Source organism: Serratia sp. LSHTC3 (genome assembly GCF_057197125.1).
The window spans coordinates 169610-227280 of record NZ_JBXUNP010000005.1 but is presented as its reverse complement, the minus strand read 5'-3'; the positions used below and the strand labels follow the sequence as shown (position 1 = coordinate 227280).

The following is a 57671-nucleotide window of genomic DNA, read 5'->3' as shown; positions in this document are numbered from 1 at the left end:
AAACCTGTTGCAGTGACATAACCGCATTCCGCCCAAGAGAACCACACAATGTGGAGACGCTGCCTCATCATTGCCGACGGCGGGTAAATGGCGGGTAAATCAGTGCAAAAAAGTCGGCGCGATCACCACCGCGCCGACCGGCCCTCAGCGAATTTCAACGCTGATATCCGGGTAGGCCTTCTCGCCGTCGCTGAGGTAATGCCCCAGCGCCCGGTATGCCATGACGTACAGCACGGCGGCGGCGCACAGACACAGCAAGGTCACGAGAAAGAATCTGGATTTGCGCACGATAGGCTCCATGGGTAAATTTTCACCTATTGTAACGCGGCAAAATAAACGAAGGTTCAATGCCGCTTGCCGTTTCCTGTGACCGCGCTCGGTGTCAGACAAATTCCCGTCACTTAAACCCCACAACCCCCGCAGTGAACAGTAACCTGCCGCCCATCCCCTTTATGAACAAAAAGAGAAAAGTGAATTGCCCGCCGGTCCCTTTTTCCACCGATGCGCCCTCTCTACTATTGGACCTATCCAGCCGCTTAACGCTCAGCTGGCTGACCTCACTACCGCCTTAGGCATGAGTGATTCGGGATAGCAGCGTGCTTCACCGCCGCTTTTCAGCTACGACACATTAAAGGAGTTGCGACAATGGCTGTAAAATTTCCTTATGCAGGCCAATCTTTTACCATCAAGATGGACAATGGTCTCGAAGTTAAAAACGCCTACCATGCCAGTGAAAACACCATTACCGTTGAGTTTCTAAACGGAGAACTTCGCGGAACCATTATGAATGTGCCTTTCCAGTGGCGTTCATTGGCTGACGGCTATTTCATGATTTCCTGGCAAGAATCCGATAAAAATACCGTTGTTCACTGCGATAACTTCGAAAAACACATTTCTTATGCTTACTACACAACGATGAATGGAGATTTTTACGTGATGGAAGGGAAAATTCTTTAATTCACTTCAGCGCCTTTAATCCTTTTCGCGTATTAATTGCCGCTCTATCAAATAGCCTATCCTTTGGCGTGGCCATTTTTATGCCTTTCTCATATCGCGCTCACATGAAGCAAAAACGGCGGCATACGTGGGCGAGCTGGTTGGTTCAGGCAGGCGTGCCACTTTCGGCACTGCAAGAAATGGGAGGATGGGAGAGCATCGAGATGGTACAGAGATATGCTCACCTATCCCCAACTCATCTAACCGAACATGCGAGAAAAATTGACGAAGTCTTGGCGGGCAATGTCACTAACCTGGCACTTTTGGAAAATCTTGCAGTGGGGGAATGAGCATAACTCATTGATACTTAATGGCACGCCCTATAGGATTCGAACCTATGACCTACGGCTTAGAAGGCCGTTGCTCTATCCAACTGAGCTAAGGGCGCATTGAGATGCGGCAACCTGCGGCTGCGGGTTGCGATTATACGGTCAGAGGTTAGCGAGTCAATGCCTTTTCATGACGTTACGACGGCGGCCGTGCTTTATGGCGTTTTTTCCACCAGCGCCCGCGCGGCGAGGGTTCTCGTCAACGGGCGCCGTTACGCTGAGCCAGCCCGGCGCCTACGTAAATCGGCGCGTGCTCACGCCCTTGCCGCCCGTTGTCCCGCCGCTGGCAGAGGCGAGCAGACATAACCACTGCGGCAATGTCGCCCCAATCGGCATGCTCAATCACCCGTGTGTTGCAAGTCGCCGCCACGTTTTCAACCCATGCGGCGTCAGCGCGTGCGCTGTTTAAAGAAGCCTGGCTCCCCGATGCCCAAACCAGCAACAGCGTGCAGCCTGCCCAGGCGCAGCCCTTCATACGCATAACTTCCGCCACAGCGCATTCAGGCGTGCCCGCCACAACGGCGCCGCCTCATGCTTGCCGAGCTGATGCAGCGCGGTGAGTTGCTCACTGTCCGCCGGATGCAGCGAAGAATCGAACACCGTCTCCCCCACATGTTTAGGCTGCGCCGGTTGCTCGCCAGGCTGGTGATGCAACGGATAAAGCCGGGTTATCGCTCTCATGATCCTGCCCTCTTTCGCCCTGTGTATGGCCCCAGCGTATGCAAATGCCGGTAAAAATGGCGTAGAGGTTCCTGAAGCCGGCATAAAAAAAGCGTAAATCGGCCTCGGCAACGGCGGCGAGGGTGATTCTGCGCCTGACAGCGCGCTCAGCTTCTGACAGAATAGCGGCATCCCCGCTTTTCTTAATTGATGGATTTCCACACTGATGTCAGCAAAGATTATTGATGGTAAAACGATTGCGCAGCAGGTTAGAAACGAAGTGGCTGAGCAAGTGAAACAACGTCTGGCGGCCGGCAAACGCGCCCCAGGCCTGGCGGTTGTGCTGGTCGGCGAGAACCCGGCCTCGCAAATTTACGTCGCCAGCAAGCGCCGCGCCTGCGATGAAGTCGGCTTCCTCTCCCGCTCCTACGACCTGCCCGCTGCCACCAGTGAAGCCGAGCTGCTGGCGTTGATCGACCAGTTGAACGCCGATGAGGAAATCGACGGCATTCTGGTGCAGCTGCCGTTGCCGGCCGGCATCGATAACGTCAAGGTGCTGGAGCGCATCCATCCGGATAAAGACGTCGACGGCTTCCACCCCTACAACGTCGGCCGCCTGTGCCAGCGCGCGCCCAAGCTGCGCCCGTGCACGCCGCGCGGCATCGTCACCCTGCTGGAGCGTTATAACATCGATACCTACGGCCTGAACGCCGTGGTGGTCGGCGCCTCCAACATCGTCGGCCGCCCGATGAGCATGGAGCTGCTGCTGGCCGGCTGCACCACCACCGTCACCCACCGTTTCACCAAAAATCTGCGTCACCACGTCGAGAACGCCGATCTGCTGGTGGTGGCGGTCGGCAAACCGGGCTTCATCCCGGGCGACTGGATCAAACCGGGCGCCATCGTGGTGGACGTCGGCATCAACCGTCTGGAAAGCGGTAAAGTGGTGGGCGATGTCGATTTTGACGCCGCCAGCGAGCGCGCCGCCTACATCACCCCGGTGCCGGGTGGCGTTGGCCCGATGACCGTGGCTACACTGATCCAAAATACCTTGCAGGCCTGCGAGGAATATCACGACGTTCAACCTAAATAAGTAAGGCAGTATGGAAATTTTCAATCTGGACAATCATCCCCACGTCGAACTGTGCGATCTGCTGAAGTTCCAGGGCTGGTGTGAAAGCGGCGGCGCCGCCAAAGAAGTCATCGCCGAAGGGCTGGTGAAAGTCGACGGCAAGGTCGAAACCCGCAAGCGCTGCAAGATCGTCGCCGATCAGGTGGTGGAGTTCAACGGCGGCAAGGTCATGGTTAAACCCTAACCTGCAGCCATAGAAAAAGGCGCTGAATTCAGCGCCTTTTTTGTTTTCACTTCGGCCGGCTTACTTACGGCGCCAGGTGGTGCCCTGCGGCCCGTCTTCCAGCACGATGTTCATCTCGTTCAAGCGATCGCGAGCGGCGTCCGCCAGCGCCCAGTCCTTGGCGGCACGCGCTTCGTTACGCTGTTTGATCAGCGCTTCGATCTCCGCCACTTCACCGTCGTCAACCTGTGCGCCCCCTTGCAGGAACTGCTCCGGCTCTTGCTGCAGCAGGCCGAGCACTTTCGCCAGCTTGCGCAGCTCCGCCGCCATGCCGTTGGCCGCCGCCATGTCTTCGCTCTTCAGGCGGTTAACTTCGCGCGCCAGATCGAACAGCGCCGAGTAGGCTTCCGGAGTGTTGAAGTCGTCGTCCATCGCTTCGCGGAAGCGGGCTTCGAACGCTTCACCGCCGGCCGGCGCGGCATCGGCGTCGGTGCCGCGCAGCGCGGTATAGAGGCGCTCCAGCGCGGTGCGCGCCTGCTTAAGGTTCTCTTCGCTGTAGTTCAGCTGGCTGCGATAGTGCCCGGACATCAGGAAGTAACGCACCGTCTCCGCATCGTAATGGCCGAGCACGTCGCGGATGGTGAAGAAGTTATCCAGCGATTTGGACATCTTCTCTTTGTCGATCATCACCATGCCGGAGTGCATCCAGTAATTGACGTACGGGCCGTCGTGGGCGCAGCTCGACTGCGCGATCTCGTTCTCGTGGTGCGGGAACATCAGATCGGAACCGCCGCCGTGGATGTCGAAGTGGGTGCCCAGCTGTTTGCAGTTCATGGCGGAGCATTCGATATGCCAGCCCGGACGGCCCGGCCCCCACGGCGACTGCCAGCTCGGCTCGCCCGGCTTGGACATTTTCCACAGCACGAAGTCCATCGGGTTACGCTTCACGTCGTCGATCTCCACGCGCGCGCCGGCCTGCAGCTGATCCAGATCCTGACGCGACAGCAGGCCGTATTGCGGATCGCTGTCGATGGAGAACATCACGTCGCCGTTGCTGGCCACGTAAGCGTGATCGCGATCGATAAGACGCTGCGTGATCTCGATGATCTCGGCGATGTGCTGGGTTGCGCGCGGCTCTTGATCCGGGCGATCGATCAGCAGCGCGTCGAAGTCGGCATGCATTTCCGCCAGCATGCGTTCGGTCAGCTGGTCGCAGGTCTCATGATTTTCCGCCGCGCGGCGAATGATTTTGTCGTCTACGTCGGTGACGTTGCGCACGTAGTTCAGCGAATAGCCGAGATAGCGCAGATAACGCGCCACCACGTCGAAAGCGACAAAGGTACGACCGTGGCCGATGTGACACAGGTCATAGATGGTTACCCCGCACACGTACATGCCCACTTTCCCGGCATGAATGGGTTTGAATTCCTCTTTTTGACGACTCAGGGTATTAAAAATCTTTAGCATCGGGAGATTCCGTGGTGTGCGTGATAACAAAAAAGATAACCGGGCTTCAGGTTTTACGCCCGGTAGCGTATTGAAACCTGAAGCCTGATCTATTGCAAGGTTAAGGCCAAGCTTTGCTGACTTCACGCGAATAAAATGCGCGAAATTCGCCGGCCGGCGCAATTGTTATAATATAACACAAATGCAATTACCACAGACAGTGCGCGGTTGAGCCGCTGCTGACTCGCTGGGGCGGATATGTTATAAGGGCGGTCTGAATGTTCACTCGCTTTACGTGACGTCTCACTTCACCTTGTTAGGATTAAAACTATGGTTACTTTCCACACCAATCACGGCGATATCGTTATCAAGACCTTTGCTGACAAAGCGCCGGTTACCGTTGAAAACTTCCTGAACTACTGCCGCGCCGGTTTCTACGACAACACCATCTTCCACCGTGTGATCAACGGCTTCATGATCCAGGGCGGCGGTTTCGAGCCGGGCATGAACCAGAAAGCGACTAACGCGACCATCAAGAACGAAGCCAACAACGGTCTGAAAAACACCATCGGCACCCTGGCAATGGCGCGCACCAACGATCCGCACTCCGCCACCGCACAGTTCTTCATCAACGTGGCTGACAACGACTTCCTGAACTTCCGCGGCGAAAACGTGCAGGGCTGGGGCTACTGCGTGTTCGCTGAAGTGGTTGAAGGCATGGACGTGGTCAACAAGATCAAAGGCGTGAAAACCGGCCGCAGCGGCATGCACCAGGACGTACCGGTAGAAGACGTCGTCATCAACAGCGTGACCGTCAGCGAGTAATCGCGGCTGCATGAGTACGCTGTTCATCGCAGATCTGCACTTGTGCGCACAGGAACCGGCAATCACTGCCGGTTTTCTGCGTTTTTTACGGCGCGAAGCGGTGCACGCCGACGCGCTGTACATCCTCGGCGACCTGTTTGAAGCCTGGATCGGCGACGACGATCCCGAGCCGCTGCACGCGGAGATCGCCGCGGCGCTCAAAGCGCTGCAACAGGCCGGCGTGCCCTGCTATTTCATCCACGGCAACCGCGATTTTCTGCTCGGCAAGCGCTTCGCCCGCGCCAGCGGCATGCAGCTGCTGCCGGAAGAAAAAGTGCTGGAGCTGTACGGCCGCAGGATCCTGATCCTGCACGGCGACACCCTGTGCACCGACGATCAAGCCTATCAGCAATTCCGCCGTAAAGTGCACAACCCGCTGATTCAAAAATTGTTCCTCGCGCTGCCGCTGCGCTGGCGACTGAAGATCGCCGCCAACATGCGCGCCCGCAGCCAGCAATCCAACCAGTACAAGTCGGAAGCCATCATGGACGTCAACCCGCAGGCGGTCGAGCAAACGATGCTGCGCCACGACGTGCACTGGATGATCCACGGCCATACCCATCGCCCGGCGGTGCACCGGCTGGCGCTGAGCAACGGCGAAGCCCATCGCGCGGTGCTGGGCGCCTGGCACGTCGAAGGATCGATGATCAAAGTCAGCGCCGACGCCGTCGAGCTGATCCAATTCCCATTCTGAGTTCCGCGCAGGCGCGCGAGTGAAAATTCGCGCTTTCGCCGGTGAAAACCGGCGACGCAACCGTTTTCCTCGCCGTGCGCTCATGGTATGCTCTACGCCCTCATTCGGCCCTCAGCCGACGCCAGACAAATCACAGGAGCCTTACACCCATGGGAGCCAACGCCGCTTCAGCCGCCAATGCCGGGGCTAAAATCGCAATTGTAATGGGATCGAAAAGTGACTGGGCCACCATGCAGTTCGCCGCCGAAGTCCTGACCCAGCTCGATGTCCCCTTCCATGTCGAAGTCGTTTCCGCTCACCGCACGCCGGACAAGCTGTTCAGCTTCGCCGAGCAGGCTGCCGCCAACGGCTTTGACGTGATCATCGCCGGCGCCGGCGGTGCGGCGCATCTGCCGGGCATGCTGGCGGCGAAAACCCTGGTGCCGGTGCTGGGTGTGCCGGTGCAAAGTGCCGCGCTGAGCGGCGTAGACAGCCTCTACTCCATCGTGCAGATGCCGCGCGGCATTCCGGTGGGGACGCTGGCGATCGGCAAAGCCGGCGCCGCCAACGCCGGGCTGCTGGCGATGCAGATCCTGGCGCTGCACGACGCCGCGCTGGCGCAGCGTTTGGCGGACTGGCGTCAGGCGCAGACTGAAGACGTTTTGAACCACCCCGATCCGCGGGAGGACGCATGAAGCCGGTTTGCGTACTGGGCAACGGCCAGCTGGGGCGCATGCTGCGCCAGGCCGGCGAACCGCTGGGCATCGCCGTCTACCCCATCGGCATCGATGCCGAACCCGAGGCGGTGCCGTATCAGAACAGCGTCATTACCGCCGAGATCGAACGCTGGCCGGAAACCGCGCTGACGCGCGAACTGGCGACCCACAGCGCCTTCGTCAACCGCGACATCTTCCCGCGTCTGGCCGATCGCCTGACGCAAAAACAGCTGCTCGACCAGCTCGGCCTGGCGACCGCGCCGTGGCAGCTGCTGGCGAGCGCCGCCGAATGGCCGCAGGTATTCGCTTCGCTGGGCGAACTGGCGATCGTCAAACGCCGGGTCGGTGGCTATGACGGCCGCGGCCAGTGGCGCTTGCGCCCCGGCCAGGAAGCCGAACTGCCGGCCGACGCCTATGGCGAGTGCATCGTCGAGCAAGGCATCAATTTCTCCGGCGAAGTGTCGCTGGTGGGCGCGCGCGGCCACGACGGCCGTTCGGTATTCTACCCGCTGACCCATAACCTGCATGAAGACGGCATCCTGCGCACCAGCGTGGCGCTGCCGCAGCCCAACCCGGCGCTGCAGCAACAGGCCGAGCAGATGCTGGCGGCGATCCTGAACGAGCTGAACTACGTCGGCGTGATGGCGATGGAGTGCTTTATCGTCGGCGATCGGCTGCTGATCAACGAACTGGCGCCGCGCGTGCACAACAGCGGCCACTGGACGCAAAACGGCGCGTCCATCAGTCAGTTCGAGCTGCACCTGCGCGCCATCCTCGGCCTGCCGCTGCCGCAGCCGGTGGTGAGCACGCCATCGGTGATGGTCAACCTGATCGGCACCGCCGTCAACGAACAGTGGCTGTCGCTGCCGCTGGTGCACCTGCACTGGTATGAGAAAGAGGTGCGCCCTGGCCGCAAGGTCGGCCACCTCAATCTGAACGACCCGAGCGCCGCCGATCTGCGCCAGGCGCTGCAGACGCTGGCACCGCTGCTGCCGGGCGAATACCAAAGCGGGCTGGCCTGGGCACAGCAGAAGCTGGCCTAAAGCGCACGCCGCCGAAAGTAAAAGGGGTTAGCCCAAGGCTAACCCCTTTTTTATGACGACAATTTTAAACCGCTGCGCTTAATCAGAAAAAATATTCTTATTTTTCCTTAGCATACTTCTTATCATCAGATTCATACCCAAAAAACCACTGATGCCATATCCAAGCGCTGTGACGATATGATTGCGCAAGAAAGGGTAATTAAGGGTCAGATCGTTAGCGATAAGAATCGAAAACCACGGCAACAATGCAACCAGCAATATGCCCGTTCCGTTAAAGAATCCCGCTGAAGCAAGGCCACGCTGCCAACGTCCGAGACGTTCGCGCAAAGGCAAATTTTTTAATTCCGGGATACTTTTAAGTGACCAGTAGATTTTCATTCCCTTCGTTCCTGGTGGTAACCCGCAGATCACACATTATAAAACACGAAAATAATACAGTTTAAAGACGACGCCTCTCTTTTCTGCCAAGCCGGGTGCTTATCACATCCGGCGTTATAAATAGCCGCATCACCCCTCATAACTGCGGAACAGCGCCTTGCCGCGCAGCAGGCGCACACCCAGCCAGCCGCCGCACAGCGACAACAGCAGCGCGCTGGCCAGCGGCAGCGCCCACCACAGCACCGGCGTTGGCGTCCACGGGAAGTCGAACACCCGGCTCTGCAACAGCCACAGCGCCGCCTCGGCGCCCACCGCCGCCGCGATGCCCGCCACCAGCCCCAGCAGGGCGAACTCGCACCACAGCGTGCGGCGCAGCAGCCGTTTGCCGGCCCCCAGCGTACGGTACACCACCAGCTCCTGGCGGCGTTGACGCATGCCGACCTGCACCTGCGCCAGCAGCAATAGGCCGCCACACAGCACCACCAGCACCACCATCACCTCCAGCGCGCGGCTGACCTGCTGCAGCACGCCGCCGACCTGTTGCAGGATCGCACCGATGTCCAGCAGACTGAGCGTCGGGAACTGACGGTTGAGCTGGGTCAGCATCTGGCCGTCGCCGTCGTAGCGGAAGCTGGTGAGCCAGGTCTGCGGCTGGCCGTCCAATGCGCCCGGCGGGAAGATAAAGTAAAAGTTCGGCTTCAGGCTCTCCCAATCCACCTGGCGCAGGCTGGTGACTTTGGCGCTGAACGCCTGGGTATCGCCGCTGAAGGTCAGCGTGTCGCCCAGCTTGATCTTCAGCCGCCCGGCGATGCCTTCATCCATCGAAACCTCGCCGGTTTTCGGCGGCCAATTGCCCGCCACCAGCGGATTGTGATCCGGCAGTTCAGCCAGCCAGGTCAGGTTCAGCTCACGGTTCACCGCCTCGCCGCCCGGATCGTCTTCATGCACCCGCTCGGTCGCCACCTGCTGGTTTATCTCGGTCAGGCGCACCCGCACGATCGGGTAATAGGTTTCCGGCTTGATCTGGTGCTGCTGCAGGAAGGTTTTCACCTGCGGCACCTGCGCCTCGGTCATATTGAGCAGGAAAAAGTTCGGGCTGTCCGGCGGCAGCTGTTGCTGCCAGCGTTCGAGCAGATCGCCGCGCAGCACCAGCAACAGCGCCAACAGCATGAACGACAGCGAGAACGCCGCCAGCTGGCTGATGGTCACCCACGGCTGATGCAGCAGACGATTGACCGCCAGCCGCAGCGCCAGGCTCTTGAGCGTGATGCGGCGCAGCAGCAGCAGGCTGCCCCAACCGATGCCGCCCAACAGCAACGCCAGCACCGCCATACCGGCCAGGATCGCCCACAGCAGCGTACTGGCCCCCATCAGCGCCACCAACAGCGCCACCACGATCGCCGCCGTCACCGGCAGGAAGTAGCGCAGTGGCCAGACGTTGGCCGTCACGTCGCGGCGCAGCACCCGCAGCGGCTGGGTCGCCAGCAGCTGGCGATACGGCCGCAGCCCGACCAACAGCGAAATCAGCACCAGCGCGCCGAGCGCCCACAGCCACGGCCAGGCGCCGGCGGCGGGCAACGCGGCCGGCAACACCGGCTTCAGCAGGCGGATCAGCAGCGCTTCGAACGCCAGCCCGATCGCCCCACCACATACCGCCGCCAGCGCCATCACCGCCAGCCACTGGCCGACGATCAGCTTACGCAGCGCGCCGCGCCCGGCGCCGAGGGTTTTCAGCACCGCGATCAGATCGTAACGGCTGCGGCAATAGTGGCTCATCGCCACCGCCACGGCGGCGATCGACAACAGCAGCGTCAGCAGGGCCGACAGCAGCAGGAACTGTTGAGATCGCTGCAACGACTTGCCAAGCGCGCTGCCGGATTCCTGCAGCCCGAACCAGCGCTGGTCCGGCGTCAACTGCGGCGTCAGCCGCGCTTCGTAACGCTGAATATCCGGCTCGGCGCCGGCGAACATATAACGGTAGGTCAGGCGACTGCCCGGCTGCACCGCGCCGGTCTTATCGACGTCGGCCAGGTTGATCATGATGCGCGGCGCGGTCTGGAACGGATTGAAGCCGGCGTCCGGCTCCTGAATGATTTCACCGGCGATGCGCAGCGTGGTGTCGCCCACCTCGAGCGAATCCCCGACTTTCACGTTCAGCAGCGCCAGCAAGCGCGGCGCCACCAGCACGCTGCCCGGTTCAGGCTTGATGTTGGCCGGGCGCGTTTCCAGCTTGCCGTACAGCGGATAGACCAGATCGGTGGCTTTCACGTCCGCCAGCTGCGGCCGATCGCCGGCATAGGTCATGGTGGTGAACGACAGCTGGCGGCTCACCTTCAGCCCCTGCTGCTGCGCGTCCAGCAACCAGCCTTCCGGCACCGGATGCGCGCTGCGCAGCACCCGATCGCCGGCGATAAAGTCGCGGCTCTGCTGGCTGAGTCCTTTGTCCATGCGATCGCTGATGCTGCCCAGCGCCAGCACGCAGGCCACGGAGAGCGTCAACGCCAGCCAAACGATCAGCAGCGACGGCGAGCGCCATTCGCGCCAGAACCAGCGCCAGATCATGCTTCCTCCCACAGCTTGCCTTCGCGCAGCCGCAGCCGCCGCTGGCAGCGCGCCGCCAGGGTTTCGTCGTGGGTCACCAGGATCAGGGTGGTGTCGAAATCGCGGTTGAGAGAGAACAGCAAATCGGCGATGCGATCGCCGGTTTGACGATCGAGGTTACCGGTCGGCTCATCGGCGAACAGCACCCGCGGCCGGCCGCTGAAGGCGCGCGCCAGCGCCACGCGCTGCTGCTCGCCACCGGACAGCTGCGCCGGCAGGTGATCGAGCCGCTTGCCCAGCCCCAACTGCTCGAGCAGCTGCACCGCCTGCTCGCGGCTCTGCCTGTCGCTCTCGCCGCGCAGCAGCGCCGGCAGCTGCACGTTCTCCAGCGCGTTCAGCGTCGGCACCAGCATGAACGACTGAAACACGAAGCCGACATTTCTGGCGCGCAACGCGGCACGCCCCTCTTCGTCCAGCGCGGTCAGCGACTCGCCCAGCAAACGCACTTCGCCTTCGCTGCCGTCATCCAGCCCGGCCAATATGCCCAGTAAGGTCGACTTGCCCGAGCCGGATTCCCCGATCAGGGCGATCGTCTGCGCGGGTTTGACAAGCAGCTCGACTCCGGTAAGGATGGTGAGCTGATGCTCACCCTGACCAACGTGTTTACTAAGATGATGAACTTCAAGAACGTTTTCCGCTGGCATCTTCCCTTCCTTTTGCTGTTGGGATTATTCAGTTTACGCGCTGCCGCCGCCGATACCTTATTGATTTTGGGCGACAGTTTAAGCGCCGGCTATCGCCTGCCGATCGAGCGGGCCTGGCCGACGCTGTTGGCCGAACAGTGGCAGAAAAAACCGGGCGCACCGCAGCTGGTCAACGCCAGCATCAGCGGCGACACCGCCGCGCAGGGGCTGGCGCGTCTGCCCGCGCTGCTGAAACAGCATCAGCCGCGCTGGGTGCTGATCGAGCTGGGCGCCAACGACGGCCTGCGCGGCTTCCCGGCGCAGGACGTACAGCGCGATCTCGGCCAAATCATCACGCGGGTGCAGCAGGCCGGCGCACAGCCGCTGCTGATGCAGATCCGCATCCCGCCGAACTACGGCCGCCGCTATACTGAGGCGTTCAGCGCCGTCTATCCGGCGTTGGCCAAACAGTTCAACATTCCGCTGCTGCCGTTCTATATGGAACAGGTGGTGGTGAAGCCGGAATGGATGCAGGATGACGGATTGCACCCCAATGGGGACGCTCAGCCGTTTATCGCCACCTGGATGGCGGAGCGCCTGGAACCGCTAGTAAAGCATGAGTCTCACTAAATTAGGGTCGTACACTAGGTAAAGTTATGCAAAAAGCGGTATTAATAACCGGCTGTTCGAGCGGGATTGGATTGATTGCGGCGCAGGATCTGCGCAACCGCGGCTACCGGGTGCTGGCCGCCTGCCGTAAGCCGCAGGACGTGGAAAACATGCGCCAGCTCGGGCTGGAAGGCATCGAGCTGGATCTGGACGACAGCGCCAGCGTCGAGCGCGCCGCCGCCGAGGTGATCGCGCTGACCGACGGCCGCCTGTACGGCCTGTTCAATAATGGGGGGTTCGGCGTTTACGGCCCGCTCAGCCGCATTTCGCGCAGCCAGCTGGAGCGGCAGTTCGCCACCAACCTGTTCGGCACCCACCAGCTAACCCAGCTGCTGTTGCCGGCGATGTTGCCGCACGGCGAAGGGCGCATCATTCAGACCAGCTCGGTAATGGGTCTGGTCTCCAGCGCCGGGCGCGGCGCCTACGCCGCCAGCAAGTTCGCGCTGGAAGCCTGGTCGGACGCGCTGCGCATGGAACTGCACGGCAGCGGCATTCAGGTCAGCCTGATCGAACCGGGGCCGATCTCCACCCACTTTAGCCAGAACGTCAACCAGGCGCAGAGCGACAAGCCGGTGCACAACCCCGGCATCGCCAAGCGCCTGACGCTGCCGCCGGAGGCCATCCTGCCCAAACTGCGCCACGCGCTGGAAAGCCCACGCGCCAAACTGCGCTACCCGGTCACCCTGCTGGCGCACGCGATGAGCGTGCTGCGCCGCATTTTGCCGGGCCGCTGTCTGGATTGGCTGCTGCGCAGCAACGCTTAATTCGCCCGACGGGGTTGAAGAATGGTGGCGCGCCCCCATTTACACCCCATGGCTCCGCACGATCAGAGAGAAAAAAGATGCTAGCTCAAGCTGTTGTTGATATTAACGAAACTAACCTGCACCAGACGCTGGAACAATCGATGTCCACACCGGTGCTATTCTACTTCTGGTCCGAGCGCAGCCAACACTGCCTGCAGCTCACGCCGGTGCTGGACAAGCTGGCGGCGGAATACGCCGGTCAGTTCATTCTGGCCAAGGTGGACTGTGACGCCGAGCAGATGATCGCCTCCCAGTTCGGGCTGCGTTCCATTCCGACGGTCTACCTGTTTAAAGATGGCCAGCCGGTCGACGGCTTCCAGGGCCCGCAGCCGGAAGAAGCGATCCGCGACCTGCTGCAGCGTTTCCTGCCGAAGGAAGAAGATCTGAAACTGGCGCAGGCGCAGGAACTGCTGGCCGCCGGCAACGCCGCCGAAGCGCTGCCGCTGCTGAAAGACGCCTGGCAGAGCAGCCAGCAGCGCAGCGACATCGGCCTGACGCTGGCCGAAACGCAGATCGCGCTCAGCCGCAGCGAAGACGCTGAAGCGGTGCTGGCGACTATCCCGCTGCAGGATCGCGATACGCGCTATCAGGGCCTGGTGGCGCAGATTGAACTGTTGAAGCAGGCAGCGGACACGCCGGAAATCCAACAGTTGCAACAGCAGGTGCAGCAAGAGCCGGACAACGTCGAGCTGGCGGTGCAGCTGGCGCTGCAACTGCATCAGGTCGGGCGTAACGAAGAAGCGCTGGAACTGCTGATGGGGCATCTGAAGAAAGATCTGGCCGCCGCCAACGGCAACGCGCGCAAGACCCTGATGGACATTCTGGCCGCACTCGGCACCGGCGACGCGCTGGCCGCTAAATATCGCCGCCAGCTGTACTCCCTGCTGTACTGATATCCGTCATACCTGAAGCTGCATCCAGGCGGCAAACGTGAGAAGCCCTGGGAGCTTAGATAACTAAGTGACCAGGGGATCGAACGTGCAGCCAACAACGATGCGGCGGAAAAGACGCAGGGATATCAACGATAGACCCGCACCCCGCCCTCCACGCCCGCCGGGCTGAACAACACCTGCCACAGCTGAATGTTGCGCGAACGAAACGCGCCGGCGCAGGCGTTCAGGTAATAAGTGAACATGCGCTCGAAGCGCTCGGAATAACCGCCCGCCAATTCCGGCCACGCCCGTTTGAAATTCTCCAGCCAGGCCATCAGCGTGCGATCGTAATCGGCGCCGAAGTTGTGCCAATCCTCCATCACGAAACGCCCTTCGCTGGCCTCGGCGATATGCCGCACCGAAGGCAGACAGCCGTTGGGGAAGATGTATTTGTCTATCCAGGCGTCGACGTTAAGGTCGGTTTGATTGGAACCGATGGTGTGCAGCAAAAACAGGCCGTCGGGCTTCAGGTTACGCGCCGCGACGCTGAAATAGGTCTCGTAGTTTTTCGGCCCGACGTGCTCGAACATGCCGACCGACACGATGCGATCGAACTGAAGATCCAGATCGCGGTAATCCTGCAGCAAGATCTCGACGTCCAGCCCGGCGCAGCGTGCCTGCGCCAGCTTCTGCTGCTCGGCTGAAATGGTCACGCCGTGCACCGAGACGCCGTAGTTTTGCGCCGCAAACTGCGCCAGCCCGCCCCAGCCGCAGCCGATATCCAGCAGCGTCATGCCCGGTTTCAGCTGCAGTTTTTCGCAGATCATCCTGAGCTTGGCCTGCTGCGCCTGCTCCAGCGTTTGCGCTTCTTTCCAGTAGCCGCAGGAGTATTGCATGTAAGGATCGAGCATCGCCCGGAACAGGTCGTTGCCGATGTCGTAATGCTCTTTGCCCACCTGCCAGGCGCGCTTGCGCGATTGGCGGTTGAACAGCCGGGCATAGGCGATGCGCGCGATGTCGCTCAGGCTTTTCGGCAGCCGCTCATCGACGCCGGCCTGCAGAATGCGGGTAAACAGCATGTCCAGCCGTTCGCATTCCCACCAGCCGTCCATATAGCTCTCGCCGAAGCCGAGCGAGCCTTCCTGCAAAATGCGTTTGAACAGCGCCGGGTTATGCACCCGGATATCCCAGGCGCGCGGGCCGTTGATGGCGACGCCGGCTTCGGCCAGCATCTCCTCTACAATGCGATACCAGCGGTCTTTCTTCTGGGCGAGTTCATCAACACTGAGCGAATCCATAACAATCCTTGGCCGAAATGTCATTTCAAAAAGCATAGTCGCAAATAAAAATGACAAATTTTTGACGGTAAACACGGGGGTGTTTTTACTCTAGCCAAGGCGAGCAACATCATGAAATGAATAAAAATTATTGAAATCATGCCATTTAGGCATACTTATCCGCGCCAACGCGGGCGCGGATAAACCGAAGGCAGCTAAGGTAAAATAGAGGTGCCGGCCTGGCCCGCCAGCACCGCGTCGATATCCTGCAGGCCACCGATATGCGCCGTCCGCCCGGTGCGATCGACGAAGCGGCTGACCGCCATGATCTTCGGCCCCATGGCGCCGTCCGCCACCGCCATCGGCGCCAGCTCCTGCGTGGTGGCGCGACGAATGGCGCGCTGGCGCGGCGTGCCCCACTCCTGGTACACCGCGTCGGCGTCGGTGAGGATCACCAGATGATCGGCCCCCACCTGTTCCGCCAACAGCGCCGCCGCCAGATCTTTGTCGATCACCGCTTCGCTGCCCGTCAGCCCATGCTCGCCGGCGATCATCGGGATGCCGCCGCCGCCGTTGCAGATCACGATATGCCGCTGCGACAGCAGCAAGGTGATCGCCTCGATGTCGAGGATCTTTTGCGGCGCCGGCGAAGGCACCACCCGGCGGATATAGTTGCCGTCCGCCTTCAGCGTCCAGCCGAACTTGGCCTCCAGCGCCTGCCGCTGTTCCGGCGCATACACCGGCCCGATGAACTTGCTCGGCGCCTGATAATCCGCATCCTGCGCATCCACCAGCACCCGCGTCAGCAGCGTGGACACCGGCTGCTGCGGATGGCTGGCATTCAGCTGCTGCGCCAGCATATAGCCGATCATGCCCTGGCTTTCGGCCACCAGAATATCCAGCGGATAGGGCGGCACATCGCGGTACGCCAGATTTTGCAACGCCAGCAACCCCACCTGCGGGCCGTTGCCGTGCACGATGGCGATGCGGTATTTCTGCGCCAGCTTGCCGATGGCGTCGGCGATGAGGGCGATGCTCTTATACTGATTTTCCGCAGAGAGCACGGCTCCGCGTTGCAACAAGGCGTTGCCGCCCAACGCAATGACCAAGGTTTTCATGGTTTGCACCCGTAGTTGAAATCATACCGTCCCGGCCGGATCCGCGATCCGGCCCTCATGTTCACACCACGCGCCGCACAGTGCGTTAATCGTCGTCACCCCCAGCCATACGCCCAGCAGCGTGTCCGCCCCCGAGAAATGCCCCAGGTTCAGCACCGCCGCCACCGCCGCCGATACACCGTTAGGTACCTGCAGCCCCTGCGCCAGCATATGCAGCGGCGTGGCGAACACGCCCCGCTCGGCGTAATGCAGGTAGTGCGCGCTCACCAGCGTGGTCAACGCTTCCAGCGGTGGCGTCTGGGCGAAAAACGGCGTCAGCCCGGCGACCTGGATGCGGCTGTCAAGGTGCGCGCTCAGCAACAGACCGAGCAAGGTGTCGTCGTTGCTCGGCGTCAGCCCCGGCCCTTTGCCCAGCGTATGGCGCCAGTCGACCGCGCCGCCCCGCAACCAACGGGAGAAATCCCGCGCCAGCCCGGCCGGCTCCGGCGTTAACGGCCGCTTCACCAGCCGACCGATTTCGCCGTGCAACCCGCACTGCGCCGTGCAGCGCTGCAATACCGCCGCCAGCGGCCGATCGGCAATGGCCGCCCGCTGCGCCAGCCCCAGATCCCGCGCCGTCGCGGCGGGCCGGACAAGAAGCGCATCCAGCAAAATGCCAGTGGTGGAGAAAGCGCAGTGCCGTACGGACGGCATCGCATGACGCACGCGGTCGAAATCCCGCGCGCCGAGCTGCCATCCCATCGGACTCAGGCCGCTGCCGGCGCGGTGTAGCGTCAGCAACCGCGCGTTTTCCGTCAGGAAATTGATCGCGTTGTTGAAGCTGCCGACGCAGCGCAGCGCGCCATAGTCCTGCGTCACATGGCGGCTGCCGGCCAGCGCGACAATGTCCATACGCCCCTCCGTTCACTTACGCCGTGATGCCGAGCTTATCGGCCAGCGCTTCGATCGCCTTCTCGAAACAACCGAGCGGCGCGCGCACCGTGCCGGCGCCGATCTGCCCGACCCCGGCTTCGCGGTGGGCGATGCCGGTGTTGATCAGCGGCGTGATGCCGGTTTCCACCACCCGCCGGGCATCCAGCCCCAGGCAGGCGCCCTGGAAGTCCCAGGTCGGGATCTGCAGCATCATGTTGCGCTCAAGATAGATCTCCGCCATTTCCTCGGAGATGTCGGTGGCGGCGCTCATGCCGCCGGAAGCCCCGACGAAACGCGTCACGCCCGGGGCCGCGACCATCGCCGCCCCACCAATGCCGAAGGTTTCGGTGATCGCGCTGTCGCCGATGTCCGGGTTGGCGTCCGCCTGGCTGAAGCCGGAGAAGAACAGCCCTTCCGGCGTATTGACCGGCGCGGTGAACCAACGATCGCCCATGCCGCTGATCTTGATGCCAAAGTTCTTGCCGTTGCGGGTCATTACCGTGACGATAGTGCCCTGCTCAATTTCTGCTCCCGCATCCATCGCCGCCTTGCAGTAAGCCATCGCCAGATTGAGGAAGAACTGATCGGTGATGCTGAGGAACTGCATCACCTGCGCCAGCTCCGCCTTATCGCGAGGCAGCAGGCTAATCTCCGGCGCCAATCTGCGCATCAATAGCGCTGAGGCTGCGATATTGCGCTGGTGGAATTCGTCCCCCATGCTGATCGCCTGCGCCATCAGCGCGGTCAGATCGATCCCCTCCTCCAGCGTCGCCAGCACCGCTTTCAGCACCGGAGCCAAAGAGTCGCGCATCCAGCGCAGACGCTGCTGCACATCCTCGCCATAGGCGCCGAAGCGCATCACCTTACCGATGCCTTCGTTCATGTTGCAGTAGGCGTAGTTGCCGTGGACGGTGTTCCTGACCACCACCATCGGCATGTGGGCCGAGGTGATGCCGCCCATCGGCCCCACCGCGCTCACGCTGTGGCATGGGATGAACTCGATTTCCCCTTGCTCCAGCAGCGCCAGCGCCTGCTGTTCATCCTGCGCCCAGCCTTCGAACAGGCAGGCGCCGATGCAGGCACCGCGCACCGGACCGCTCATCTCTTGCCAGGTGACCGGTGGCCCGGCGTGCAGCAGCTTGCGTCCTTCAGCCAGCTGCGGGATCAACCGATGCGCCAGATCCACATCCTGCCAGTGCGGGCGCGCCTCGCGGATACGGGCGATAACGGCGGCGTTTGCTTGCTCAATCGTTGCGTACATAGCGGTTCCTTACTTTAATTTTTTCAAGATGTTGGCTAATCGTTGATCGCCGCCGGCCACCGGCGCCCACTGGTAATGCACCACCGGGATGTCGCTGGTTTGCAGGTCATCGGCGAAGCTGCGCAGCCCGGCGTTGATCACCGCGACGCCGTCCAGCAAGGTCGGCCGTTCACGTTCAGGTGCGGGTAAGACGGGGGTAATCAGCTGATGCGCCAACGCGACCGCCGCCGGCAGCGACGGCATCACCGCGATGCCGGCCTCCTGCAGGGTGGCGATTTGCCGCGAGCGCTGCTGCGGATCCTGTTCGGTGCCGGTGACGGTAGCGATCGCCGCCAGCGGGTGGGCCGCGCCGCGCGCCGCGCGCACGTTGGCCACCTCGTCCGCCAGCGACGCCGCCGGATCGTCCTGGGCGCCAAAGCCGATCACCACGTCCAGCAGCAACACGCCGGTCTGCGGCTGCTGCGCCAGGCGGGCGATCTCTTGATTGCGGGCGGTCGGATCAATCATCGGGTGCGGGCGCCCCTGGGTATAAAAGTCATCGCCCATGTCGATGATGCGATGGCCGTCGGCCACCAGCATGGCGCCGCGCGGGTGTTCGCTATCCACCGGCAAGCGCAGTTTTTCCGCCAGCAACATCGCGCATTCGGCCGCCAGCGTGCCGCCGGCGTACAGTCCGGCGATTTTGCCGCCGGGCACCGCGGGCTGTTGCGCCGCCTGTTGCTGCACGCAGCCCAGCATCGCCGCCAGCCGCGCCGCTTCATCCAGCGTGGCGGCGAACGTGATGTTGCCATCCTGACGCACGGCGGACTGCGCGCCGAGGAACAGCGCCACCACCGGCTTGCCGAGCGCTTTCATTTCGTCGATCACCCGCTGACGCACCTCGGGCGCCGGCGGTTTGGACACGAACGCCAGCACCTGGCTCTGCGGATCCGCCGCCAGCATGCGTAGCGCGCTGATGGCGCTGATGCCGCCGATCTCCGCCGTCAGATCCCGCCCGCCCAGGCCGATAGCGTGCGAGATGCCCTGTCCCGCCAGGGTAATTTGCGAGATCAGCTCCTGAATGCCGGTACCGGAGGCGCCGACCACGCCGATGGATCCGGCGGGCGCCACGTTGGCGAACGCCAGCGGCGCGCCGGCGATGCAGGCAGTGCCGCAGTCCGGCCCCATCACGATCAGCCCACGCTCGCGCGCCTTGGTTTTCAGCGCCACTTCCTGCGCCGGGCTGACGTTGTCGGAGAACATCATCACGTTGCAGCCGTCTTCCAGCGCCCGATCCGCCAACTCCGCCGCGTATTCGCCGGCGATCGAGATCAGTGCCAGATTGGCGGCCGGCAGCTTCTGCCGGGCGGTGCGCCAGCTGCGCGCCCGCAGCAGTTTTTTACCGCCCTGGCCGCCCTGCGCAATCGCCTTGAGCGCCGCCTCCAGCGCCGCGCCGATCTCCTCGGCGATCGACTCGTCGGCGGACTCCGCTTTGATCGCCACGCAAATATCGTTCGGCGTCGCTTGGCTAAACTGCGGATGCCAGAAACCGGTCACCTCCAATAAGGATTTATTGGCCGGCGTCCCCATCATGACGGATATTTCCTCAACCTTGGGAGACTCACTGAGTTTGCGGGAGATCAACATCAGGCTGACGGAATCCTGAAAGCTCCCCTTTTTAATAAAAGCATGGATCATGGTGATATCCTTACGACAGCATTTAATAATATCGGCAATATTTCCCGCACCGGCGGCGCGGCGATGCATTGAATCCAGCGAAAAGGTTAATTATCAAGCTACAAATTAAAATCACGCCCAGAGGTGAGTGCGGTCACACTTTATTCATTGTTAGAAAAAATAACTTAATCGTCTGAATATTAGTTAATCCAGACGCGAGAAAATCATTTATAAAAAACTTCTAACAATGACGATTTAATTCAACGAATTTTTAATTCAATAGAGTAAAACGCATCTGGATCACATTATTCCCCCCCGGTATTTATACATTACAACGCAGAGGCGAATTAAATAAACCGTAGTGATAAAAGGACTGTATATGAAGGTCTCTAAACAACAATTGCATCAGCTTATCCAGCAAAAAATTCACGCCGCCGGCCTGAGCCAGGAGCACGCCGGCATCGTCGCCGACGTGCTGGTTCATGCCGATGCGCGCGGCATCCACTCCCACGGCGCGGTCAGGGTCGAATACTATTCCGAACGCATCAGCAAGGGCGGCACCAACAATCATCCCCATTTCACCTTTGAAAAAACCGGCCCCTGCAGCGCCATTTTCGACGGCGACAACGGCGCCGGGCACGTGGCGGCCAAGCTGAGCATGGATCGCGCCATCGAGATGGCGAAAGAGAACGGCGTTGCGGTGGTGGGCGTTCGCCGCATCGGCCACAGCGGCGCGCTGTCGTACTTCGTGCAGCAGGCGGCGCGCGCCGGCATGGTCGGCATCTCGCTGTGCCAATCCGATCCGATGGTAGTGCCGTACGGCGGCGCCGAAGTCTACTACGGTACCAACCCTATCGCCTTCTCTGCGCCGGGCGAAGGCGACGAGCTGATTACCTTCGATATGGCCACCACCGTGCAGGCCTGGGGGAAAGTGCTGGACGCCCGCTCGCGCAACGCCGCCATTCCCGACACCTGGGCGGTGGACGCCGAGGGCAAGCACACCACCGATCCGTTCGCCGTCAGCGGGCTGCTGCCGATCGCCGGGCCGAAAGGCTACGGCCTGATGATGATGGTCGACGTGCTGTCGGGCATTTTGCTCGGCCTGCCGTTCGGCAAACACGTCAGCTCGATGTATCACGATCTTAGCGCCGGCCGGGAATTGGGCCAATTGCATATCGTCCTGAACCCAGGTTATTTCACCAACGAATCGGCGTTCCGTAAAAATATCAGCCAGGTCATGAAAGAGTTGAACGCCGTTAAACCGGCGCCGGGCGTCAGTAAAGTGCTTTACCCGGGACAGAACAGCCATGCGCGTGAAATGGAAAGCGAGAAAAACGGTATCGAAATCGTCGACGATATTTATCAATACTTAATTTCAAATGCTATTTACCAGCGTTCTTACGACCACAAAGACCCTTTCGCCAGTTAACGCAATCTTATTATCGTGGGCTTTTTACGCCGCGGCTCGCGGTTGATATTTCAGAGCCGGGGAGAAAAAAGAAAACCTTCATCAGCGCGCTCAGCGCAATAGGTCGGCCGGCGGCGAATATCATTCGCCCTGGCCACATCGCCGCTGAGACATAACATGCGGGCAGGTAAACATGAAAGACTTCCAACAAGAAATCCGTGATATTTCCGGCTGGTTATCGAAAATCGGCGCCGACCCCAGCGGCGGCATGACGCGTCTGCTTTATACCCCGGAATGGATCGAGGCGCAGCACGCGTTGAAAAACGCCTTCGACGCCGCCGGGCTGAGCACCCATTTTGATGCGGTCGGCAACCTGTTCGGCCGGCTGGAGGGCAGCAAATACCCCGACCAGGTAATTCTCTCCGGTTCGCACATCGACACGGTGGTCAACGGCGGCAACCTCGACGGCCAGTTCGGCATTGAAGCCGCCTTTATGGCGATCAAATACCTCAAGGATACCTACGGCCCGCCGCTGCGCAGTCTGGAAGTCATCGCGCTGGCGGAAGAAGAAGGCAGCCGCTTCCCCTATGTGTTCTGGGGCAGCAAGAACATCGTCGGCCTGGCCCGGCGGGAAGATGTGCAGCACATTACGGACGCCAAGGGCGTCGGCTTCGTCAACGCCATGCGCGACGCCGGTTTCGATTTCCCGCCGCCGCATCAGCCGCTGCGCAGTGATATCACGGCCTTCGTCGAGATCCATATCGAGCAGGGCAAAGTGCTGGAAACCGAAGGCAAAACCATCGGCGTGGTGACCAGCATCGTCGGCCAACGGCGCTATGACGTGCGTCTGCAGGGCGAAGCCAACCACGCCGGCACCACCCCGATGAGCTACCGCCGGGATACCGTGCACGCCTTCAGCCGCATCTGCTGCGAATCGATCGCCAAGGCGCGCGCCGAGGGCGATCCGCTGGTGCTGACCTTCGGCAAGGTGGAGCCGAAGCCGAACACCGTCAACGTGGTGCCGGGCTTCACCCACTTCACCCTCGACTGCCGCCATACCGATCAGGCCGCGCTGCTGCGCTTCACGCAGGAGATCGAGCAGGATATCCAGCGCATCTGCGCCGAGATGGGCATCGAGGCCGAGATCGATCTGTGGATGGACGAAGCGCCGATCCCGATGAACGAACAGCTGGTGGCCTGCGTCAGCCGCCTGTGTGAAACGCAGCGGCTGAATTACCGCATGATGCACAGTGGCGCCGGGCACGACTCGCAAATTTTCGCCCCGCGCGTGCCGACGGTGATGATGTTCGTGCCGAGCATCGCCGGCATCAGCCATAACCCGGCGGAAAAAACCGCCGTCGCCGATCTGAACGAAGGGGTGAAAATCCTGGCGCAGACGCTGTATCAGCTGGCCTACACCGAACAGGGGGCCGAGGCATGAGCAACGACATCGACCCGCGCTACTGGAAAAAGATCGTCGTCGTGCTCTGCCTGGGCTGGGCGGTGATCTGGATCTACCGCACCGTTCTGACGCCGATCTTTCCCGAGATCCAACAGACCATCGGCGCGCACTCCAATGCGGAAATGGGGCTGATCGCCAGCTTCTACTTCTTCGCCTATACCGGCATGCAGATCCCGGCGGGCATCCTGGTGGACAAATTCGGCAAGAAGGTGGTGTTGATCCCGGGCTTCTGCCTGTTCATCATCGCCACCTTGCTGATCGGCAACGCCACCAGCCTGACCATGGTCTATGCCGGCAGCCTGCTGGCGGGCATGGGCTGCGGCTCTTATTACGGCTCGGCCTACTCCCTGTCGTCGGAGAATATCCCCCTGGAGCGCCGTGGCCTGGCGACCGCGGTGATCAACAGCGGCTCGGCGCTCGGCATGGCCATCGGCCTGATCGCCTCCAGCCTGCTGGTGAAAAGCTTCAACATGAACTGGCAGATCATGCTGTTCATCATCACCGGCCTGCTGGTGGTGATGACGCTGGTATTCGCCGTGGTCATCAAAGGTTCGCAGCCTCAAGCGCCGGCAGCCGTCAGCCAGACCGTTGCGCCGGCGGCGCTCGCGCCCGAAGAAGACGGTCAGGCCAGCGGCCTGTTCAGCCTGCGCATGATCTCCGCCTACGCGATGTACTTCGCCACCTGCTACGGCTACTACATGATAGTCACCTGGCTGCCCTCGTTCCTGCAGCAAGAGCGCGGCTTTGAAGGGGTAGCCATCGGCTTCTCCTCCGCCCTGGTGGCCTTCGCGTCGGTGCCGGGCGCGCTGTTCTTCAGCCGCATGTCCGACCGTTTCCGCAACAAGAAGGTGCAGCTGATCATCTTCCTCGAGCTGTGCGCGGCGATAATGCTGGTCTGCACCGTCATTTCGCCGGACTCCACCATGCTGCTGATCAGCCTGATCCTGTACGGGCTGTTGGGTAAGCTGGCGGTCGATCCGATCATGATCTCCTTCGTCGCCGACAACGCGCCGAAGAAAGGCTATGGCACCAGCTTCGGCGTGTTCAACTTCTTCGGCATGTCCTCGTCGGTGATCGCCCCCTTCCTCACCGGCGTGATCTCCGACAGCACCGGCTCCAAGGTGATGGGCTTTTACATCTCCGCCGCCATCCTGCTGGTGGGCACCGCCATTTTCTTCACCGTCAATGTCTTGATGAAACGCACTACGCCAACCCGAACGGCCACCGAGGCCTGACGGCGCTTTTTTACCGGGCGCCGCCGCGGCGCCCTTTCAACGATCAGGAGAATCAACGTGGGTTACTTCAACAATCAAACCGGTTATCCAACCGACATTCTGTCAACGCGCGCCATCATCAAACGCGGCAACTATGCGCTGATCCCGCCGAACGGCCTGGTGCGCAACGTCATTCCCGGTTTTGAAAACTGCGACGTCACCATCTTGTCGACGCCGAAACTGGGCGCCACCTTCGTCGATTATCTGGTGACGCTGCACGACTGCGGCCGCAACACCAAAGGCTTTGGCGGCGAAGAGATCGAAACCTTCGTGTACGTCATCGACGGCGCCATCACCGCTTCCGCCGACGCCACCGATTACCCGCTGAGCGCCGGCGGCTACCTTTACTGCCCGGCGGGCGTCACGATGCGGCTGGAAAACGCCAACGGCGGCCAATCCAGCCGCCTGTTCCTCTACAAGCGCCGCTACCAGCGCATCAAGGGCTACGAGGCGCACGTGGTCAGCAACAACGTCGCCAACCTGGAGCAGATCCACTACGAGGGCATGAGCGAGGTGATCCTGCAGGATCTGCTGCCGAAAGATCTGGGCTTCGACATGAATATGCACATCCTCTCCTTCGCCCCCGGCGCCAGCCACGGCTACATCGAGACCCACGTGCAGGAGCATGGTGCCTATATTCTCAGCGGCGCCGGCGTGTACAACCTGGACAATGAATGGATGCCGGTGAAGCAAGGCGACTACATCTTCATGGGCGCCTATGTGCAGCAGGCGGGCTATGCGGTGGGCCAGGAAACCTTCAGCTACATCTACTCCAAGGATTGCAACCGCGACGTCGAGCCGTAAGCGCTTCGCCGCCAAAACCCAGGCCACCTGCCCGCGCAGCGTGGCCTTCTTTTTTATCCCAATCGCTGGCCGACGCGCATCGCGCGGGCGACGTTGGCGGCGCTGCGCTGCAGGTTAAGCTCGCCTTGCGACAGCGCAACCTCCAGCGTACTCAGACGCGGCAAAATGCTGAACATCGCGTCGATCCCCTGCGCGTGCAGCGCCTCCGCCCCTTCCTCCACCACGCCGGCCAATGCGATGACCGGCAGGCCGCGCGCCCGCGCCAGACGGGCGACGCCGGACAGCGCCTTGCCGCCCAGCGTTTGGCTGTCGATGCGCCCTTCGCCGGTGACCAGCAGATCGGCCTCCGCCAACACCTGTTCCAGGCCCAGCGCCGCCATCACGATCTCGATACCCGGCTTCAGCGTTGCGCCGAGAAATACCTGGCAGGCGATCCCCATTCCGCCCGCCGCCCCGCCGCCGGCGACCTGCCGCACGTCGCGGCCGGTGCTCTGACGGATCACCTCGGCGTACTGCGCCAGGCCCTGCTCCAACTGCGCCACCATCGCCGCCGTCGCGCCCTTCTGCGGCCCGAACACCGCCGCCGCGCCGCGCGGCCCCACCAGCGGGTTGTCTACGTCACAGGCGACCTCAATCCGACACTGCCGCAGGCGCACGTCCAGCCTGCTGAGATCGATACCGTTCAGCGTCGCCAGCTCGCCGCCGCCCCACGGCAGTGCCCTGCCGTCCGGACGATAAAAACGGCCGCCCAACGCCTGCACCATGCCGACGCCGCCATCCACCGTGGCGCTGCCGCCGATGCCGAGGATCAGGTGGCGAATGCCCTGATCCAGCGCATGCAGGATCAGTTCGCCGGTGCCGTAGCTGGTGGCCAGCAGCGGGTTACGGCGTTCCGCCGGCGTCAGCATCAATCCGCTGGCCGCCGCCATCTCGATCACCGCCGTCTTGCCGTCGCCGCTGACGCCGTAAAACGCCGCCACCCGTTCCCCCAGCGGGCCCGTGGCGGTCACACTCACCTTGCGCCCGCCGGTGGCGGCCACCAGCGCGTCCACCGTGCCTTCGCCGCCGTCGGCGATCGGCAGGCAAACGCACTCGGCATCGGGATAAACCTCGTGAAAGCCGCGCGCGATCGCCCGCGCCGCCAATTCCGCGCTGACGCTTTCTTTAAATGAATCCGGTGCAATAACAATTTTCATGACGCATCCTTTATTCGAACGGAAATAAAAACGGCCATGCCTTCCCCCGCTGAATTAATCAGATGAAGAACGCATGGCGGAATAAAATAAAACTGTTGCCGACTGTTTAATTAAGATGAAGAAAAGCGTTATTTATTGACCCATTTCGCCGGCACGCTGTAGGTCAATAATGCGCCCACGATCATCATCGCCGACAAAACGCACATCGCCGCCAAGTTACTGTGGGTCAGCTGTTTGAAATAGCCGATGATGTAAGGCGAAATAAATCCGCCGATATTGGCGATGGAATTGATGAGCGCAATGCCCGCTGCGGCGCAGGTGCCGGTAAAGATGGCATTCGGCAAGCTCCAGAACAGCGGCGACGGCACCAGGCTCGAGGCCACCGCCACGCACAGCGCCGCCATCACCACATGCTTGTTGTCCGGGAACAGGCCGATAAAGATCAGCGACACCGCCGCGATGCAGAACGGCACGATAATGTGCCAGCGCCGCTCGCGATGCTTGTCCGAACTGCGCGCGGCCACCAGCATCGCCACCACCGCCAGCATATACGGCAGCATGGTCAGCAGCCCGATATCCATCACCGAGGTCACGCCGGTGTCGCGAATGATGGTGGGCACCCAAAACGCCAGCCCGCCTTGCCCCATCACCGTACAGAAGCAAATCAGCCACATTTTGGTGAACGCGGACGACCTCAGCATGCTTTTCATCGTCCACTCCTGCCCGCCGGCGGCGCCCTGACGCGGCGCGCTCTGCGCCATATCCTCTTTGATCAGCGCCTTCTCCTGCGGGCTGAGCCACTTGGCGCTCTGATAGGTATTATCCAGGAAGCAAAAAATGACGATGGCGATCAACAGCGCGCGCGGGCCGCTGATAAAGAACAGCCATTGCCAGCCGGAGAGGTTCATCAGGCCGTTCATGTGTTCGATGATCCAGCCGCACAGCGGGCCGCCGATGATGTTGCTGACCGGGATGCCGCACACGAACAGCGCCGTCATCTTGGCGCGCTGGCTGGAGGGGAACCACAGCGTCAGGTAGAGGATCACGCCGGGGTAAAAGCCGGCTTCCGCCAGCCCCAGCAGAAAACGCGCCAGGTAGAATTGCCAGGGGTTGGTGATGAAGATGCTCAGCATCGAAATCGCCCCCCACACCACCATCAGCAGCGCGATGATCTTTCTGGCGCCGTAGCGGCTCAGCAGAATATTGCTGGGCACCCCGGCGATGATATAGCCGATGAAAAATACCCCGGCCCCCAGCCCGTAAACGGCTTCGGCCATCGAGACATTGCCGTTCAGAATATCGGGCATCATTTGGAATTTCGAAAACGAAATCCCCACCCGATCGAGATAACCGACGATATAGCTCACTAGTAGAATGGGCATAATGCGCCAGGCGATTTTTCGATATAAACGATTTTTGTCAGGGGCGGTAAGAATATCTTTGTCAATAACAGCATTATCGGTTGCCATATTCAGTGTCTCCTTGGGTTGGCATCCTGCTTTTTACTTTTTATTGTGCTGAATCATTTTTTATTGGATTGGCGGGGACCCTCTTTATTTATCATAAAGAGGGCGTTATTAATGTCGAACATCTCTGATTCTAATGATAAGCCGGCGAATGAAACGCCGGCGGGCGCCTTAGCCGGCTACCCGGTGGTTGCCCATGATTTCCAGCGCCCGCACCAGCGCGGAGTGATCCAGTTCGCCGTCGCCATTGGCGGCGCAGACGTTGAACAACTCCTGGCAGGTGGCGGTATTCGGCAGGCTGAGCGCCAGCGCCTTCGCGCCCTGCAGCGCCAGATTGAGATCCTTCTGGTGCAGCGAGATGCGGAACCCCGGCGCGAACGCCCGCTTGATCATCCGCTCGCCGTGCACCTCGAGGATGCGCGACGAGGCGAAGCCGCCCATCAGGGCTTCACGCACCCGGGCCGGATCGGCGCCGGCGCGCGAGGCGAACACCAACGCTTCACTGACCGCTTCGATGGTCAACGCCACGATGATCTGATTGGCGACCTTGCAGGTTTGCCCGTCGCCGTTGCCGCCGATCAACGTGATGTTCTTGCCCATCAGCGCCAGCAGCGGTTGCACCCGTTCGAAGGTCGCTTGCTCGCCGCCCACCATGATGGTCAGCGTGCCCTGTTTGGCGCCCACTTCGCCACCGGAAACCGGCGCGTCCAGGTACTGGGCGCCCAGCTGGTTGATGCGCTGCGCAAACGCTTTGGTCTCCAGCGGTGAAATGGAGCTCATGTCCACCACTACTTTGCCGTTCAGCTTGCCGGCGGCGCAGCCGCGTTCACCAAACAGCACCTCTTCCACCTGCGGCGTATCCGGCACCATGATGAAGATCACGTCCGCCTCATCCGCCACCTGCTGCGGATCGCGGCAGGCGATGGCCCCCTGTTGCAGTAACGTTGCCGGCACCTCATGTCGGGTGTGGGCGTAAAGCGTGTGCCCGCCCGCCAGCAGCTTTTCCGCCATCGGCGCGCCCATGATGCCCAGACCGATAAATCCCACTTTCATTTTCATCTCCTCAAGACAGGTATTTTTTAATCCATGACAGGCCGCTTTCCGTGGTGGTGAGCGGTTTGTATTCACAGCCGATCCAGCCGCGATACCCCATGCGATCCAGCTGCGCGAAGATAAACTCGCAGTTGATTTCGCCGGTGCCGGGCTCGTGCCGCCCCGGGTTATCGGCGACCTGGATGTGGTCGATCCTCGCCAGCAGGCGCTCGAGGGTCTGCGTCAGCTCTCCTTCCATGCGCTGCATGTGGTAGAGGTCGTACTGCAGATACAGGTTGGGGCTGCCGATCGCCTCGATCAGTTCGATCGCCTGCCGGGAGGTTTGCAGGTAGAACTGCGGCATGTCGTAGCGGTTGATCGGTTCGATCAGCAGGCGAATATTTTGCCGCGCCAGGGTGTCGGCGGCGTAGCTCAGGTTCTCCTTCACCCGTTCGTCGGTGGTGCGGCGGCTGACGGCTGGATCCGGATTGCCGATCAGGCAGTTGATGCGATCGCAGCCCAGGGCCTGCGCATACTCGATCGCGCGCCCGACGCCGTCGCGGAACTCCGCTTCGCGCCCCGGCAAGCAGGCGATGCCCCTTTCGCCGGCCGCCCAGTCGCCAGCCGGCAGGTTGAACAGCACCTGGCTCAGACGGTGCGCCTCCAGTTCGCTGCGCAGCGCCGCGATCGGATAGTCGTAAGGGAACATGTATTCCACCGCGCTGAAGCCCTGCTCCTTCGCCCGGCGGAAACGCTGCATAAAATCGACTTCAGTGAACAGCATCGACAGGTTGGCTGAAAATTTCGGCATGGTAAGGCTCCTCAGCGGTAATCAAAGAAGTTGACCGAGGTCGGCGCGTCTTCCGGCGTTGCCGCCACCGGCTCGAACTCGTTGACGTTATCCAGCTCGGTGCCCATGGAAATATTGGTGACGCGCTCCAGGATGATTTCCACCACCACCGGCACCCGGTGCTGCCGCATCAGTTCCTGGGCCTGACGGAACGCCGGCGCGATCTCTTCCGGTTTGAACACCCGCAGCGCCTTGCAACCCAGGCCTTCCGCCACCTTGACGTGATCGACGCCGTACTCGCCAATTTCCGCGTTGTTGATGTTTTCAAACGACAGCTGCACGCAGTAATCCATATCGAACCCGCGCTGTGCCTGACGGATCAGCCCCAGATAGGCGTTGTTCACCAGCACATGGATATACGGCAGCTTGAACTGCGCGCCGACCGCCAGCTCTTCGATCATGAACTGGAAATCATAGTCGCCCGACAGCGCGACCACCTTGCGCTGCGGATCGGCGGCGCATACGCCCAGCGCCGCAGGCAGCGTCCAACCCAGTGGGCCGGCCTGACCGGCATTGATCCAGTGACGCGGTTCGAAAACGTGCAGCATTTGCGCGGCGGCGATCTGCGACAGCCCGATGGTGGTGACGTAGCAGGCGTCGCGGCCGAAGGCGCGGTTCATCTCTTCATACACCCGCTGCGGCTTGACCGGTACGTTGTCGAAATGGGTCTTGCGCAGCAGCGTTTGCTTGCGCTGCAGGCAGGCGGCGCACCAGGCGTCGCGATTCGGCAACTCGCCGCGTTCGAAACGGCGCTGCGCCGTGTCCACCAGCATTTGCAGCGCGATGCGCGCGTCGGAAACGATGCCCAGGTCCGGGCAGATCACCCGGCCAATCTGCGTCGGCTCGATATCAATATGCACCACCTTGCGCCCGGCGGTGTACTTATCCACCGAACCGGTGTGGCGGTTGGCCCAGCGGTTGCCGATGCCGAACACCAGATCCGAGTCCAGCAGGTTGGCGTTGCCGTAGCGGTGCGAGGTTTGCAGGCCCGCCATGCCCGCCATCAGCGGGTGATCGTCCGGAATGGCGCCCCAGCCCATCAGCGTCGGGATCACCGGCACATTGCAGATCTCCGCCAGCCGTTGCAGCAGATCCGCCGCATCGGCGTTGTGAATGCCGCCGCCGGCGATGATCAACGGCTTTTTCGCCGCGCACAACAGATCCAGCGCTTTGTCGATCTGCGCCTGGGTGGCCGCCGGCTTATAGGCGGGCAGCGACGAGTAGGTGTCCGGATCGAACTCGATCTCCGCCATCTGCACGTCGAAAGGCAGGTCGATCAACACCGGGCCCGGCCGGCCGGAACGCATCAGATGGAACGCCTGCTGCAGCACGCGCGGCACCAGCGCCGGTTCCTGCACGGTGACCGCCATCTTGGTCACCGGCTTGGCGATCGACTCGATGTCCACCGCCTGAAAATCTTCCTTGTGCAAACGCGCGCGCGGCGCCTGGCCGGTAATGCACAGGATCGGAATCGAATCGGCGGAGGCGGAGTAAAGGCCGGTGATCATGTCAGTGCCCGCCGGGCCGGAGGTGCCAATGCACACGCCGATATTGCCGGCAGCGGCGCGGGTATAACCTTCCGCCATGTGCGAGGCCCCTTCCACGTGCCGCGCCAGATAGTGTTTGATGCCGCCGTGTCGCCGCATCGCATCGTAGAACGGGTTAATCGCCGCGCCGGGCACGCCGAACGCGGTGGTGATCCCTTCTTTTTCCAGCACGTGCATTGCCGCGTCTACCGCTCGCATAATTGCCATGTGATGCTCTCCTTAATTTATTGGAAAATTTTTCCAACTTTGAAATGCCGTCAAAAAAACCCGTCTGCTCATCAAACGGGGAGTCTTGTTCCGCGCCGGCTCACCCCGGCACGCGACGATTACGCCTTGCTGCGCGATTCACCCAGCGCGGCGCTGATATCTCTGGCCACTTCCCCCACCAGTTCACCCAGCTCTTTGAACCGCTCCTTGCCGACCCGCGAACTGGGCCCGGAAATGGAAATAGCGGCGATCACGTTGTTGTTGCGATCGAAAATCGCCGAAGCCAGGCAGTTCAGGCCCAGCGCGTGCTCTTCATCGTCGATGGTGTAGCCCTGCTCCAGCGACTGATGCAGATCCTTGCGCAGCAGGTTCACGCTGGTCAGGGTTTTCGGCGTATAGGATTGCAGCCCCGAACGCACGATCAGATCCAGCATCTCTTCTTCCGCCAGCGGATACAGCAGCGCCTTGCCGGCGCCCGATGCGTGCAGCGGCAAGCGGCTGCCCAGCGGCGCGCACATGCGCACCATCGCCTGGCATTCGCATTGGCGAATCAGCACCGCATCGAAATTGTTGCGGATCGCCAGGTTGGCGGTCTCGCCGGACAACAGCATCAGCCGCCGCATGAACGGCCCGGCTACCGATACCACGTCGCGATCGTTCATGTAAGCGGAGCCGACGGTGAACGACTGAATGCCGATATGCCACCAGCCCAGCTGCGGATCCTGAAAGACGAATTCCGATTTCTCCAGCACTTTCAACAATCTGAAGGTGGTGGACAGCGGCAACTCCAGCTTTTCGGACAGCACGGAAACCGACGAGCTTCCCCCGGCGTTGGCCAGATACTGGAGGATCTCCAGCCCGCGATCCAACGCCTGCGCCCCTTTGGTCGCGCCGGCTTCGGTGGCGGGTCGTCCTTTCCTGCGTAATTCGGTCATTCAAGCTTCCTTTGTCAGTGACGGCATGGGTGACGCTATGATAAACGCCCTGCGCGGCGTGCGGCCAGCGCTATGCCAAAACTATGCGATACGGCTCCGGCAAGCGGCTGACTACGCAGTTGTCGGCGCCTGCACGATCGATGGTGAAAAAGTCGGTGACTTTCGCATAGGCGAACAGCGGGTGATGCCAGACGTTACGATGATAGTTGATCCCCTGTTTGCCGTTGGTGATAAAGGCGCGCAACGTGCCAACGGGGATCGTTTCGCCCGGTTCGGCGACGATCACCACGAAGCGTTCGCCGTTCATCGGCACAAAGGCCTGCGACGAGAGCGGATGCTTTTCCAGCAGGGAAAAGGTCATCGGCAGCTCGCAGGGTTCCGCCCGGTTGATGCTGGCCAGCACCCGGTTGCCGTCCGACACCTCAATCTTGGCGAGATCGTGATAACGCTCGGTCTTTCCGTCATTGATATGAAAGAAACGCGAACCTTCTATCTGCAATACATCGCCATAAGGCGCAAAGGCCGCCGGCGTTAATTCTTCGATGACTAAATCCATGTGATTCTCCAAAGCGCATGACCCAGACGACGATTAAACGGCGATATTTCACCCAACGCCTTCACTCTAGACAGCGCATGGCAAATTTGACAGCAATTTTTTGGAAAATTTTTCCATAACAAGATCGTCCGCACATTTCACGATCGGAAGCCCATATTAATTGCTTGAAATCAATGAATTAAAAAAACACCTGATCCACGATCGACAAGAATAGGGCTGCGTATGCTCATCGCTATCCGGTGATTCTGTGACCGGGATCGTGGGGTTGGGCTTTGCCGCTGCCTATCGTGTCGCAACATCAGTAGATTCTTCTCACCGATAACCGAAAAGGCGGTGTCAGCCAAGGACCCCACATGCTGGATCACGAAACCATTCGTTCGTTTATCAAAGTTGCCGAGTGCCAAAGCTTCTCGCGCGCGGCAGAGTTGCTGCATAAAACCACCGCCACCATCAGCTACCGCATTAAAACGCTGGAAGAGAGCATCGGCACGCAGCTGTTTATCCGCACCACCCGCACCGTCAACCTGACGCCGGCCGGGGAGTATTTGCTGGAGCGCTGCCGCCAGTGGCACACCTGGCTGGACGCCATGCCGGGCGAACTGCGGCAAATCAACGATGGCGTAGAGCATCAGGTGAATATCGTGATCAACAACCTGCTGTACGACGCCGCCGCCGTAGCCGGGCTGTTGACTCACCTGCACGACAAATACCCGTTCACCCAATTCCACATTTCCCGCCAGGTGTACATGGGCGTGTGGGACGCGCTGCTGAATGAGGATTGCCATCTGGCGATCGGCGCGGCGGGCAATGAATCGCTGGAAAACAGCATCAAGGTGCTGCCGCTCGGCAAGATCGATTGGGTGTTCGCCATTTCGCCGACGCATCCGCTGGCCGTTGCCGCCGATCCGTTGAACGAAACGCAGCTGCGCCCTTATGCCGCAATCAACGTCGAAGATACCGCGCGCCATCTGGCCAAGCGTACCGCCTGGTTGCTGTCCGGCCAGCAGGAGATCAAGGTGCCGGATCTGCGCACCAAGCTGGAATGCCATCTGCGCGGTCTCGGGATCGGTTTCCTTCCGCGCCAGCTGTGCCAAACTTATCTTGATAGCGGCGAATTGGTGGCCAAGCAGCTCAGATATCCGCGCCAACCTTCACCCCTGTCGCTGGCCTGGTCCGATGCTCGCGGCGGCGAAGCGGTGCGCACCCTGATCAGCCTGTTCCAGACGCGGGATCCGTTAATCGCGGGTTTGGTCAGCGCCCTGGATTAAGTCGCGGTATCGGTAGGCATTTTTCCTGCGCTGGCGTAATATCTGTTTACATATGTCTGACAGGAGGTTTGCATGCTTACTTTTATTCCCATCGTGATCGTCGTCGCGCTGATTGTGGTGTTCGCCGGCGTCAAAATTGTGCCGCAGGGGTTCCAATGGACGGTAGAACGCTTCGGCCGCTACACCAAAACGCTGATGCCGGGCCTGAACCTGGTGGTGCCGTTCATGGACCGCATCGGCCGTAAAATCAATATGATGGAGCAGGTTCTGGACATCCCTTCGCAGGAAGTGATTTCCCGCGATAACGCCAACGTGGCCATCGATGCGGTGTGCTTTATCCAGGTGGTCGATCCGGCGCGCGCCGCTTACGAGGTCAGCAACCTCGAACAGGCGATCGTCAACCTCACCATGACCAACTTCCGCACCGTGCTCGGCTCGATGGAGCTGGACGAAATGCTGTCGCAGCGCGACAGCATCAACAGCCGCCTGCTGCACATCGTCGATGAAGCGACCAACCCTTGGGGGGTGAAGATCACCCGTATCGAGATCCGCGACGTGCGCCCACCGGCGGAACTGATCGCCTCGATGAACGCCCAGATGAAGGCCGAGCGAACCAAGCGCGCCGACATCCTGGAGGCGGAAGGGGTGCGCCAGGCGGCCATTCTGCGCGCCGAGGGTGAGAAACAATCGCAAATCCTGAAGGCCGAGGGCGAACGCCAGTCGGCGTTCCTGCAGGCGGAAGCGCGTGAGCGCGCCGCCGAGGCCGAGGCGCGCGCCACCCAGCTGGTGTCCGACGCCATCGCCAGCGGCAACATTCAGGCGGTGAACTACTTCGTGGCGCAGAAATACACCGACGCGCTGCAGAAGATCGGTTCCTCCAACAACAGCAAAGTGGTGATGATGCCGCTGGACGCCAGCAGCCTGCTCGGCTCGATCGGCGGCATTACCGAACTGCTGAAAGAAAGCAAAGGCAAATAATCATGCTCGAACTGATCGCGGCGAATCCGCTGTGGTTCTGGCTCTCCCTCGGGGGCGTGTTGCTGGCGGCGGAAATGCTCGGCGCCGGCGGCTACCTGCTGTGGAGCGGCGTGGCGGCGCTGTTGGTCGGCGCCTTGATCTGGCTGCTGCCGACGCTCACCTGGGAATGGCAAGGCGTGATCTTCGCCGTCCTGACCGTCGTCGTCGCCTACCTGTGGTGGTACTGGCTGCGCCGGCGCCCGGCGGCCGCGTCCGGCGGTTCACCGGTGCTCAACCAGCGCAACCGTCAGCTGATCGGCACCCGCGCCACGCTGACGGAGCCGATGCACAACGGCATGGGGCGCATCAATATCGGCGACAGCAGCTGGCGCGCGCAGGCGGCGGAAGATCTGCCCGCCGGCACCGAAGTGGAAGTGGTGGCGGTGGAAGGGGTCACGCTGGTGATCCGTGCCATCAGCCGTTAATTCGAACGACAGCATCCCGCCAGATTATTGATGATGGGGCACTCCGCCCCCTCGTCGCCCGGACATTGTTCCGCCAGCGTCAACAGGCGTTGGCGCATTTCTCCCAGTTCGCTGATGTGCCTTTCGATCTCCGCCACCTTCTGCAGCGTGCGCGCCTTCACGTCGGCGCTGTGGCGGGCCGGATCGTTGAACAACGCCACCAGCTCACGGCACTCGTCCAGGTTGAAGCCCACCTGCCGCGCCTGGCGCAGCAGCGTCAGCTCTTCAACGTGCCTGGCGGAATAATGGCGATAACCGTTATCGCTGCGGATCGGTGCGGTAATCAGCGCTTTCTCTTCGTAAAAACGAATCGTCTTGCTGGTTAACCCGGTCTTTTTCGCGACGTCGCTAATATTCATTTTTTCCTCCGGAATGCTCCTGCTCACCCTCTATCTTAAGACGCTTTCCGCCACTCACCAAGCCTCAACGCCCACCGTCGATAGCGATGAGAAACCGATAGCCACAGCCAAAAGATAGATACTTCACCTGCAAAGTATTCATCAAAAAACAATAGACAATCTAACCTATTAAAATTTGATCAAATTAAGATTTTTATTATATGTAAAATTTTGTGTATAAATAACACAAAATAAAACACAATTAAAACAACAAAATAAAAACACAAATTAACAAAATTGTAATAATAGACCACACAAATAAACATTTATTTACATTTGCCATTACTGCGCCTGTTTGAGTTTTGGCCACCTCCAAACTAGAAATATTAGCTAATTTAATCTCTCAACCCGATGGCGGAGTTCGTCATGGATTTTAACTTATCAAGCGAGCAGCAGGCTCTAAGCGAATCCGCTCAGCGTTTTGCCCGCGAGGTGCTGGATCAGGATGCGCATGATCGGCTTTCACGGCAGGTATTAAGCCTGGATTTGTGGCGACAAGCCGCCGCCTATGGTTTTACCCGAGCCCCCGTGACGACCGCGTTCGGCGGATTGGGCATGAGCGCGCTCGATACTGCGCTGATGATTGAAGCGCTGGGTAAAGGCAGCCGCGACATCGGCATGTCCTTTTCGCTCTGCGCCCATCTGTGCGCCTGCGTGATCCCGCTTTCCCGCTTCGGTTCCGAAGCATTAAAAACGCAGTATCTCGAAGCGTTGGCGGCCGGAAAACTGATCGCGGCGAATGCGGCGACGGAGCCGGACGCCGGTTCCGATATTTATGCCATGAAATCAACCGCTCAACCCTGTGAAGGCGGCTACCGGCTCAACGGAAACAAAATTTTCATCACCAACGCGCCGATTGCCGACATCTTCATCGTCTATGCGAAAACCCATCCCGAACATGGCTTTATGGGCGTGTCCGCATTTGTGCTCGAGAAAGGGATGCCAGGCTTAAACGTAGGCGCCGTCAGCCCGAAAGATTGCCTCTCCAACTGCCCGTGGAGCGAACTGACCTTCAACGACGTCTTCATTCCAGAGGCCCAACGGCTCGGCATGCCGGGCGCCGGCGGCGCCATCTTCCACGATTCAATGATCTGGGAAAAAGGCTGCCTGTCGGCTCTGTTTATCGGCGCAATGGAGCGCGTGTTCGACAGCGCGCTGGACTATGCCAAACAACGCCGACAATTCGGCAAAGCGATTGGCCAATTTCAGTCCGTCTCCAACCGCATCATCGAGATGAAACTGCGTCTGGAACAGTGTCGGCTAATGCTCTACCGCGCCTGTTGGAAACACGATCGGGGCCAGGATGCCGAGATCGACATCGCCATGAGCAAACTGTTGATTTCCGAATATACCGTGCAGTCCGCGCTGGACGCGATTCAAATCTTCGGCGGAGCCGGCATGGATCAAGAACTCGGTCTGGTGCGCCACTTGCTGAACGTGATCCCCAGCCGGATCTTCTCCGGCACCAACGAGATACAAAAAGAAATTGTCGCCCGCAAGCTGGGTCTGCGGGGAGGCGCATGATGATCGTTCAACGCGTTTTTGCCGTGCTCTATATGTTGGCCGGCCTGGCGAAAGCCTTCCCTCAGTTGGAAAACGTCGCCGATATTCTGCAGCAGGCGGCCGTGGCGAACCAGGGCACCTGGTACGCCGGGGCGACGGCTTGGCTGGCGGCGCAGGGTACAGCGGTTAACGCGCTGATCGGCGTGGCGCTGTTTGCCTCCGGTGCGGTCTTGATGTTCAACCCGCGTTGGACGACATTGATCATCTACTGCCAGCTGCTGATGATGGCGGGATTTGTCACGATCCTGCACCGCGCCCAGCCGCAGGTCATATTGCTCGATGCGATTTTCGCGCTGGCGGCGCTGTACATGCTGCGGCAGCAACACCACCGCAAACCCAAGCCACGCACGTTCCCCACGCGCGACTTTTCCACGCCCACGCCGGCGTCAGCCGGCTCGGTAACCCCCACGCTGGACGGCGAGTATGACGTGGTGATCATCGGCGGCGGCGTCTCCGGTTTGGCCGCGGCCAGCGAACTGACCGAACGCCGGGTTCTGGTGCTGGAAAAAAGCGCTTCCTTTGGCGGCAACGCGCGCTACCGCGCGGTGAATCGCCTGAAGTTTCCCATCGCCGGCGTCTGCTTCCAGGAGCCATTGCCGGGTTCGTTCATGTTGCAACTGCTGAAGAAAATCGGTCTGAGCGGCGCCTACAAGTCCAATGAAAAGGACACGCTGGTGTTTTTCGATACCTTCTTGCTGCTCCGATGCCTGGGTGAAGTCGTCGTTGGTTTTCTCAAACAGCCGGTCTACCTGCTGAAACCCGCCGTCTGGCGCCTGACGGGACAACTATTCCTGCATGCCTTGATCGGTAAACCTTATGTTATCGCGGCAAAACAGCTGGGCGATCCGATCTTTGCCGATCTGTACGCCTTCCTCGATACCTTCTCGCCGCGCGGCGAGCGGTACCCCAGCCTGCCCTGGACGCCGCAGAGCGCCTGGAGCAAGGCGAATATGGCGCTGCTCGACACTATCCCGCTGTACACTTATCTGTTCGAACCGCACAAACTGGATCAGATCCCGGCGGATCTGCGGCCACCGAGAAAATTCGGCAAGCTGGTAGAGAATGCCGTCAGCACCACGCTGCGCGTGGAATGTCTCGATATTCGCGAAGTCTCCGCCTATGTCGGATTGCACTTCCTGGTGGGGTATTTACGCGGCAATCTGGTCACGCTGCCGGGCGGTAACGGCAGCATCAGCGCCGGTCTGCTCGACTATCTTGAGGAGCAAAACAACGTCAGGCTGCAAAGCCGCGTACAGCTTCAAAGCATCACGCCCGGCGGCGACGAAACGGTGATCCGGTTCAGCGTCAATGGCGCGGCCAGCGAAATCAGAGCCAAACAAGTGATCTGGGCAGCCCCCAAAACGCATGTGCCCACCTGGTTACCCACCCTGCCCAAAGAGCAATTGGCGGCGATCCGTCAGATCCGCCATGAAGATTACTACCTGGCGAACGTGCTGTTGAAAAAGCCGATCCTCGAACACTCGTTCGGCGGCTATCTGATCGAGCCGGAAAACACCCGCACACCTTACTATTGGAGCAAAGCCGGCACCTGCCTGATCGCCAATTGGATGGACAATCACCTCAGCGCGGAAACCGGGGTATTAACCCTGCTCAAACCGACCACTCGCCCAGAGCGGCAAGGTCGCACCGCGCAGAACGAGTTCCCGGCGCTGCAGCAACAGACCTATGTCGAAATCGCCAAAGTGCTGGGCAACATGGGCATTGACGCCGACATCATTGAAGACATTCAAATCTGGTTCTGGCCCGCGGGTCTGGTGACCTCGGTCGCCGGACAACAGGCTCAGGGCGTGTTTCACCAGGCCAGCATGCCGTTTGAGAATATTCACTTCGCCAATCAGGACAGCGTGGGCATCGGTAATATCGAAAGCGCGGTGTTAGCCGGGCTGAACGCCGCCAAAGCGGTGAGAGAACGCCTCGCAATGCCCGTTACGCCTGCGGAGGTGATGTCATGAATCCTACCCTGGTGGTTGAACTTTCCGGCGATAAAACGCTGGAACCCCATCGCCTGGGCGGCAAAGCCCATTCGTTGAATCATTTGATTCAGGCGGGCTTGCCGGTGCCGCCGGCGTTTTGCATCACCGCGCAGGCTTACCGGCAGTTTATCGAATTCGCCGTGCCGGGAGCGCTGCTCGACACGGGCGCGCCGGGCAACGTGCGCGATATGATTTTGAGCACCGCCATCCCCGCCCCGCTCGATCTGGCGATCCGTCACGCCTGCAAACAGTTGGGCGACGGCGCCTCGCTCGCCGTGCGCTCTTCGGCGCTGGAAGAAGACGGCCTGACCCACTCTTTCGCCGGGCAATACGACACTTACCTGCACGTGCGCGGGGATGACGAGGTGGTGCGCAAGGTGCAATCCTGCTGGGCGTCGCTCTGGGCGGAACGCGCCGCCCAGTATAGCCGGACATCGGCGGCGCAGAGCGATATCGCCGTCGTCTTGCAAATCATGGTGGATGCAGACGCCGCCGGCGTCATGTTTACCCAAGATCCGCTGACAGGCGATGCCAACCACATCGTCATCGACAGCTGCTGGGGGCTGGGGGAAGGCGTGGTCTCCGGACAGGTCACCACCGACAGCTTCATTTTGGATAAGGCGAGCGGCGAGATCCGCGAGCGGCAAATTCGTCACAAACCGCACTATTGCCAACGCGATCCGCAGGGACGGGTCACGCTGCTGCAAACGCCTGAAGTCAGGCGAGACGCCCCCAGCCTAACCCCGGAACAGCTGCAACAGCTTGCCAGGCTGGCCAGGCAAACGCGGATGATTTACGGCGCGGAACTGGATATCGAATGGGCGGTGAAAGACGATCGCGTGTGGCTCCTGCAGGCGCGGCCGATCACCACGCAGGCCAAACCGGTTCAGATGCTTTACGCTAACCCGTGGGAAAGCGATCCGGCGATCAAGGAACGGGCCTTTTTCTCCCGAATGGACACCGGCGAGATCGTCACCGGCTTGATGACGCCGCTGGGGCTGTCGTTTTGCCAGTTCTACCAAAAGCATATTCATGGCCCGGCGATCAAAACCATGGGGCTGGCGGATATCGGCGATTGGCAGATTTATATGGGGTATTTGCAAGGCTACGTCTATCTGAATATCTCCGGATCGGCCTACATGCTCCGCCAATGCCCGCCCACCCGCGACGAAATGAAGTTCACGACCCGCTACGCCACCGCCGATATCGATTTCAGCGGGTACAAAAACCCCTATGGCCCCGGCGTACAGGGATGGGCCTATCTCAAGAGCGCCTGGCATTGGCTGAAACAGCAGAGGCATAACCTGCGCAGCGCCGGCGCGACCGTCGATGCCATGATCGCCCTGCGCCAGCGCGAGACGCGCCGCTTTCTGGCGCTGGATCTGACCACCATGACGCATCAGGAGCTGGAGCGGGAACTCAGCCGCATCGACGGTTACTTCCTCGACAGCTGCGCCGCCTATATGCCCTTCTTCCTTCAGTCGTTCGCGCTCTACGATGCGCTGGCGCTGACCTGCGAACGTTACCTCAAAGGCCGCGGCAACGGATTGCAAAATCGCATCAAGGCGTCGATGAACAACCTGCGCACCATCGAAGTCACGCTGGGCATTCTCAGCCTGGTGGAGACGGTCAATCGTCAACCGGCGTTGAAGGCCGTGTTCGAGCGACACAGCGCACAGGAACTGGTCACCGTCCTGCCCACCGATCCCGAATCGCGCGCCTTCTGGCAAAGCGACTTCAGCGCCTTCCTGTTCGAGTTCGGCGCCCGTGGCCGCCAGGAGTTCGAATTGAGTCTTCCGCGCTGGAACGACGATCCCAGCTACCTGCTGCAAGTGATGAAAATGTATCTGCAACATCCGGTGGATCTGCACACGAAACTGCGGGAAACAGAGCGGCTGCGCCATGAAGACAGCGCGACGCTGCTTAAAGCGATGCCCTGGTTTGGCCGGATGAAGCTGAAGTTCATCACCAAGCTGTATGGCGTGATGGCCGAACGCCGCGAAGCGACCCGGCCAACCTTCGTCACCGAAACCTGGTTCTACCGCCGCATCATGTTGGAAGTGCTGCGGCGCCTGGAGGCGCAAGGCCTGGTCAAACAGGCCGATCTGCCCTATGTGGACTTCGAGCGCTTCCGCGCGTTTATGGCGGGGGAACAGTCGGCGCAGGAGGCGTTCGCCGCCGATCTGATCGAGCGCAATCGCCACCAGCATCTGCTGAACCTGCATGCGGAAGAGCCGCCGATGGCGATCGTCGGGGGGTATCAGCCCAGGATGAAAGCCCCCACGGCGGAAAACGCCGCCGGCATGCTGTCCGGCCTGGCGGCCAGCCCCGGCAAAGTGGTGGCGAAGGCGCGCGTCATCACCGATCTGCTGGCGCAGGCCGGCGAGCTGCAGCCCAACGAAATCCTGGTGGCGCGCTTTACCGACGCCAGCTGGACCCCGCTCTTCGCGCTGGCGGCGGGCATCGTCACCGATATCGGCTCCGCGCTGTCCCACAGCTGCATCGTCGCACGCGAATTCGGCATCCCCGCGGCGGTCAATCTCAAGAACGCCACCCAGCTGATCAACAGCGGCGACACCTTGATTCTCGACGGCGACAGCGGGACGGTCATTATTCAACGCGGAGAACGTGCCGATGGCTAGTCAGCACCACATCCGGCGAAGGTAAACCATCCGCCTGAAAACAGCACAATTCAACGAAGGTGATGCGCGCGGCAACCGCCGCCTGCAGAGACCGTCGCGGGCTTTGTCGTGCCGAATTTGCCCGCCTGGCTGAAGCCGTCACTCCATTTTGGCTGCACAAGGAACTCATCATGACGACCCTGACAGGACAAGCAAGACTCACCAACTCCGCCGCCTACGAGCAAGTGTGGCAAGCGGAGCGCCAGGCCTGCCGCACCGACGCAGATCCCGACACTCTGACGGTCGGCGTGGTGGTGGTGACGCGCAACCCGGCGTTTTTCCAAACCGGGCTCAGCGTACTGAACGATATCCGCGATTATGTTTTCAACCGCGTGCATATCCAGTCCGAGATGCCGCTGAAACTGTTGGATCTGGCGGCGGACTCGCTTTATCAGGCCGCGCGCGAAAAGGCGCTGCACTTTCTCAAAGGCCAAAACAAGGCTATCAACGTTCGCATCATCCAATGCGCCAGCCTGGCCGAAGCCACCGGCAAGATCATCTATACCCATGCGCTGGAACAGCGTCCCGAATTTCATTTGGGCATGCTGTTCTACGATCAGACCACGCCGGCCGGCGTCGATGACAGCATCGAACAGATCGATCGCGATCTGGACGCCTTTTACAGCGCCTTGCAGCGCAGCGGCATTCCCGCGTTTTACACCACCTTCTCCACCGTTGCGTTCATTCGCCAGCTGCGATCGCCCTTCCGCTACCTGCCGCAGCAATACCGCGAAATCGTGCGCAGCGAAGATCCGGCGATCTTCCAAACCGAGCTGTTGTGCCTGTGGATGGACTTCTTCGAGATGAACTACACCAACCGCCGGGTCAAGCCGATCGGCGCGCTGGCGCTGCACAACACGCTGGGTGAGCAGTTGATTCAATTTTTCGAGCGTACCGCCGCCGAACGCTGGCTGGTGTCCTATTACACCGGGTCGATCATCTCCAATCTGATCGGCTATCTGGATCGGCATGCGGAGGCGCGCGGCGCGCTGATCCTGCGCGGCCCTAACGAACACGCCATCGCCTGCGGCGCCATGGCCAACTGGCAGCTGTATCGCATGCCGTTCCTCGGCGTAGTGACCTCCGGAATGATGGATGAATTCAAGGGGACGCTGGCCAACCTCAAGGAAACCGCCGCCCAGGGCATCATCGTCGCGGCGGAAAACCGCGGCAATCAATGGTACAGCTTCCAGGGAACGCTGACGCCGACGGAAGACATGCGTGAAGTGCTCGTCGCCCGCCGCATCCCGTTCGTTTATATCGATGACGTCGAAACGATCGGCACCGGTTTGACGGAAGCCTTCCGCCTTTATCATCAAGGCCAGGGGCCGGTGGTGATTCTGGCGACGCAAAACGTGCTGGAGTCGACCCTGTCGCTGGAGGGCGCCGTCTGCGATCCCTCGCCGATCCCGGTTCTGTCGGCGGACGATCCGCTGCCGATGAGCGAAAGCCTGGCCCAGGCGATAGCGCTGATCAACCGCGGGCCGGAACGGCTGGTGTGGCAGTTGGGCCCGGTCAGCGACGACGAATACGCCCTGATCCATGACATCGCCGACGCCGCCGGCATCGCCCTGGTGGACTCGTTGGCCCATCCAGGCTCGGCGCCGAAATATTATCAGGGTCGGCGCAATCCCCACTACCTGGGCACCCTGGCGATTTACGGCTACAGCCCGCGCGTCTACAACTTCCTGCACACCAACGACAAGCTCAACGCCATGAACGAGCAGAGCCTGTTTATGATCAAAAGCCGCGTCGCTCAGATCACCACCCCCTTCTCCGACGGCAGGCTGGAGCGCAAGGTTCACCTGGTGCAGCTTACGCACGATGAGCGCCATCTGTCGCCCTATGCCGATCTGCACCTGCACATGAACTGTCTGGCGTTCCTGCGCACGGTGAAAGCGCATCTCGACGTCGATCCGGCATTGCGGGAAAGACGCCGCGCGCTGATCGCCGCCTATCTCGATTCGCCTTCCGACGTGGTCAGCCAGCTTCCCAGTCTGCCCATGTCGGCCAACTACTTCTTCTGCCAGTTGAACCGAGTGATTGAAGAGCTGATCGAAACGGAGGGGTTCGATTTTACCGGCGTATATGACGTCGGCCGGTGCGGCATCTCCGCCGCGCGCAACGTCGCCAAAACGCGCCGCGGCTTTTCCGGCTGGTATGGCCGCGCCCTGATGGGCGACGCTCTGCTGGCCACCGGCTACCTGGCTTACACCAGCCCAAGCCACGTGATGGCGTTTATCGGCGACGGCGCTAAAGGGATCGTACCGGACATCCTGCCGGCTTTTATCGACAACATTCTTACCCATCCACAGTTGCTGAATAAAAGCATCACCGTCTTCTATTTATGCAACGGCGGGCTGTCCGTCATCAATACCTATCAGGAACGCATTCTGTTCAACCGCACCTCACGGCAAATGCGGTTGGTGAACGTCGAACAGCCGGACGTCGAACAAACGGTCAATAACTTCCATATCCAGAGCAAAACGCTTACGCATTTCGACGAAGACGTCATTCGCCAGGCGCTGACCACGCCGCACCGACTCAATCTGTTCTCCGTGGTGCTGGGGCACAACAATGAAGGCGACGGTATCTCGCTGGCCACCGCCAAAGGCTGGCAGCGCGATCCGAGCGACCACGACGCCCTGCAGGAGCGCAAAGCCTGGGCGGCCCAACAGCCCGAATCGACCAGCACCGCCTTCGACCAAGATCCTACACAGGAAGCCACCTCATGAAATTCGGATTCATCGCTCATCCCACCTCGCTGGGGTTGAAACGTTACGTCAAAATGCTCGATCTGCTGCAACGCAACTCGACCGAGCAGCACAGCGGCTATACGCGTGAACTGTGGGAACGACAAAACCTGGTTCCCTTTATGAACTTCGCCAGGATCACCTCGGCGACCGGCGCCACTTGCGAAGGGGTGATCAAATACATGCCGCTGGTGGCGGATGAAATGCTGGCCGACGCACGCGGTATCGCCGCCAGGGTGGTCCAAGGCATCGAAGAGCTGGCCGGCGATGGCGCCGAACTGGTCGGTCTCGGCGGTTTTACCTCTATCGTTGGGCGACGCGGCGAAGCCACTGCGGAAAAGTCGCCGGTGCCGGTCACCTCCGGCAACTCGCTGACCACCTACGCCGGCTACAAGGCCTTGATGCAGATCCAGTCCTGGCTGGAAATCCGCCCGGAGGAGGAACCCGTCGCCATCGTCGGCTATCCGGGATCGATCTGCCTGGCGCTAAGCCGTCTGCTGCTGGCGCACGGTTTCTCTCTCCATTTGCTGCACCGCGCCGGCAACCATGATCGCAGCGAACTGCTCAGCCATTTGCCCGAGGAGTATCACTCGCGCGTCACCCTGACCAGCGATCCCGAAGATCTCTACCCGCGCTGCAAACTGTTTGCCGCCGCGACCTCCGCCGGCGGCGTGATCGACCCCGCCAGACTGCAACCCGGCTCGATCTTCATCGACGTGGCGCTGCCGCGCGATATCGCTTCGGAAACGCGCCCGGCGCGGGATGACATTCTGATCATCGACGGCGGCTGCGTCACCGCCACCGATGCGGTCAAGTTGGGTGGAGAATCGCTCAACGTCACCATCAAGCAACAATTGAACGGCTGCATGGCGGAAACCATTGTGCTGGCGCTGGAAAACCGGCGGGAAAACTTTTCGCTGGGCCGCTATCTGGCGCCGGAAAAAGTGCTGGAGATCGGTGAAATCGCCGAGCGCCACGGGTTCTTCGCCTATCCGCTGGCCTCGTACGGCGAGCGCATCGATCGGCAGAGCGTGACCAATCTCAAGCGCTACTACCACCATGACATCTATGCCGGGGAATCGGCTGATGCGGCGTTGCCCGCATCGCGCCTGGCGTTTATCGACGCGGTCATCGCCCAAACGCCGGCCAGGGAAGACACCCTCGACCGCTATCATCAATACATCAACCCCATGATGGTGGACTTCCTCAAGTTGCAGCGCTGCGACAACGTTTTCCGCAGCGCCGCCGGCACCCAGTTGTATGACGATGCGGGCGAGGCTTTCCTGGACATGGTGGCGGGCTACGGGTGCCTAAACCTGGGCCACAACCCGCAGCCAGTGGTCAACGCGCTGAAAAACTACCTCGACGCTCAAGGCCCCAACTTCATTCAATACATTTCCATTCCCGAACAGACCGCCAAGCTGGCCGAAGTGCTCTGTCGTCTGGCGCCGGGCAACATGGGCCGGGTGTTCTTCAGCAACTCCGGCACCGAAGCCGTCGAGGCCGCGATGAAGATCGCCAAGGCCTCGACGGGCAAGCCGGGCATCGCCTATCTGCGCAACAGTTACCACGGTAAAACGCTGGGCGCGTTGTCCATCACCGGACGAGACAAACACCGCCGCTATTTCACACCGCTGCTGGACGCGATGGTGGAAGTGCCGTTCGGCGATCTCGCCGCGCTGCGGGAAGCGCTGAACCGTGAAGACGTCGGCGCGCTGATGATCGAACCGATCCAGGGCGAAGGCGGCGTGCATATCCCGCCCGCCGGTTACCTGCAGGCGGTGCAGCAGCTCTGCCGCGAGACCGGCGTGCTGCTGATGGTGGACGAAGTGCAAACCGGGCTTGGGCGCACCGGCAAACTTTTCGCCTGCGAATGGGACGGTATCGAGCCGGACGTGCTGATGCTGTCGAAATCCCTGTCCGGCGGCCTGATCCCCATCGGCGCCACGCTGTGCCGAGCCGATCTTTGGCAAAAAGCCTATGGCACGGCGGATCGCTTCCTGGTGCACAGCTCCACCTACGGCGGCGGCAACCTCGCCTCGGTCGTCGCCCTCAGCGCGCTGCGCGAGATCCTGGCGCAGGATTTGGTCGGCCATGCCGAACGGATGGGCGCCTACTTTAAGCAGGCACTGAGTGAGATCGCCGCCCGCTATCCGTTCGTCAGCGAGGTGCGCGGCCGCGGCCTGATGCTGGGGATCCAGTTCGACCAGGCGTTCACCGGCGCGGTCAACGCCTCCGCCCGCGAATTCGCCACCCGGCTGCCGGGCGATTGGCACACCACCTGGAAATTCTTGCCCGATCCGGTGCAAGCCCATCTGCGGGCGGCGATGGATCGCATGGAACAGGCGCTCGGCGAAATGTTCTGCATGAAATTCGTCACCAAGCTGTGCCAGGACCACAAGATCCTGACCTTCATTACCGCCAACAGCTCGACGGTGATCCGTATTCAACCCCCGCTCATCATCAGCAAAGCCGAGATCGACCGTTTCGTCGGCGCCTTTGCCACGGTGTGCGAGGAACTCTCCACCTTTTTAGACTAGGGAGCCAGCAATGCCTTTAACCAAGCAAGATGCCGTCAATCAGATGATGGGCTTTTTCCAGGCCAAGGCGCTGACCGCCGCGCTGGCGCTGAAGCTGTTCGATCAGCTGCGCGATCGGGACGCCGACGCGGCGCACATCGCCGCGCGGCTTGACTGCCCGGCGCGTTCGACCGAGCAGTTGCTCATCGCGCTGCGGGCCATGGGGTATCTCGACCAACGAGACGGCCTTTATCATCTGCCCGCCGCCCACCGGGCTTTTCTGTTGAGCGACGAACCGCAGTGGCTGGGATGGCTGGGCCGCCACATCGATACCTTCCTGTATCCGCTGTGGGGCGAGCTGAAAACGGCGGTGCGAAACGATGCCCACCAGCGCCGCACGGTATTCGGCGATGACCGCAGTTGGTTCGACATCCTGTACCAAAATCCGGACGACGTGGCGGACTTCCAGGAGTTTCTCGGTAAATTCGCCGCGCCCTTTATCGCCGGCTTTGTTCGCGATTACGACTTCTCGCAACACCGTGCGTTTTTGGATATCGGCAGCGGGATCGGCAGCCTGCCGATGGCGATCGCCGACGCTTATCCGGGGATCGCACTGGCGATCTGCGAACTGCCGCAGGCCTCGGCGTTTTTGCGCGACAAGCTGACGCTGCAAGGCTATGGCGAACGCATTGACGTCGTGGAGGGCGATGTCATCAGCGGCGATCTGCCGATCGGCGGCTATGACCTGATCCACCTGGGATGGATGCTGCACGACTACGCCCCGGAAACCCAACTGACCATCCTGCGCAACATCTATCGGGCGATGCCGGCCGGCGGCCGCTTCATCGCTTCCGAAACGCCGCTGAACGAAGACAAATCAGGGCCGGAATTTACCGCCCTGCTGTCGCTGAACATGCTGGTCTCCACCGACGGTGGCATAGAGAGCAGCGCGCAGGAATACCTGGACAGATTCCGTCTGGCGGGGTTCAGCAACGCGCGCATCATGAAAATTGCCGGCCCACGCACCCTGATCGTCGGCGAAAAATAACCAGTTAGCAACGGGAGCTCGCAATGTTAGAAAGCAAATTGATCCAGCATATCGCCACCCAGTATCTGGATGGCGATCACGACGGCCTGAACGCTCAAACCCCGCTGTTTGAACTGAACGTCGTCGATTCCGCCTCCATTTTCGATCTGGTGGATTTTCTGCGTCAGGAGTCTCATGTCGCCATCGGCATGCATGAGATCCATCCGGCGAACTTCGCCTCGGTGCAGGCGATGGTCGCGCTGGTGCAACGGTTGCAAGCGCAAGTCGCCGCAGGGGGTGTCGCATGAGCGTTCACGCCGTCGATAGCGCCGCAAACGCGCATGAAGCCGTCCGGCAGTCGGTGCTGCACACCTTCGCCCGGCTGACCGAGTATGAACCGTCGGCACTGGCCCTGACCAGCCATCTGGAAAACGATTTGGGCGTCGACTCCATCGCGCTGGCGGAAATTGCCATGGTGCTGAACCGTCAGTTTCAATTAAATACGCCGCTGGAGATCCAGGAGATCAAAACCATTCAGGATGCGCTCGACGGTATTTTGCAGCGCGGTTTCACGCTGCCGACGCCGAACGCCGCCGCGCAACCTGCCCCCGAGACGCCTCAGGCCTGGTTGAGTGCTCTCGTGCGCCAGGTGTTCGCCACCCACAGCGGATATGAAGTGCGTGATCTGTCCCCCGACGCCGCCATCGAAGGCGACCTGGGCATCGACTCCGTCGCGGTGGTGATGGCGCGCAACGAGCTGCTCAAAACGCTGGGCCTGGACGATAACGCAGCGCTGGCGGAGTGCCGCACGTTGGCTGAGCTGGAGCACAACCTGGCGGCGCGGCTGGTTCAGGAACAGGGCGAAGCGTGGTTCAGCCGCTTTGGCCAGCACACCCCCGCGTCCGCTGCGCCGCAGCCCACCAAAGCGCCCGCGTCGCCGGACGCGCGCGATGAGCTCGGCGATCCGCGCACCATGCGGGACTTCGTCGGCATCGAGCACCCGGATTTGTTCCATAAAACGCGTGAGTTTGGCGCTTTTTATCGCGATAAAAAACAGCGTCAGCTTTACTGGTACGGCATGCCGCTTGAAACGCCGTGCAAAAACCGCGCGGTCATGTTCGACGAGATCACCGGCAAAAGCCGCGAATTTCTGATGTTCGGCTCCAACAGCTATCTGGGATTGTCGAACCATCCGGAAGTGATCCACGCCATCCAGGACGCCGCCGGCCTGTACGGCGCCACCAATACCGGGTGCCGCATCATCGCCGGCAGCAACGTGCTGCATCTGGAATTGGAGCGCAAACTGGCCAAGCTCAAAGGGCGCGAAGACTGCATCGTCTATCCGTCCGGCTACTCGGCCAACCTGGGATGCATCTCGGCTCTGACCAGCCGACACGACCTGGTGTTCACCGACGCCATCAACCACATGAGCATCCAGGACGGCTGCAAGTTGGCGGGCGCGCAGCGGAAAATTTATGACCACTCTTTGACCAGCCTTGAGAAATCGCTGGCCAAATACGCCGATCACCCCGGCGGCAAGCTGATCGTCACCGATGGCGTTTTCAGTATGCACGGCGATATCGTCGATCTGCCGCGCCTGATGAAGCTGGCCGAACGCTACGGCGCACGCGTATTGGTCGACGACGCGCACGCGACCGGCGTCTTGGGCAAAACCGGCTCGGGCACGGCGGAACACTTCAATATGAAAGGCCGGGTGGATCTCGAGCTGGGCACCATGAGCAAGGCGCTGTCGGGGTTAGGCGGCTTCGTTTGCGCCGATGGCGAAGTGGTCGAATACCTGCGTTTCTACTCCAACTCCTATGTGTTCGCCGCCACCATCCCCGCCGCAGTCGCCGCCGGCGTGATCGCCTCCATCGACGTGATGCTGCGTGAACCCGAGCGACTGGCCAAGCTGTGGGACAACATCTACTACTTCCGCACGCTGCTGCTTAACGCCGGCTTTGACCTTGAGCATTCCGACTCGGCCATCATTCCGGTGGTGGTGGGTGACGACGCCAAAACGCTGCTGTTCGGCCGCGCCGTCCGGGCGCGCGGGCTATTCTGCCAGACCGTGGTCTTCCCGGGCGTCAGCGTGGGTGACGCCCGCTTACGCATCAGCGTGACCAGTGAACACACGCGTGAAGATCTGGATGAAGCCTACGCCATTTTGGTGGCGGCGGCGCTGGAGACCGGCGTGCCGGTCAACGGCGATGTCCGACGGGAAGAGCGCGCACGCGCCGCCGAGGTCTGACATCATGGCAACCTTCATTTCACCGATACTGGAGGCCCTGTTCCGGCACGCCCGCCAAGCGCCGGAAAGCACCGCTCTGCTGTGCGGCGATCGGCGCTGGAGCTATCGTCGCCTGGCCGATCGCGCCTGCATGATGGCGGCGGCGCTGCGACATGCCGGGTTAAAGCAGCAGGCCGTGCTGCTCAACCTGCAGAAAGGGCCCGACGCCGTCGCCGCCATGTACGCATGTTGGCTGAGCGGCAACCACTATGTCCCTATCGATTTCAGCCAACCGACGGCGCGCATCGAACGCATTATCGCCGCCGCCTCACCCGCGCTGATCGTCGATGAGGGCTGGTTGAGCGCGCTCGATGGCCGCACCGATCTCGATGGCGCCTGGCCGGAAGCGATCGCCGCGCTCGGCTCCCCCCTCGCCGCCATTCTCTATACTTCAGGCTCCACAGGCACCCCGAAAGGGGTGCAAATCACCCATGACATGCTGACGTTTTTCATCGGCTGGGCCGTCAGCGATACGCAACTGACGGCGCGCGACGTGCTGGCCAATCATGCCAGTTTCGCCTTTGATCTGAGCACCTTCGATCTGTTCGCCGGCGTTTGCGCCGGCGCCGCGACCTGGATCGTGCGCGAAGATGAACAGAAAGATTGCCAGGCTCTCGTTCGCGGATTGCAAACGCACGGCGTCACTCTGTGGTACAGCGTACCTTCGATTTTAGCCATGCTGGAAAAGAGCGCGTTGCTGGCGCCATCGACGGTGAAAACGCTGCGCCAGGTCACGTTCGCCGGTGAGCCTTATCCGGCCGCCGCGCTGAGGCGTCTGGTTGCGCATCTGCCGGCCCGGTGCCGCGTCAGCAACTGGTATGGCCCGACGGAAACCAATGTCTGCACCGCCTACGCGCTGGATCGAACGCAGTTGGCGACGCTGGAGCAGATCCCCATCGGCCATCCGTTGCCCGGCTTGACGGCGCAGTTGGTCGATGAACAGGGGCGCCTGCAGCCGATTGACGGTACGCCGGGCCGACGCGGAGAATTGCTGATCGGCGGGCCGTGCGTGACCCCCGGCTACAGCAACGTCGCCTCATCGCGGCAAGCGCAATGGCATCCGCGCCAATGTCACGCGACCGGCGACTGGGTGGAGACGACGGCGAATGGGCTGGTCTACCGCGGCCGGCTGGACGACATGGTGAAAATCAACGGCTACCGGGTGGAATTGGGTGAGATTGAATCGATCCTTCATCACCATCCCTCGGTCAGCCAGGCCGCACTGTATGTCGAGCTCGGCGAGCTGAAGCAAAGACTGATAGCCGTGATCACCCTCCATCCCGGCGCGCTCCGCCCCAACCTGCTGGAGCTCAAGCAGTTCCTGCAGCCCAGGCTGCCCGCCTATATGCTCCCCAGCCAACTGGTGGTCGCCGACAGTCTGCCCACCAATGCCAACGGCAAGGTGGACAGAGGACGTTTGTCCGAGGTGAACGCGCGATGAACCAGGAAATTCATGCCGCGCCGCTGGTGCTGGTCGGCATCGGCTGCGCACTGCCCGGCATCGATCGTATCGATCTGTCCAACGGCGCCGCCTGGTCGGCGCTGTTCGACGCCCCGCCGCCGATGCCGTGGAGCGATGCGGCCGCGCCGATCCGCGGTCGCCAGATCGACGACGCCGCGTTTGATTTCAAAAAATTCGCCATCCCGCCGCTGTTTCGACTGGCGGTCAGCCGCGAGACCCGCCTGGCGCTGCAGGCCGCCTCCGCCGCCATGCAGCATCTGACGTTATCCGACGCGTTGCGCGACCGCTGCGATCAATTTTGCGCCACCCATTTGGGCAGTGATGCGGCCTATCGCAACGCCACCAAAATCGGCGCGCTGCGCAGGCTGGCCGAACGGCTTGACGCTCAGGGGCTCTCACCGGCAGCGGTCATGCGCCGGATTGACGATTACAAACAGCCGCTGGCCCAGGCGTTCGGCAGTTCATCCCACGATCGCGTAGGGGAAATGGCCTCCAGCATTCCCGCGCGCATCGCCCATTTCGCCCGCACGCGCGGTAAATGCCAAACCCTCGACGGCGCCGATCTGGGCGGCCTGCGCTTGCTGCAGTTGGCGCAAGACTGTTTTCGCCATGCCGACAGCCGCATGGCGGTGCTGACCGCCGTACAATGCTTCCACCATCAACCCCAGGCGGACATGCTGTTGGCGCAGGGCGTTTCCTCTTCGGCCTGTTGGCTGGAGGGGGCGATCAGCCTGGTCGTTTGCCCGTTGGACGTCGCTCAGGAACAGGGATGGCCAGCGATAGCGCAATTGTCGACCCTGATCGCCGAACGACAGGATGCCGCGCCGAGCGCCGGCTATTTTGCCGGCGCCAATCAGGTTTTCTGCCATCTCCTCGACATGCTGTTGCAACGGCAACAGACGTGCGCCGGCCACTCGTTCACCGGCTACCGCTGGCGGATTGACGCGGCGTCTCCCCCCTCATTAAAACCGACGGCTTCGCCACGCATCAGCATCATCGACTATCAGCCCATCACCGCGCAGGGGCTGGATAAAGCGCGTTTCTGGCAGGCCTTGCGCAACGGTGAGGACGCCCTGCGCGATCACAGCCCCGAGCAGTTGCACCCCGGCGCCTTCGTGCGACCCACGCCGCAAAAGCTCAGCGCCTACACCGCTCATGCCATGTGCTTCCCAACGCACGATCCGGTGCGGCTTGAGCTGACGCGGCCTATGATGCCGGCCAAAAAGCAGCGCCTCGACGTCACACAACTGCACGCCCTCAACGGCTGCGCGGCGTGGCCCGACAGCCTGCGACGCTTTGAACGCATCGCCATTATCGTCGCCAGCAACCTGTCTTTGAGCGCCGATCGACAACAGGCCATGAACGCGCTGTGGCCGGCATTGCCTTCCGCCGACGTCCCCCTTTCGCCACCGCCCCAACCCGCGATCAACCGCTGGAGCTGGCATGGCGCCTGCGGCCTCGGCACCGCGCAGCTGTTGGCGCAACAGCTCGGCGTCGAGGCGGACTGCTACGCGGTCGAGGCGGCCTGCGCCAGTTCGCTGGCCGCCTTGCACAATGCGGTCAGGGCGTTACAGGCCGGCCGCTACGATGCGGTGCTCGTCGGCGGCATAGAAACGGCGACGCTCGAACGCGATATGGTGCTGTGCAGCGCGCAAATGATGCTTTCCGCTTCGCGTATGCGACCTTTCGCCCGACAAGCCGACGGTTTTACTCCCGGCGACGGTGGCGGCTTCTTCATTCTGACCGGCCAGGCGACATCGCGGGCCATCGCCACCATCGAAGCGATATCGGGATCTTGCGACAGCTATTCCATGACCGCGCCCGATCCCGAGGGCCAGGCGTTGGCAATCGAAAAAACCCAGAGCCTGAGCGCCGTCGAAGCGCGCCAGATACAGTATCTCGAAGCGCACGGCACCGGCACCGAACTGGGCGATCGGGCAGAAGTCGCGTCATTGCATCAGGGGTATCACCGCGCCGCACGCGCCCCTTTGTACATCGGTTCGGTGAAGTACAACTTCGGCCACTGTTTCGCCGGCGCCGGTGCGCTCAGCCTGTGTAAAGTGCTGAGCGCTTTCGAACACGGTCAAATCCCGCCCACGCCGGTGGCGACATTGAATGCCGAACTGCCGCTGGCGGCGATCCCGGCCGAAATCCCACAAATCGCGCTCGACTGGCCACAGGGTGAAGACGGGCGTCGGGCGGCGATCAACGGCTTTGGCACCGGTGGCATCAATTACCATTTGCTTATCCATCAACCCATTTAAAAAGGCCGCCCAGATGCACATTATCGTCCATAAGATTCGGCTAAAAGACATCGCCCACCGCGCCGCGTTTCGCGACTGGGTGGAGACGACCGATTACCAGGCTTGTCGCCACCTCGATGCGGTACGCGCCTTCGATGTCATCGAAGTCAGCCCTTCGGCGGAGGCGCCGTTTCACTTTATCGAAATCATTCAGCTGAACTCGCTGAAAATGTTCGAGCGCGAGATGCAAACCCCGCTGTTTCAAAGCCTGGTTGAACGCTTTAATCAGTTGGCGGAAGTCGTTGACGAAATCAGCGGAGAACGCATCGCCGATGGTTATCGAGCTTAGCGTGGCGCCACGTATCGTCATCGCGCTGGGCGGCCCCCACCGCTGCGCCGCCGTTCGGGGATTGCGGCATCTGTCGGCGGTGAAAAACCACGCGCGGGCACAGGCCATCGCGCTGCTGAACCGGACATGGTGCCGGGGGGACGCGACCGGCTTTACGCTGCGCCATAAGGCGAGTGGACAACCGTTCGGCGAACACCTCCTGCTGGGACGCCGCCACGTTTCTCTCAGCCATTCGCATGCCTGGTACGCCAGCGCCACCGGCGATATCCCGCTCGGCATCGATCTGCAGCATTATCGCCCCTTCTCCGGCGCGGCGCTGCGCTGGGCCTTTGGCGAGGCGGAACAGCGATTGGGACGCATACAGGCCTGCGCCGTCTGGGCCATTCGCGAAGCATTTTTAAAAAGCCACGGCCGCGGCCTGCCCTACGAATTGCGGACGATCGGCATCGACTGGCACACCGGGTTGGTCTCAAGCGCCGACGGCAGTTTGGCGAGCAGACGCTTCTGGCTGTGGCGCAGCCTGGACTGGGCATGCGCACTCTGCTTTCCGGCGGAGGAAAGCATGTCGTTCAGAGCGAACGTTACCGTATTTTCCCTGCCCGCCCCTTCCGCTTTCGGAGCCTTATCATGACCCAAGACCTTTTCGCCGCGGCGCTGCAACAGGCCGTGGACATCGCGCGGCAGGCGCCCTCTTCACACAACTGCCAACCCTGGTCTCTCCACTATGACACCGCCGCCCGATGTGGCCGGTTGGCTATCGACCGCCGTCGCGCTTTGCAGAGCCTGCCTTCGCTGGAACGCGAGATGCTGATGAGCTGCGGGATTTTCTTCGAGTACCTCAGCGCGCTGCTCAACTGTGCAGGCACGCCTCTCGCCTGGCGTTGGGAGCATGGCTCCACGCATTTACTGAGCTTTGCCCCCGCCGCGCCTGCCGCGCCCGATCGCGCCGCCCATCGCCAATTGGCGCAGCTGATCGGCGAGCGGCATACCGCACGGGCGGCCTATCAGCCTACGCCAATCAATGAAGCGCAGCGGATGCAGCTGCAGACCTTGTTCGACGGAACGGCGAGTTCGCTCAGTATCGCAGGTGACGAACGCGCTCGCCGTCGGGTCGCGCAGCTCACCGCTCGTCACGCCGCGCTCGATTTCTCGGATCGCCAAGCCTGGCGCGAAACCTATCAATACATCCGCTTCAACGAACGGCAGCCTACCGACGACGGTTTTCACCTGCACCACCTGTTTGGCCCGGTATCCCCAGCATTCAAGCGCTTCTTCCAAGTGGCGTTTCATCCTCGCTTAAGCCGGCTGGCGACCGGGCTGCGCTTGCCGGCTTATATGGCGCAAGGGCTGGCGCAACGCGTCGCGGAAGGCCCGCAATACCTGGCGCTGTGTCTGAACGACGAAAGTGCCGAGCACCTGTTCGCCACCGGCATGCGGCTTGGACGTCTGTGGCTCACGCTGCAACACTGGGGTTGGGGATTGCATCCGATCAGCGTTCTGGTGCAACACGCCGAGGCGCGTCGCGAGCTCGCAGCAACCCTGGCGCTCAGCGCTCCCCCGGTGTTTTTTGCCCGCTTCGGCCACCTGCAACAATGGGGCAGCGCAGCGCCCAGACGCAGCTGGCAAAGCATTTTGACCGCGCCGCCATCCGGCGAATGCGCGCCCCCGGGGAACGATTCCCCCTAATCCGTTGAGGAGAACACAATGAACGTATGGATTGCTTTGGCCGCTGTTTTGTTGATCCTTGCCCTGCTGGCGTTTATTACCAGCCGCGGCGCTCAGGACACTCGCCCGATGTTTCTGTGGGGGTTCAACGCCATGGGGCCGGTTACCCTGGTCTATTGCTATTTCGGCGAGGGCGATCTGAGCCACAAAGCCCTGATCCTTGTCATGGTCGGCCTGTACCTGCTGCGCATGAACATCGTGCTGACACGTTGGTACGGCAACACCGCCGCGGCCAAACTCAAGGACGTGATGCCCACGCAGCAGGTGCCATGGCTGGCGGTGATGATGGTCATGATCTTCGGCGGCCTGTACTGCCTGCCCTTCTACTGGGCCAGCCAGCTGCAGGGGCCGTGGGGCGCGCTGCAATGGCTGGCCATTGGGGTCTACCTGATAGGCACGCTGTTCCACTTCGGCAGCGATTATCAAAAACGGCGCTTCAAACAGGATCCGAACAATAAAGGCCGGCTGCTGAACAGTGGCTTTTGGGGGTTGGCGCGCCATCCGAATTATTTCGGCGACTTTCTTATTTTCGTCAGCTTCGGGCTGCTTGCCGGCAACCTGTTTGGCCTGATCGCACCGCTGACTAACCTGGTGCAGTATTTCGCCGACGCCATTCCCAAAAGCGAGAAAATGGCAGAGAAGCGCTACGGCGAGGTTTGGCGCAACTATAAACGCCAGGTTAAATGTTTCATTCCTTTCGTGCTGTAACCCCAACGCGGCAGCGCGGCTCGGGCAAGCCGACCGCGCTGCCGCCGATAAAACACCTTGTTATACAACACAAAACGACCGTCACGCCCGCGCAAGTAAAAACCGCCTTGACCTTACCCTTGCTGGAAGGTTTAAGCTCCCTTCTTAGTGAAAACAGGTCAGGCGGTCAACCTTTAAACACCGCCCTTAAGCAAGGAGTCCAATCATGTCACACACCACTATGCTGGCATTGCAGGGGCTGTCCTGCATGAACTGCGCGCAACGGGTGAAAAAAGCCCTGG

52 protein-coding genes, 1 tRNA gene and 1 pseudogene (2 of these 54 running past the window's edge) are annotated in these 57671 nt (G+C 61.2%); 33 read left to right on the top strand and 21 right to left on the bottom strand.

Features of this window, described 5'->3' with window-relative positions:
• Both AC2CGI_RS19355 and AC2CGI_RS19350 read right to left on the bottom strand, forming a co-directional pair.
• Positions 1-19, bottom strand: the 5' portion of a protein-coding gene (locus AC2CGI_RS19355; protein ID WP_021504636.1) for a glycosyltransferase family 39 protein. 1514 nt of this gene lie to the left of the window's left edge; the window shows 19 of its 1533 coding nt (coding positions 1-19); it begins with the start codon at positions 17-19; the stop codon falls past the left edge of the window.
• A 125-nt stretch (positions 20-144) separates the two neighbouring features.
• Complete coding sequence (locus AC2CGI_RS19350; RefSeq protein ID WP_015376917.1) at positions 145-288, bottom strand: hypothetical protein; 144 nt, start codon at positions 286-288, stop codon at positions 145-147.
• 357 nt (positions 289-645) lie between these two features.
• On the opposite strand from AC2CGI_RS19350, the gene AC2CGI_RS19345 reads away from it, so the two are divergent.
• A complete protein-coding gene (locus AC2CGI_RS19345; RefSeq protein WP_015376916.1) occupies positions 646-957 on the top strand; it encodes a MoaF-related domain-containing protein in 312 nt (103 codons plus the stop codon).
• Positions 958-1076: 119 nt separating this feature from the next.
• Positions 1077-1286: pseudogene (locus AC2CGI_RS19340) on the top strand (tyrosine-type recombinase/integrase); the annotation flags it as partial.
• A gap of 21 nt (positions 1287-1307) precedes the next feature.
• On the opposite strand, the gene AC2CGI_RS19335 reads toward AC2CGI_RS19340, so the two are convergent.
• Positions 1308-1384: transfer RNA gene (locus tag AC2CGI_RS19335), tRNA-Arg, on the bottom strand.
• Positions 1385-1796: 412 nt separating this feature from the next.
• Entirely contained in the window at positions 1797-2006 is a 210-nt protein-coding gene (locus tag AC2CGI_RS19330; RefSeq protein ID WP_015376915.1) for a hypothetical protein, read from the bottom strand.
• 205 nt (positions 2007-2211) lie between these two features.
• Here AC2CGI_RS19330 and folD point away from each other — a divergent pair, with 205 nt between their 5' ends.
• Entirely contained in the window at positions 2212-3078 is an 867-nt protein-coding gene (gene folD, locus AC2CGI_RS19325; RefSeq protein WP_004940177.1) for a bifunctional methylenetetrahydrofolate dehydrogenase/methenyltetrahydrofolate cyclohydrolase FolD, read from the top strand.
• Positions 3079-3088: 10 nt separating this feature from the next.
• A complete protein-coding gene (ybcJ, locus tag AC2CGI_RS19320; protein ID WP_015376914.1) occupies positions 3089-3301 on the top strand; it encodes a ribosome-associated protein YbcJ in 213 nt (70 codons plus the stop codon).
• A gap of 60 nt (positions 3302-3361) precedes the next feature.
• Here ybcJ and cysS read toward each other — a convergent pair whose 3' ends face one another.
• Positions 3362-4747: a cysteine--tRNA ligase gene (cysS, locus tag AC2CGI_RS19315; RefSeq protein WP_015376913.1), complete on the bottom strand. Its 1386-nt coding sequence runs from the start codon at positions 4745-4747 to the stop codon at positions 3362-3364.
• Between the two features lie 309 nt (positions 4748-5056).
• Between cysS and ppiB the strand changes: the two genes are divergently transcribed.
• The 4 genes from ppiB to purK all read left to right on the top strand — a co-directional run bounded on the left by ppiB (position 5057) and on the right by purK (position 8022).
• Entirely contained in the window at positions 5057-5551 is a 495-nt protein-coding gene (gene ppiB, locus AC2CGI_RS19310) for a peptidylprolyl isomerase B (protein WP_004940183.1), read from the top strand.
• 10 nt (positions 5552-5561) lie between these two features.
• Positions 5562-6284, top strand: coding sequence for a UDP-2,3-diacylglucosamine diphosphatase (locus tag AC2CGI_RS19305; RefSeq protein ID WP_015376912.1), 723 nt, complete (start codon positions 5562-5564; stop codon positions 6282-6284).
• A gap of 149 nt (positions 6285-6433) precedes the next feature.
• On the top strand, positions 6434-6958 hold the full coding sequence (gene purE / locus AC2CGI_RS19300) for a 5-(carboxyamino)imidazole ribonucleotide mutase (protein ID WP_004940188.1): 525 nt from the start codon (positions 6434-6436) through the stop codon (positions 6956-6958).
• A complete protein-coding gene (gene purK, locus AC2CGI_RS19295) occupies positions 6955-8022 on the top strand; it encodes a 5-(carboxyamino)imidazole ribonucleotide synthase (protein WP_021504639.1) in 1068 nt (355 codons plus the stop codon). The genes purE and purK overlap by 4 nt, the downstream gene beginning before the upstream one ends.
• Positions 8023-8100: 78 nt before the next feature.
• Here purK and AC2CGI_RS19290 read toward each other — a convergent pair whose 3' ends face one another.
• From AC2CGI_RS19290 to ybbA, 3 genes are all read right to left on the bottom strand, one after another.
• Positions 8101-8400, bottom strand: a complete 300-nt coding sequence (locus tag AC2CGI_RS19290) for a hypothetical protein (protein WP_015376910.1) — start codon at positions 8398-8400, stop codon at positions 8101-8103.
• Between the two features lie 129 nt (positions 8401-8529).
• Positions 8530-10962 (bottom strand): putative ABC transporter permease subunit YbbP, encoded by a 2433-nt coding sequence (gene ybbP, locus AC2CGI_RS19285; RefSeq protein WP_076740491.1) that lies wholly within the window; start codon positions 10960-10962, stop codon positions 8530-8532.
• The gene (gene ybbA / locus AC2CGI_RS19280; protein WP_004940192.1) at positions 10959-11645 is read right to left on the bottom strand and encodes a putative ABC transporter ATP-binding protein YbbA; all 687 of its coding nucleotides are present in this window, start codon (positions 11643-11645) and stop codon (positions 10959-10961) included. The genes ybbP and ybbA overlap by 4 nt, the downstream gene beginning before the upstream one ends.
• On the opposite strand from ybbA, the gene tesA reads away from it, so the two are divergent.
• The 3 genes from tesA to AC2CGI_RS19265 all read left to right on the top strand — a co-directional run bounded on the left by tesA (position 11616) and on the right by AC2CGI_RS19265 (position 13989).
• Positions 11616-12254: a multifunctional acyl-CoA thioesterase I/protease I/lysophospholipase L1 gene (gene tesA, locus AC2CGI_RS19275; protein WP_161545168.1), complete on the top strand. Its 639-nt coding sequence runs from the start codon at positions 11616-11618 to the stop codon at positions 12252-12254. The two genes, ybbA and tesA, sit on opposite strands and share 30 nt — an antisense overlap.
• Positions 12255-12280: 26 nt before the next feature.
• Positions 12281-13057 (top strand): SDR family oxidoreductase, encoded by a 777-nt coding sequence (locus AC2CGI_RS19270; protein WP_004940195.1) that lies wholly within the window; start codon positions 12281-12283, stop codon positions 13055-13057.
• Between the two features lie 77 nt (positions 13058-13134).
• Complete coding sequence (locus AC2CGI_RS19265) at positions 13135-13989, top strand: co-chaperone YbbN (protein WP_076740492.1); 855 nt, start codon at positions 13135-13137, stop codon at positions 13987-13989.
• A gap of 125 nt (positions 13990-14114) precedes the next feature.
• Here the strand turns inward: AC2CGI_RS19265 and cfa are convergent, their stop codons facing one another.
• From cfa to AC2CGI_RS19240, 5 genes are all read right to left on the bottom strand, one after another.
• The gene (gene cfa / locus AC2CGI_RS19260; protein ID WP_004940200.1) at positions 14115-15266 is read right to left on the bottom strand and encodes a cyclopropane fatty acyl phospholipid synthase; all 1152 of its coding nucleotides are present in this window, start codon (positions 15264-15266) and stop codon (positions 14115-14117) included.
• A 194-nt stretch (positions 15267-15460) separates the two neighbouring features.
• Positions 15461-16363 carry a carbamate kinase gene (locus tag AC2CGI_RS19255; protein WP_015376905.1) on the bottom strand — a complete coding sequence of 301 codons (903 nt, stop codon included), beginning with the start codon at positions 16361-16363 and terminating at the stop codon, positions 15461-15463.
• Positions 16364-16384: 21 nt separating this feature from the next.
• A complete protein-coding gene (locus AC2CGI_RS19250) occupies positions 16385-17254 on the bottom strand; it encodes an oxamate carbamoyltransferase subunit AllH family protein (protein ID WP_076740493.1) in 870 nt (289 codons plus the stop codon).
• A gap of 16 nt (positions 17255-17270) precedes the next feature.
• A complete protein-coding gene (locus AC2CGI_RS19245) occupies positions 17271-18536 on the bottom strand; it encodes a YlbE family protein (protein WP_015376903.1) in 1266 nt (421 codons plus the stop codon).
• A gap of 9 nt (positions 18537-18545) precedes the next feature.
• Complete coding sequence (locus tag AC2CGI_RS19240) at positions 18546-20213, bottom strand: acyl-CoA synthetase FdrA (protein ID WP_015376902.1); 1668 nt, start codon at positions 20211-20213, stop codon at positions 18546-18548.
• Between the two features lie 358 nt (positions 20214-20571).
• On the opposite strand from AC2CGI_RS19240, the gene allD reads away from it, so the two are divergent.
• The 4 genes from allD to allE all read left to right on the top strand — a co-directional run bounded on the left by allD (position 20572) and on the right by allE (position 25140).
• Positions 20572-21621, top strand: coding sequence for an ureidoglycolate dehydrogenase (gene allD / locus AC2CGI_RS19235; protein WP_015376901.1), 1050 nt, complete (start codon positions 20572-20574; stop codon positions 21619-21621).
• A 172-nt stretch (positions 21622-21793) separates the two neighbouring features.
• Positions 21794-23041 (top strand): allantoate deiminase, encoded by a 1248-nt coding sequence (gene allC, locus AC2CGI_RS19230; RefSeq protein WP_015376900.1) that lies wholly within the window; start codon positions 21794-21796, stop codon positions 23039-23041.
• Entirely contained in the window at positions 23038-24297 is a 1260-nt protein-coding gene (locus AC2CGI_RS19225) for an MFS transporter (protein ID WP_076740494.1), read from the top strand. Before allC ends, AC2CGI_RS19225 begins: the two co-directional genes overlap by 4 nt.
• Before the next feature lie 57 nt (positions 24298-24354).
• Positions 24355-25140, top strand: a complete 786-nt coding sequence (gene allE, locus AC2CGI_RS19220) for a (S)-ureidoglycine aminohydrolase (protein WP_015376898.1) — start codon at positions 24355-24357, stop codon at positions 25138-25140.
• Between the two features lie 53 nt (positions 25141-25193).
• On the opposite strand, the gene AC2CGI_RS19215 is transcribed toward allE, so the two are convergent.
• The 7 genes from AC2CGI_RS19215 to AC2CGI_RS19185 form a co-directional block, all read right to left on the bottom strand.
• Complete coding sequence (locus tag AC2CGI_RS19215; protein ID WP_076740495.1) at positions 25194-26336, bottom strand: glycerate kinase; 1143 nt, start codon at positions 26334-26336, stop codon at positions 25194-25196.
• A gap of 128 nt (positions 26337-26464) precedes the next feature.
• Positions 26465-27718 carry an MFS transporter gene (locus AC2CGI_RS19210; protein ID WP_226882941.1) on the bottom strand — a complete coding sequence of 418 codons (1254 nt, stop codon included), beginning with the start codon at positions 27716-27718 and terminating at the stop codon, positions 26465-26467.
• Between the two features lie 255 nt (positions 27719-27973).
• Positions 27974-28855, bottom strand: a complete 882-nt coding sequence (glxR, locus tag AC2CGI_RS19205; RefSeq protein ID WP_015376895.1) for a 2-hydroxy-3-oxopropionate reductase — start codon at positions 28853-28855, stop codon at positions 27974-27976.
• A 10-nt stretch (positions 28856-28865) separates the two neighbouring features.
• Entirely contained in the window at positions 28866-29645 is a 780-nt protein-coding gene (gene hyi, locus AC2CGI_RS19200; protein ID WP_015376894.1) for a hydroxypyruvate isomerase, read from the bottom strand.
• An 11-nt stretch (positions 29646-29656) separates the two neighbouring features.
• Positions 29657-31438, bottom strand: coding sequence for a glyoxylate carboligase (gcl, locus tag AC2CGI_RS19195; RefSeq protein WP_015376893.1), 1782 nt, complete (start codon positions 31436-31438; stop codon positions 29657-29659).
• A 119-nt stretch (positions 31439-31557) separates the two neighbouring features.
• Positions 31558-32373: an HTH-type transcriptional repressor AllR gene (gene allR / locus AC2CGI_RS19190; protein WP_015376892.1), complete on the bottom strand. Its 816-nt coding sequence runs from the start codon at positions 32371-32373 to the stop codon at positions 31558-31560.
• 70 nt (positions 32374-32443) lie between these two features.
• On the bottom strand, positions 32444-32929 hold the full coding sequence (locus AC2CGI_RS19185) for an ureidoglycolate lyase (RefSeq protein WP_015376891.1): 486 nt from the start codon (positions 32927-32929) through the stop codon (positions 32444-32446).
• Positions 32930-33282: 353 nt separating this feature from the next.
• Between AC2CGI_RS19185 and allS the strand changes: the two genes are divergently transcribed.
• The 3 genes from allS to AC2CGI_RS19170 all read left to right on the top strand — a co-directional run bounded on the left by allS (position 33283) and on the right by AC2CGI_RS19170 (position 35639).
• Positions 33283-34197 (top strand): HTH-type transcriptional activator AllS, encoded by a 915-nt coding sequence (gene allS / locus AC2CGI_RS19180; RefSeq protein WP_015376890.1) that lies wholly within the window; start codon positions 33283-33285, stop codon positions 34195-34197.
• Positions 34198-34269: 72 nt separating this feature from the next.
• Positions 34270-35175: an SPFH domain-containing protein gene (locus AC2CGI_RS19175; protein WP_004940203.1), complete on the top strand. Its 906-nt coding sequence runs from the start codon at positions 34270-34272 to the stop codon at positions 35173-35175.
• 2 nt (positions 35176-35177) lie between these two features.
• Complete coding sequence (locus AC2CGI_RS19170) at positions 35178-35639, top strand: NfeD family protein (RefSeq protein WP_015376889.1); 462 nt, start codon at positions 35178-35180, stop codon at positions 35637-35639.
• Here the strand turns inward: AC2CGI_RS19170 and cueR are convergent.
• Positions 35636-36037 carry a Cu(I)-responsive transcriptional regulator gene (gene cueR / locus AC2CGI_RS19165; protein WP_015376888.1) on the bottom strand — a complete coding sequence of 134 codons (402 nt, stop codon included), beginning with the start codon at positions 36035-36037 and terminating at the stop codon, positions 35636-35638. The two genes, AC2CGI_RS19170 and cueR, sit on opposite strands and share 4 nt — an antisense overlap.
• A 405-nt stretch (positions 36038-36442) precedes the next feature.
• Here cueR and pigA point away from each other — a divergent pair, with 405 nt between their 5' ends.
• From pigA to copA, 15 genes are all read left to right on the top strand, one after another.
• Entirely contained in the window at positions 36443-37600 is a 1158-nt protein-coding gene (gene pigA / locus AC2CGI_RS19160) for a prodigiosin MBC biosynthesis dehydrogenase PigA (RefSeq protein WP_141173929.1), read from the top strand.
• Entirely contained in the window at positions 37597-39612 is a 2016-nt protein-coding gene (gene pigB / locus AC2CGI_RS19155; RefSeq protein ID WP_230857975.1) for a prodigiosin MAP biosynthesis oxidoreductase PigB, read from the top strand. The genes pigA and pigB overlap by 4 nt, the downstream gene beginning before the upstream one ends.
• Positions 39609-42275: a prodigiosin ligase PigC gene (gene pigC / locus AC2CGI_RS19150; protein WP_015376885.1), complete on the top strand. Its 2667-nt coding sequence runs from the start codon at positions 39609-39611 to the stop codon at positions 42273-42275. The genes pigB and pigC overlap by 4 nt, the downstream gene beginning before the upstream one ends.
• Positions 42276-42445: 170 nt before the next feature.
• Complete coding sequence (pigD, locus tag AC2CGI_RS19145; RefSeq protein ID WP_015376884.1) at positions 42446-45049, top strand: prodigiosin MAP biosynthesis protein PigD; 2604 nt, start codon at positions 42446-42448, stop codon at positions 45047-45049.
• Positions 45046-47607: a prodigiosin MAP biosynthesis aminotransferase PigE gene (gene pigE / locus AC2CGI_RS19140; RefSeq protein WP_015376883.1), complete on the top strand. Its 2562-nt coding sequence runs from the start codon at positions 45046-45048 to the stop codon at positions 47605-47607. The genes pigD and pigE overlap by 4 nt, the downstream gene beginning before the upstream one ends.
• 10 nt (positions 47608-47617) lie before the next feature.
• Positions 47618-48634, top strand: a complete 1017-nt coding sequence (locus tag AC2CGI_RS19135) for a methyltransferase (protein ID WP_004940222.1) — start codon at positions 47618-47620, stop codon at positions 48632-48634.
• 23 nt (positions 48635-48657) lie between these two features.
• Positions 48658-48921, top strand: coding sequence for an acyl carrier protein (locus AC2CGI_RS19130; RefSeq protein WP_004940224.1), 264 nt, complete (start codon positions 48658-48660; stop codon positions 48919-48921).
• Positions 48918-50864: an aminotransferase class I/II-fold pyridoxal phosphate-dependent enzyme gene (locus AC2CGI_RS19125; RefSeq protein WP_075685313.1), complete on the top strand. Its 1947-nt coding sequence runs from the start codon at positions 48918-48920 to the stop codon at positions 50862-50864. The genes AC2CGI_RS19130 and AC2CGI_RS19125 overlap by 4 nt, the downstream gene beginning before the upstream one ends.
• Before the next feature lie 4 nt (positions 50865-50868).
• Positions 50869-52344, top strand: coding sequence for an L-proline--[L-prolyl-carrier protein] ligase PigI (gene pigI / locus AC2CGI_RS19120; protein ID WP_226882938.1), 1476 nt, complete (start codon positions 50869-50871; stop codon positions 52342-52344).
• Positions 52341-54629, top strand: coding sequence for a prodigiosin MBC biosynthesis protein PigJ (pigJ, locus tag AC2CGI_RS19115; RefSeq protein WP_076740496.1), 2289 nt, complete (start codon positions 52341-52343; stop codon positions 54627-54629). Before pigI ends, pigJ begins: the two co-directional genes overlap by 4 nt.
• Before the next feature lie 13 nt (positions 54630-54642).
• Positions 54643-54957, top strand: a complete 315-nt coding sequence (locus AC2CGI_RS19110; protein ID WP_004940233.1) for a RedY-like protein — start codon at positions 54643-54645, stop codon at positions 54955-54957.
• Positions 54941-55588, top strand: coding sequence for a 4'-phosphopantetheinyl transferase family protein (locus AC2CGI_RS19105; protein WP_075685309.1), 648 nt, complete (start codon positions 54941-54943; stop codon positions 55586-55588). Before AC2CGI_RS19110 ends, AC2CGI_RS19105 begins: the two co-directional genes overlap by 17 nt.
• Positions 55585-56643 (top strand): nitroreductase family protein, encoded by a 1059-nt coding sequence (locus tag AC2CGI_RS19100; RefSeq protein WP_076740497.1) that lies wholly within the window; start codon positions 55585-55587, stop codon positions 56641-56643. Before AC2CGI_RS19105 ends, AC2CGI_RS19100 begins: the two co-directional genes overlap by 4 nt.
• An 18-nt stretch (positions 56644-56661) precedes the next feature.
• Positions 56662-57390, top strand: a complete 729-nt coding sequence (locus AC2CGI_RS19095) for a DUF1295 domain-containing protein (protein WP_021504656.1) — start codon at positions 56662-56664, stop codon at positions 57388-57390.
• A gap of 205 nt (positions 57391-57595) precedes the next feature.
• On the top strand, positions 57596-57671 hold the start of the coding sequence (gene copA / locus AC2CGI_RS19090; protein ID WP_076740498.1) for a copper-exporting P-type ATPase CopA. Its footprint extends 2636 nt past the window's final position; only the first 76 of its 2712 coding nucleotides appear in the window; its start codon is at positions 57596-57598; its stop codon lies beyond the right edge, outside the window.

Coding starts and splice junctions, on each gene's coding strand:
- pigJ (WP_076740496.1), top strand. CDS start 52,341: ATGAACCAGGAAATTCATGCCGCGCCGCTGGTGCTGGTCGGCATCGGC.
- AC2CGI_RS19185 (WP_015376891.1), bottom strand. CDS start 32,929: ATGGATTTAGTCATCGAAGAATTAACGCCGGCGGCCTTTGCGCCTTAT.
- AC2CGI_RS19215 (WP_076740495.1), bottom strand. CDS start 26,336: ATGAAAATTGTTATTGCACCGGATTCATTTAAAGAAAGCGTCAGCGCG.
- ybcJ (WP_015376914.1), top strand. CDS start 3,089: ATGGAAATTTTCAATCTGGACAATCATCCCCACGTCGAACTGTGCGAT.
- AC2CGI_RS19105 (WP_075685309.1), top strand. CDS start 54,941: ATGGTTATCGAGCTTAGCGTGGCGCCACGTATCGTCATCGCGCTGGGC.
- AC2CGI_RS19345 (WP_015376916.1), top strand. CDS start 646: ATGGCTGTAAAATTTCCTTATGCAGGCCAATCTTTTACCATCAAGATG.
- tesA (WP_161545168.1), top strand. CDS start 11,616: ATGAACTTCAAGAACGTTTTCCGCTGGCATCTTCCCTTCCTTTTGCTG.
- cueR (WP_015376888.1), bottom strand. CDS start 36,037: ATGAATATTAGCGACGTCGCGAAAAAGACCGGGTTAACCAGCAAGACG.
- AC2CGI_RS19125 (WP_075685313.1), top strand. CDS start 48,918: ATGAGCGTTCACGCCGTCGATAGCGCCGCAAACGCGCATGAAGCCGTC.
- pigD (WP_015376884.1), top strand. CDS start 42,446: ATGACGACCCTGACAGGACAAGCAAGACTCACCAACTCCGCCGCCTAC.
- ybbP (WP_076740491.1), bottom strand. CDS start 10,962: ATGATCTGGCGCTGGTTCTGGCGCGAATGGCGCTCGCCGTCGCTGCTG.
- purK (WP_021504639.1), top strand. CDS start 6,955: ATGAAGCCGGTTTGCGTACTGGGCAACGGCCAGCTGGGGCGCATGCTG.
- gcl (WP_015376893.1), bottom strand. CDS start 31,438: ATGGCAATTATGCGAGCGGTAGACGCGGCAATGCACGTGCTGGAAAAA.
- glxR (WP_015376895.1), bottom strand. CDS start 28,855: ATGAAAGTGGGATTTATCGGTCTGGGCATCATGGGCGCGCCGATGGCG.
- AC2CGI_RS19210 (WP_226882941.1), bottom strand. CDS start 27,718: ATGCCCATTCTACTAGTGAGCTATATCGTCGGTTATCTCGATCGGGTG.
- allC (WP_015376900.1), top strand. CDS start 21,794: ATGAAAGACTTCCAACAAGAAATCCGTGATATTTCCGGCTGGTTATCG.
- AC2CGI_RS19290 (WP_015376910.1), bottom strand. CDS start 8,400: ATGAAAATCTACTGGTCACTTAAAAGTATCCCGGAATTAAAAAATTTG.
- AC2CGI_RS19255 (WP_015376905.1), bottom strand. CDS start 16,363: ATGAAAACCTTGGTCATTGCGTTGGGCGGCAACGCCTTGTTGCAACGC.
- AC2CGI_RS19130 (WP_004940224.1), top strand. CDS start 48,658: ATGTTAGAAAGCAAATTGATCCAGCATATCGCCACCCAGTATCTGGAT.
- AC2CGI_RS19270 (WP_004940195.1), top strand. CDS start 12,281: ATGCAAAAAGCGGTATTAATAACCGGCTGTTCGAGCGGGATTGGATTG.
- allS (WP_015376890.1), top strand. CDS start 33,283: ATGCTGGATCACGAAACCATTCGTTCGTTTATCAAAGTTGCCGAGTGC.
- pigA (WP_141173929.1), top strand. CDS start 36,443: ATGGATTTTAACTTATCAAGCGAGCAGCAGGCTCTAAGCGAATCCGCT.
- AC2CGI_RS19250 (WP_076740493.1), bottom strand. CDS start 17,254: ATGGACATTGTCGCGCTGGCCGGCAGCCGCCATGTGACGCAGGACTAT.
- cysS (WP_015376913.1), bottom strand. CDS start 4,747: ATGCTAAAGATTTTTAATACCCTGAGTCGTCAAAAAGAGGAATTCAAA.
- AC2CGI_RS19330 (WP_015376915.1), bottom strand. CDS start 2,006: ATGAGAGCGATAACCCGGCTTTATCCGTTGCATCACCAGCCTGGCGAG.
- allD (WP_015376901.1), top strand. CDS start 20,572: ATGAAGGTCTCTAAACAACAATTGCATCAGCTTATCCAGCAAAAAATT.
- ybbA (WP_004940192.1), bottom strand. CDS start 11,645: ATGCCAGCGGAAAACGTTCTTGAAGTTCATCATCTTAGTAAACACGTT.
- pigB (WP_230857975.1), top strand. CDS start 37,597: ATGATGATCGTTCAACGCGTTTTTGCCGTGCTCTATATGTTGGCCGGC.
- cfa (WP_004940200.1), bottom strand. CDS start 15,266: ATGGATTCGCTCAGTGTTGATGAACTCGCCCAGAAGAAAGACCGCTGG.
- AC2CGI_RS19245 (WP_015376903.1), bottom strand. CDS start 18,536: ATGTACGCAACGATTGAGCAAGCAAACGCCGCCGTTATCGCCCGTATC.
- AC2CGI_RS19240 (WP_015376902.1), bottom strand. CDS start 20,213: ATGATCCATGCTTTTATTAAAAAGGGGAGCTTTCAGGATTCCGTCAGC.
- AC2CGI_RS19110 (WP_004940233.1), top strand. CDS start 54,643: ATGCACATTATCGTCCATAAGATTCGGCTAAAAGACATCGCCCACCGC.
- folD (WP_004940177.1), top strand. CDS start 2,212: ATGTCAGCAAAGATTATTGATGGTAAAACGATTGCGCAGCAGGTTAGA.
- pigC (WP_015376885.1), top strand. CDS start 39,609: ATGAATCCTACCCTGGTGGTTGAACTTTCCGGCGATAAAACGCTGGAA.
- pigI (WP_226882938.1), top strand. CDS start 50,869: ATGGCAACCTTCATTTCACCGATACTGGAGGCCCTGTTCCGGCACGCC.
- pigE (WP_015376883.1), top strand. CDS start 45,046: ATGAAATTCGGATTCATCGCTCATCCCACCTCGCTGGGGTTGAAACGT.
- AC2CGI_RS19100 (WP_076740497.1), top strand. CDS start 55,585: ATGACCCAAGACCTTTTCGCCGCGGCGCTGCAACAGGCCGTGGACATC.
- AC2CGI_RS19225 (WP_076740494.1), top strand. CDS start 23,038: ATGAGCAACGACATCGACCCGCGCTACTGGAAAAAGATCGTCGTCGTG.
- AC2CGI_RS19265 (WP_076740492.1), top strand. CDS start 13,135: ATGCTAGCTCAAGCTGTTGTTGATATTAACGAAACTAACCTGCACCAG.
- AC2CGI_RS19175 (WP_004940203.1), top strand. CDS start 34,270: ATGCTTACTTTTATTCCCATCGTGATCGTCGTCGCGCTGATTGTGGTG.
- AC2CGI_RS19135 (WP_004940222.1), top strand. CDS start 47,618: ATGCCTTTAACCAAGCAAGATGCCGTCAATCAGATGATGGGCTTTTTC.
- purE (WP_004940188.1), top strand. CDS start 6,434: ATGGGAGCCAACGCCGCTTCAGCCGCCAATGCCGGGGCTAAAATCGCA.
- allR (WP_015376892.1), bottom strand. CDS start 32,373: ATGACCGAATTACGCAGGAAAGGACGACCCGCCACCGAAGCCGGCGCG.
- ppiB (WP_004940183.1), top strand. CDS start 5,057: ATGGTTACTTTCCACACCAATCACGGCGATATCGTTATCAAGACCTTT.
- AC2CGI_RS19170 (WP_015376889.1), top strand. CDS start 35,178: ATGCTCGAACTGATCGCGGCGAATCCGCTGTGGTTCTGGCTCTCCCTC.
- hyi (WP_015376894.1), bottom strand. CDS start 29,645: ATGCCGAAATTTTCAGCCAACCTGTCGATGCTGTTCACTGAAGTCGAT.
- AC2CGI_RS19095 (WP_021504656.1), top strand. CDS start 56,662: ATGAACGTATGGATTGCTTTGGCCGCTGTTTTGTTGATCCTTGCCCTG.
- AC2CGI_RS19305 (WP_015376912.1), top strand. CDS start 5,562: ATGAGTACGCTGTTCATCGCAGATCTGCACTTGTGCGCACAGGAACCG.